Source organism: Jiella soli, from assembly GCF_020615385.1.
Classification (GTDB): domain Bacteria; phylum Pseudomonadota; class Alphaproteobacteria; order Rhizobiales; family Rhizobiaceae; genus VKMB-3413.
The window spans coordinates 1-56673 of the sequence record NZ_JAJAVB010000035.1 but is presented as its reverse complement, the minus strand read 5'-3'; the positions used below and the strand labels follow the sequence as shown (position 1 = coordinate 56673).

51 protein-coding genes and 1 tRNA gene (1 of these 52 only partly in view) are annotated in these 56673 nt (G+C 65.7%); 31 read left to right on the top strand and 21 right to left on the bottom strand.

From position 1 onward, the window contains the following. On the top strand, positions 1-86 hold the end of the coding sequence (locus tag LH400_RS21830) for a MipA/OmpV family protein (RefSeq protein ID WP_229155566.1). Its footprint begins 769 nt before the window's first position; the window shows 86 of its 855 coding nt (coding positions 770-855); the start codon falls outside the window, past its left edge; its stop codon occupies positions 84-86. A gap of 96 nt (positions 87-182) precedes the next feature. Here the strand turns inward: LH400_RS21830 and LH400_RS21825 are convergent, their stop codons facing one another. After that, positions 183-980: an SDR family NAD(P)-dependent oxidoreductase gene (locus LH400_RS21825; RefSeq protein ID WP_229155564.1), complete on the bottom strand. Its 798-nt coding sequence runs from the start codon at positions 978-980 to the stop codon at positions 183-185. 358 nt (positions 981-1338) lie between these two features. Between LH400_RS21825 and LH400_RS21820 the strand changes: the two genes are divergently transcribed. Next, entirely contained in the window at positions 1339-3630 is a 2292-nt protein-coding gene (locus LH400_RS21820; RefSeq protein ID WP_229155562.1) for a transglycosylase domain-containing protein, read from the top strand. 92 nt (positions 3631-3722) lie between these two features. On the opposite strand, the gene LH400_RS21815 is transcribed toward LH400_RS21820, so the two are convergent. Genes LH400_RS21815 through LH400_RS21805 form a run of 3 tightly spaced genes read right to left on the bottom strand, consistent with a single transcriptional unit; the run spans position 3723 to position 5987 of the window. After that, positions 3723-4844: a DUF3618 domain-containing protein gene (locus LH400_RS21815; RefSeq protein ID WP_229155561.1), complete on the bottom strand. Its 1122-nt coding sequence runs from the start codon at positions 4842-4844 to the stop codon at positions 3723-3725. After that, the gene (locus tag LH400_RS21810) at positions 4841-5242 is read right to left on the bottom strand and encodes a phage holin family protein (RefSeq protein WP_229155560.1); all 402 of its coding nucleotides are present in this window, start codon (positions 5240-5242) and stop codon (positions 4841-4843) included. The genes LH400_RS21815 and LH400_RS21810 overlap by 4 nt, the downstream gene beginning before the upstream one ends. Then, positions 5232-5987: a F0F1 ATP synthase subunit B family protein gene (locus LH400_RS21805; RefSeq protein ID WP_229155558.1), complete on the bottom strand. Its 756-nt coding sequence runs from the start codon at positions 5985-5987 to the stop codon at positions 5232-5234. Before LH400_RS21805 ends, LH400_RS21810 begins: the two co-directional genes overlap by 11 nt. 431 nt (positions 5988-6418) lie before the next feature. Between LH400_RS21805 and dnaK the strand changes: the two genes are divergently transcribed. The 9 genes from dnaK to LH400_RS21760 all read left to right on the top strand — a co-directional run bounded on the left by dnaK (position 6419) and on the right by LH400_RS21760 (position 16705). Next, entirely contained in the window at positions 6419-8341 is a 1923-nt protein-coding gene (gene dnaK, locus LH400_RS21800; protein ID WP_229155556.1) for a molecular chaperone DnaK, read from the top strand. A 226-nt stretch (positions 8342-8567) separates the two neighbouring features. Further along, a complete protein-coding gene (locus LH400_RS21795) occupies positions 8568-10757 on the top strand; it encodes a methyl-accepting chemotaxis protein (RefSeq protein WP_229155554.1) in 2190 nt (729 codons plus the stop codon). Between the two features lie 140 nt (positions 10758-10897). Then, positions 10898-11983, top strand: coding sequence for an acyltransferase family protein (locus LH400_RS21790; protein ID WP_229155552.1), 1086 nt, complete (start codon positions 10898-10900; stop codon positions 11981-11983). Positions 11984-12164: 181 nt separating this feature from the next. Then, complete coding sequence (gene dnaJ / locus LH400_RS21785) at positions 12165-13310, top strand: molecular chaperone DnaJ (RefSeq protein ID WP_229155550.1); 1146 nt, start codon at positions 12165-12167, stop codon at positions 13308-13310. A 107-nt stretch (positions 13311-13417) separates the two neighbouring features. After that, entirely contained in the window at positions 13418-14044 is a 627-nt protein-coding gene (locus LH400_RS21780) for a class I SAM-dependent methyltransferase (RefSeq protein WP_229155549.1), read from the top strand. 44 nt (positions 14045-14088) lie between these two features. Then, complete coding sequence (locus LH400_RS21775; protein WP_229155547.1) at positions 14089-14745, top strand: class I SAM-dependent methyltransferase; 657 nt, start codon at positions 14089-14091, stop codon at positions 14743-14745. Further along, a complete protein-coding gene (locus LH400_RS21770; RefSeq protein ID WP_229155545.1) occupies positions 14742-15326 on the top strand; it encodes an NADPH-dependent FMN reductase in 585 nt (194 codons plus the stop codon). Before LH400_RS21775 ends, LH400_RS21770 begins: the two co-directional genes overlap by 4 nt. 122 nt (positions 15327-15448) lie before the next feature. Beyond that, on the top strand, positions 15449-16054 hold the full coding sequence (locus tag LH400_RS21765) for an HdeD family acid-resistance protein (protein WP_229155543.1): 606 nt from the start codon (positions 15449-15451) through the stop codon (positions 16052-16054). A gap of 3 nt (positions 16055-16057) precedes the next feature. After that, positions 16058-16705, top strand: a complete 648-nt coding sequence (locus LH400_RS21760; RefSeq protein ID WP_229155541.1) for a hypothetical protein — start codon at positions 16058-16060, stop codon at positions 16703-16705. Between the two features lie 66 nt (positions 16706-16771). On the opposite strand, the gene LH400_RS21755 is transcribed toward LH400_RS21760, so the two are convergent. Together LH400_RS21755 and LH400_RS21750 are read right to left on the bottom strand one after the other, a co-directional pair. Further along, entirely contained in the window at positions 16772-17533 is a 762-nt protein-coding gene (locus LH400_RS21755) for a gamma-glutamyl-gamma-aminobutyrate hydrolase family protein (protein WP_229155539.1), read from the bottom strand. Positions 17534-17634: 101 nt separating this feature from the next. After that, positions 17635-18744 (bottom strand): ion channel, encoded by a 1110-nt coding sequence (locus tag LH400_RS21750; RefSeq protein ID WP_229155538.1) that lies wholly within the window; start codon positions 18742-18744, stop codon positions 17635-17637. Positions 18745-19027: 283 nt separating this feature from the next. Between LH400_RS21750 and LH400_RS21745 the strand changes: the two genes are divergently transcribed. From LH400_RS21745 to LH400_RS21730, 4 genes are all read left to right on the top strand, one after another. Continuing rightward, positions 19028-20131, top strand: a complete 1104-nt coding sequence (locus LH400_RS21745) for a TRAP transporter substrate-binding protein (protein ID WP_229155537.1) — start codon at positions 19028-19030, stop codon at positions 20129-20131. Between the two features lie 240 nt (positions 20132-20371). Beyond that, positions 20372-21487: a TRAP transporter substrate-binding protein gene (locus LH400_RS21740; protein ID WP_229155534.1), complete on the top strand. Its 1116-nt coding sequence runs from the start codon at positions 20372-20374 to the stop codon at positions 21485-21487. A gap of 204 nt (positions 21488-21691) precedes the next feature. After that, positions 21692-22804, top strand: a complete 1113-nt coding sequence (locus LH400_RS21735; RefSeq protein WP_229155533.1) for a TRAP transporter substrate-binding protein — start codon at positions 21692-21694, stop codon at positions 22802-22804. Between the two features lie 287 nt (positions 22805-23091). Beyond that, on the top strand, positions 23092-23799 hold the full coding sequence (locus LH400_RS21730) for a chromosome partitioning protein ParA (protein ID WP_229155531.1): 708 nt from the start codon (positions 23092-23094) through the stop codon (positions 23797-23799). A gap of 94 nt (positions 23800-23893) precedes the next feature. On the opposite strand, the gene LH400_RS21725 is transcribed toward LH400_RS21730, so the two are convergent. From LH400_RS21725 to LH400_RS21715, 3 genes are all read right to left on the bottom strand, one after another. Beyond that, positions 23894-24895: a DUF4424 domain-containing protein gene (locus LH400_RS21725; RefSeq protein WP_229155530.1), complete on the bottom strand. Its 1002-nt coding sequence runs from the start codon at positions 24893-24895 to the stop codon at positions 23894-23896. Between the two features lie 70 nt (positions 24896-24965). Then, on the bottom strand, positions 24966-26987 hold the full coding sequence (locus tag LH400_RS21720; protein ID WP_229155528.1) for a TRAP transporter large permease: 2022 nt from the start codon (positions 26985-26987) through the stop codon (positions 24966-24968). Beyond that, on the bottom strand, positions 26984-27625 hold the full coding sequence (locus LH400_RS21715) for a TRAP transporter small permease subunit (protein ID WP_229155527.1): 642 nt from the start codon (positions 27623-27625) through the stop codon (positions 26984-26986). Before LH400_RS21715 ends, LH400_RS21720 begins: the two co-directional genes overlap by 4 nt. 462 nt (positions 27626-28087) lie before the next feature. Between LH400_RS21715 and LH400_RS21710 the strand changes: the two genes are divergently transcribed. Then, positions 28088-31543 carry an indolepyruvate ferredoxin oxidoreductase family protein gene (locus LH400_RS21710; protein ID WP_229155526.1) on the top strand — a complete coding sequence of 1152 codons (3456 nt, stop codon included), beginning with the start codon at positions 28088-28090 and terminating at the stop codon, positions 31541-31543. 83 nt (positions 31544-31626) lie between these two features. On the opposite strand, the gene LH400_RS21705 is transcribed toward LH400_RS21710, so the two are convergent. Further along, positions 31627-31929, bottom strand: coding sequence for a hypothetical protein (locus tag LH400_RS21705; RefSeq protein WP_229155525.1), 303 nt, complete (start codon positions 31927-31929; stop codon positions 31627-31629). A 142-nt stretch (positions 31930-32071) separates the two neighbouring features. On the opposite strand from LH400_RS21705, the gene LH400_RS21700 reads away from it, so the two are divergent. The 4 genes from LH400_RS21700 (at position 32072) to LH400_RS21685 (ending at position 35907) form a co-directional block, all read left to right on the top strand. Further along, entirely contained in the window at positions 32072-33013 is a 942-nt protein-coding gene (locus tag LH400_RS21700) for a LysR substrate-binding domain-containing protein (RefSeq protein ID WP_229155524.1), read from the top strand. 116 nt (positions 33014-33129) lie between these two features. Then, entirely contained in the window at positions 33130-34476 is a 1347-nt protein-coding gene (locus LH400_RS21695) for a DUF2252 family protein (RefSeq protein WP_229155523.1), read from the top strand. Between the two features lie 102 nt (positions 34477-34578). After that, complete coding sequence (locus tag LH400_RS21690; protein WP_229155522.1) at positions 34579-35124, top strand: regulatory protein RecX; 546 nt, start codon at positions 34579-34581, stop codon at positions 35122-35124. 219 nt (positions 35125-35343) lie between these two features. After that, entirely contained in the window at positions 35344-35907 is a 564-nt protein-coding gene (locus tag LH400_RS21685) for a type 1 glutamine amidotransferase domain-containing protein (RefSeq protein ID WP_229155521.1), read from the top strand. A 108-nt stretch (positions 35908-36015) separates the two neighbouring features. On the opposite strand, the gene LH400_RS21680 is transcribed toward LH400_RS21685, so the two are convergent. From LH400_RS21680 to LH400_RS21660, 5 genes are all read right to left on the bottom strand, one after another. After that, positions 36016-36948 (bottom strand): SDR family NAD(P)-dependent oxidoreductase, encoded by a 933-nt coding sequence (locus LH400_RS21680; protein WP_229155518.1) that lies wholly within the window; start codon positions 36946-36948, stop codon positions 36016-36018. Next, entirely contained in the window at positions 36945-37277 is a 333-nt protein-coding gene (locus LH400_RS21675; RefSeq protein ID WP_229155516.1) for a hypothetical protein, read from the bottom strand. Before LH400_RS21675 ends, LH400_RS21680 begins: the two co-directional genes overlap by 4 nt. Positions 37278-37302: 25 nt before the next feature. Further along, on the bottom strand, positions 37303-38460 hold the full coding sequence (queG, locus tag LH400_RS21670; protein ID WP_229155514.1) for a tRNA epoxyqueuosine(34) reductase QueG: 1158 nt from the start codon (positions 38458-38460) through the stop codon (positions 37303-37305). A 167-nt stretch (positions 38461-38627) separates the two neighbouring features. After that, positions 38628-39098, bottom strand: a complete 471-nt coding sequence (locus LH400_RS21665; RefSeq protein WP_229155513.1) for a GFA family protein — start codon at positions 39096-39098, stop codon at positions 38628-38630. 149 nt (positions 39099-39247) lie between these two features. Next, on the bottom strand, positions 39248-39940 hold the full coding sequence (locus LH400_RS21660) for a glutathione S-transferase family protein (protein WP_229155579.1): 693 nt from the start codon (positions 39938-39940) through the stop codon (positions 39248-39250). Between the two features lie 301 nt (positions 39941-40241). Between LH400_RS21660 and LH400_RS21655 the strand changes: the two genes are divergently transcribed. Further along, entirely contained in the window at positions 40242-41159 is a 918-nt protein-coding gene (locus LH400_RS21655) for an undecaprenyl-diphosphate phosphatase (protein WP_229155511.1), read from the top strand. A 222-nt stretch (positions 41160-41381) separates the two neighbouring features. Here LH400_RS21655 and LH400_RS21650 read toward each other — a convergent pair whose 3' ends face one another. Next, positions 41382-42389: a complex I NDUFA9 subunit family protein gene (locus LH400_RS21650; protein ID WP_229155509.1), complete on the bottom strand. Its 1008-nt coding sequence runs from the start codon at positions 42387-42389 to the stop codon at positions 41382-41384. Positions 42390-42669: 280 nt separating this feature from the next. Here LH400_RS21650 and LH400_RS21645 point away from each other — a divergent pair. Both LH400_RS21645 and LH400_RS21640 read left to right on the top strand, forming a co-directional pair. Continuing rightward, positions 42670-42754 (top strand) — tRNA-Leu (locus LH400_RS21645). A gap of 85 nt (positions 42755-42839) precedes the next feature. Continuing rightward, positions 42840-44492, top strand: coding sequence for a tyrosine-type recombinase/integrase (locus LH400_RS21640; protein ID WP_229155507.1), 1653 nt, complete (start codon positions 42840-42842; stop codon positions 44490-44492). A 19-nt stretch (positions 44493-44511) separates the two neighbouring features. Here LH400_RS21640 and rnhA read toward each other — a convergent pair whose 3' ends face one another. Together rnhA and LH400_RS21630 are read right to left on the bottom strand one after the other, a co-directional pair. After that, positions 44512-45123, bottom strand: coding sequence for a ribonuclease HI (rnhA, locus tag LH400_RS21635; protein ID WP_370638454.1), 612 nt, complete (start codon positions 45121-45123; stop codon positions 44512-44514). 639 nt (positions 45124-45762) lie between these two features. After that, positions 45763-46230, bottom strand: coding sequence for a hypothetical protein (locus tag LH400_RS21630; RefSeq protein WP_229155506.1), 468 nt, complete (start codon positions 46228-46230; stop codon positions 45763-45765). A gap of 340 nt (positions 46231-46570) precedes the next feature. On the opposite strand from LH400_RS21630, the gene LH400_RS21625 reads away from it, so the two are divergent. After that, a complete protein-coding gene (locus tag LH400_RS21625; protein ID WP_229155504.1) occupies positions 46571-47605 on the top strand; it encodes an acyltransferase family protein in 1035 nt (344 codons plus the stop codon). Positions 47606-47681: 76 nt separating this feature from the next. Beyond that, a complete protein-coding gene (locus tag LH400_RS21620) occupies positions 47682-48302 on the top strand; it encodes a BRO-N domain-containing protein (RefSeq protein WP_229155503.1) in 621 nt (206 codons plus the stop codon). Here LH400_RS21620 and LH400_RS21615 read toward each other — a convergent pair. Further along, positions 48242-48889, bottom strand: coding sequence for a recombinase family protein (locus LH400_RS21615; RefSeq protein ID WP_229155501.1), 648 nt, complete (start codon positions 48887-48889; stop codon positions 48242-48244). The genes LH400_RS21620 and LH400_RS21615 overlap by 61 nt on opposite strands. 757 nt (positions 48890-49646) lie before the next feature. On the opposite strand from LH400_RS21615, the gene LH400_RS21610 reads away from it, so the two are divergent. The 4 genes from LH400_RS21610 (at position 49647) to LH400_RS21595 (ending at position 52837) form a co-directional block, all read left to right on the top strand. Next, positions 49647-50270 (top strand): type IIL restriction-modification enzyme MmeI, encoded by a 624-nt coding sequence (locus tag LH400_RS21610; protein ID WP_229155499.1) that lies wholly within the window; start codon positions 49647-49649, stop codon positions 50268-50270. A gap of 143 nt (positions 50271-50413) precedes the next feature. Next, complete coding sequence (locus LH400_RS21605; RefSeq protein WP_229155497.1) at positions 50414-51379, top strand: hypothetical protein; 966 nt, start codon at positions 50414-50416, stop codon at positions 51377-51379. 260 nt (positions 51380-51639) lie between these two features. Further along, on the top strand, positions 51640-52242 hold the full coding sequence (locus LH400_RS21600) for a hypothetical protein (RefSeq protein WP_229155495.1): 603 nt from the start codon (positions 51640-51642) through the stop codon (positions 52240-52242). A 376-nt stretch (positions 52243-52618) separates the two neighbouring features. Further along, complete coding sequence (locus LH400_RS21595) at positions 52619-52837, top strand: Arm DNA-binding domain-containing protein (protein WP_370638453.1); 219 nt, start codon at positions 52619-52621, stop codon at positions 52835-52837. Positions 52838-53379: 542 nt separating this feature from the next. Here LH400_RS21595 and LH400_RS21590 read toward each other — a convergent pair. Further along, positions 53380-53865: a GNAT family N-acetyltransferase gene (locus tag LH400_RS21590; protein WP_229155493.1), complete on the bottom strand. Its 486-nt coding sequence runs from the start codon at positions 53863-53865 to the stop codon at positions 53380-53382. A gap of 1 nt (position 53866) precedes the next feature. Further along, a complete protein-coding gene (locus LH400_RS21585; protein WP_229155492.1) occupies positions 53867-54145 on the bottom strand; it encodes a type II toxin-antitoxin system TacA family antitoxin in 279 nt (92 codons plus the stop codon). 563 nt (positions 54146-54708) lie between these two features. Here LH400_RS21585 and LH400_RS21580 point away from each other — a divergent pair. Then, positions 54709-55638, top strand: a complete 930-nt coding sequence (locus LH400_RS21580; protein WP_229155490.1) for an ArdC family protein — start codon at positions 54709-54711, stop codon at positions 55636-55638. Between the two features lie 151 nt (positions 55639-55789). After that, positions 55790-56638 carry a CRISPR-associated endonuclease Cas3'' gene (locus tag LH400_RS21575; protein ID WP_229155489.1) on the top strand — a complete coding sequence of 283 codons (849 nt, stop codon included), beginning with the start codon at positions 55790-55792 and terminating at the stop codon, positions 56636-56638. Positions 56639-56673 lie beyond the last annotated feature (35 nt).

Below are 56673 nucleotides of genomic sequence, written 5' to 3'. Positions count from 1 at the left end.
ATTCGCCGATCGTCAAGGCCGGCGACGCCAACCAGTATTATTTCGGCCTCGGCCTGTCGAAGCGCTTCTCGCTCGACCTGTTCTGATCTTAGCTGCTGAACGCGCCCGCCGCCGCGTCGAGCGCGGCGGCCTCCAGAGGCGCCCGGCTGCGCCTCGCCGGGCGGGCCCTTTTCCGCAGGCACTTAAGGCACGATCGAATCGACGACGCCGCCGTCAACCCTGAGGGCGCCGCCGCTCGTCGCCGAGGCTTCCTTCGAGCAGACATAGACGATCATGTTGGCGACTTCCTGGGTTGTCGCGGGTCGCTGGATGATCGAACTCGGCCGCTCGGATTTGACGAACTCCACGCCGGCCTCCTCGACCGTGAGACCCTTCTCCGCGGCCATCTCCTTCAGCATCTCGCCGACGCCTTCCGACATGGTCGGCCCGGGCAGGACCGAATTGACGGTGACGCCCGAACCGCTCGCAAGCTTGGCGAGGCCGCGCGACAGCGACAGCAGGGCCGTCTTGGTGAAGCCGTAATGGATCATGTCGGCCGGGATGTTGAGCGCCGATTCCGATGAGATGAAGACCACCCGGCCCCAGCCGCGCTCCATCATGCCCTTCATGTAGGCCCGCGACAGCCGGACCCCCGACATCACGTTCAGCTGGAAGAACCGCTCCCAGGTCGCGTCGTCGATCTCGAAGAACGGCTTCGGGCCGAAGATGCCGACATTGTTGACGAGGATGTCGGTGTTCGGAAGCTCTCCGGCGAGCTTGTCGCAGCCCTCGGCGGTGGAGAGGTCGGCCGGGATCCCCGCGACATCGGCGCCGGGAACTGCCTCGAGCAGCGTCCTCACGGCGGCTTCGACCCGGTCCTCGTCGCGGCCGTTGAGGATGACCGCCGCGCCGGCTCCGGCAAGGCCGATGGCGGCCGCCAGTCCGATGCCGCCGGTCGAGCCGGTGACCACTGCCGTCTTGCCGTCGAGATCGATCTTCATCGCGATGCTCCTGTTCGTTGGGCGGGCCGCGGGGGTCGGCGGCCTTTTCGCCGGCGCTCTTCGCGCGTTCTCGCAGCCATCTAGGCTCGGGCCGTCCGTATCCAGTCGCCCCGTCCCTCTGGCGGCCGCCAGGGCCGCGGCAAGATCCTTAAGGGCCCGTTAAATCGCCGCATTTAGAACGTTAGCGTCAAACCGAAGATAGGCGCCGCTGCGGATCCGTTTCCGACCGGCGTTCAGAGGACGAGGGGTCGTCCGAATGCGTCCGCGCTGCGTCGCGGGCGACGAGGGGATGATGTTGGGGGTGGGGCCGCGTGAAGCGCGGAGCGCCTCGCCGACTGGCGAAGACGGAAGGCAGTTGATGGCGGCGAGAGGGTGCGAGCGCATCGAACCCAGCTTCGAGACCGCGCGGGACGACGGCGACGAACTTCGCGTCAGCGCCGACGATCGGGCCGTGCCGACGGCGGCCAACGACCAGCGCCGCAAGAAGCCGGCAAAGCGCAGTTCCACGAAGGCGGCTAAGCCGGCGGCGGCGAGCCGCGGCTCGGCAAGGCGCTCCGGCTCCGGCGGATCGGATGGCGGCTCGGGGCGGGGCGGTCGCCGCAGGAAGCGCAGCTTCCTCGGCCATCTCTTCCGGCTTGGTCTCGGCGTCGGCCTTTGGGGCGCCCTCGCGACGGCGGCGATCGTCGGCTATTTTGCGGTCAGGCTGCCGCAGGAGGCCTGGAAGATTCCGGACCGGCCGCCGAACGTGAAGATCGTCTCCGTCGGCGGAGACCTTCTCGCCAATCGCGGCGTCACCGGCGGCGCGGCCGTCTCGCTCGACGAGATGTCGCCCTATATCCCGCAGGCGGTCGTGGCGATCGAGGACAGGCGCTTCTACGAGCACTGGGGCGTCGACCCGATCGGCATCGTGCGCGCCTTCGTGAAGAACATGGCGGCAGGCGAGACCGTGGAGGGCGGGTCCACGCTCACCCAGCAGCTCGCCAAGAACATCTTCCTCAATCCCGAGCAGACCATGGAGCGCAAGATCCAGGAAGCGATCCTGGCGCTCTGGCTGGAGCACAAGTTCACCAAGGACCAGATCCTCGAAATGTACCTCAACCGGGTCTATTTCGGATCGGGGGCCACCGGCGTGGAAGCGGCCGCGCGGCGCTACTTCAACGAGTCGGCGAAGGACGTGACGCTGGCCCAGGCGGCGCTGCTCGCCGGGCTCCTCAAGGCGCCCTCGCGGCTGTCGCCCGCACGCGATCCCCAGGCCGCCAAGGCGAGAGCCGAGGTCGTGCTCGCGGCCATGCGCGAGGAGAACGTCATTTCCGAGGCCGACTACGAGGCGGCCAAGGCGCAGAAGGCGACCAAGGCCAAGAGCTACTGGACCGGTGCCGAGAACTATGCTGCCGATCTCGTCATGCGCGACCTCAAGAGCCTCGTCGGGGACGTCAAGCAGGACGTCGTGGTCGAGACGACCATCGACCTGTCGCTCGAAAAGGCCGCCGAGAAGGTGATCCGCGGCACGATCGACGGCGCCAAGCAGAATGTCAGTCAGGGAGCGCTCGTCGCCCTCGACGGAACCGGGGCGATCCGCGCCCTCGTCGGCGGGCGCGACTATGCCGAGAGCCAGTTCGACCGGGCGGTCGACGCGCGGCGCCAGCCGGGTTCGGCGTTCAAGCCCTTCGTCTACGCGACCGCCATGGAAAAGGGCTACCGGCCGGAATCGGTGATGGTCGACGGTCCGGTGAGGATCGGCAACTGGTCGCCTGAAAATTACGAGCGGGACTATCGTGGGCCGGTGACGCTGGCCTACGCGCTGCAGCATTCGCTGAACACGATCGCCGCCAAGCTCGCCGACGTCGTCGGGCCGCCGGCGGTCATCGATACGGCCAAGCGCCTCGGCATCAAGTCGACGATGGAGAACAACGCCTCGATCGCGCTCGGCACGTCGGAGGTTTCGCTGCTCGAAATCACCGGCGCCTACGCGACATTTTCCAATGGCGGCTACCAGGTCACGCCGCATCTCGTAAACCGGGTGACGACCACGACCGGCAAGGTCCTGTGGGAGCGCGGCGCCGAGGTTCCCCCGACGGTGCTGTCGCCGGAGATCGTCGGCATGATGAATGCCATGCTGTCCAAGGTCGTCAGCGGCGGCACCGGGCGCCGCGCCGCGCTGGATGGCTGGCAGGCCGCCGGCAAGACCGGCACCACGCAGGACTTCAAGGACGCCTGGTTCGTCGGCTACACGGCCGACATGACCACCGGCGTCTGGCTGGGCAACGACAATGGCGCCAAGATGAAGCGCGTCACCGGCGGTTCGCTGCCGGCCGAGGCGTGGAACAAGTTCATGACCGCCGCGCACACGGACACGACGCCGGTGCCGCTGCCGGGCGACTATCGGATCGGCGAGCCGCAGCAGCCGCTGACCGCGGATTCCAGCCTTCCCACCGAAGACGGCTACAGCGACGACGGCTTCTACGGATCCGCGGATCCGAACGACAATGGCTATTATCAGCGCGCCGGCGAACTGCCGCCGCGGCGCATTCCGCAACAGGGGGGCCGAGCCTTCGATCGCGCGCCACCGCCCGGCGTGACCGTCGAAGGCCGGGTCCAGGGGGGCCGCGAAAGCGATCAATCGCTGTTCCGCCGGATCTTCGGCGGCTGAGCGTGACGAAAAAAGCCCGCTTGTCCGGCGACAGGCGGGCTTTCGTATTGTCGGAGCAGGCGATCAGGCCCGCTCAGAAGTCTTGATCGGCCTCAGGTGAGGCCTTCCTTCTTCGCCTCGGACTTGGCCGCGTCGCTGGCGGCCCGGCCGACATCGCCGACCTTTTCCGCCAGCGTCTCGCCTTCGCCCGGCTTCGGCTTCAGCCCCTTGGCATCCGCCTCTTCGCTGCCCGCCTGATAGGCCCGCTCGGCCACGTGCTCGGCGCGATGCAGGGTATCGCGTCCCCGCTCGAAGGCCTCGTCGCGAAGACGGTCGCGGGTCTCGCCCATCCATTCGTCCTCGCGCCGGGTCGACGGAAGGGCTGCGCCGATGGCGGCACCGACGGCGACGGCAATCGCACCGAACACCAGCGGCTCCTCCTGAAGGGCGTCGATCAGGCCGCGGCCCGTTCGACGACCCATCCGGTAGACGTCTTCGCCCGCATGGCGCATGCCGTCCGCCGCATAGCGCCCGCCGCGCCAGGCGGCGTCGGAGGCGTCATGCGATGCCCGGCGCATCGAGTCGGCGGCAGCTCCCGCGGCACTCGAAGCCGCGTGGCCGGCCCGGCCGGCGGCATCGGACGCGGAGTGCGAGGCGCGGCTTGCAGCGTCAGCGGCCGAATGGCCGGCATTGCTGGCTGCGGACCCCACGGAGGATGCCGCGCTCGACGCCCCATGCCGGGCCGAGCTTGCCGCATCCGACGCTCGTGAACCAGCGCCCGAGAGGCTCGAGCCGGCACTCGACCCGGTGGGTGACGCGGAGCCCGCTTCGGTTCTGTAGACGCCAGCCGGGCCGTAGTCCCGTACCGGCTGCGCGCGTCCTTCGGCAAGGTGATGGTCATCGCCGTCACGGTGCGGAGGGAATGCTTCGCCGAAGCGGTCGTAGCGTCGGTCCTCCCATTCGTGCCGCAGCCGGTCACCTTCGGCCCTCACGCCGGAGCCGGCGAACAGCCAGGCGATGCCGGCGCCGACGAGCCCGAGGGCGAGCGGATTGTCGCGCACCTGTCGGCCGAAATTGTGGACCATGTCGGCGCCCTGACCTTTGCGGACGTAGGACGACAACTCATCGACGATCTGGCCGACGGACAGCTTGCCGCGCAGTTCATCCAGCGTCGCATCGAGATGCGAACGCTGCTGGTCTGCCTCCTGCGCGAGGCGGTCTGTTTCGGTACTCATCGGGTCTGCTCCTTCGCGAGACGGGTGTCCTCGCGCAGTTCGTGCGCGCTACGCTTGGGCATGAGGTTGCCGGGTTTCAGATCGCTCCGCCCCTTGGCGAGCAGCGCGACGCCGATGAGTGCGATTACGACGCCGACGATCAGCGCGGCCCAGCCGGCGCCCATGTCGCCGATATGGGCGACGGCGCTGACGAGGGCGCCGGTCAGCGTGATCAGCGCCACCAGAAGGCAGATTGCGCCCGCGGCGATGGACCCGCCGCCCATCTCCACCTGGCGAACCTTGTCGGAGATCTCGGCTCGCACCAGCCGTGACTCGGTAGAGACGAGTTCGCGGATTTCCCTCAGGAGATCGATGAGGAGGTCCGGTACGGAGCGGCTTTCGTGGGGCTCAGCGGCCATGGTTTCCTCCGCTCGTGGTGGGAGTGGTGGTTGAAGGCCGTACGGGCGTTGTGCCGCCAGCGGCCGGGGTCGACGTTCGCACCCCCGCCGGTCCGGAGACGCCGGCCGAGGAGACGGACGCGGCGTCGCTCACCGGGCGCGACATTCCGGGCGTGCTGCCCGGGCGGGCTGGCTCGGTCGAGGAAACCGGGCTGCGGACGGGCACGCCGCTGCGTGCCGGCTGCTGCGGCCGCTCGTCCTGCCGGGGCCCGCGATAGGGCCCGGCCGGACCGTCATGTTCGCCGGACGCGCGGGCGAAGCGCCCGAGCGCGACGCCGGCAAGGGCTGCGCCGAGGAGGAAGGTGGTCGGCCGGCTGCGTGCGAACCCTGCCACGGAGCGCACCATTTCGTCGACGCTGCGGCCGTGGATCGAGCGTGAAGCGTCGCCGAGGCCGGTGGCCATCTCGCGCACGAGATGAGCGGCCATCGACTGGTCGCGTTCGCCGAGTTCGTCGGCTGCCTTACCGACTGCGGCGGCGAAATCGTCGAGGCTGCCCGCGACGCTCTCCTTGCCCTGGTCGGCGCCCTGACGAGCTCGCTCCCGGGCCGCCCCGGCGAGACCTTCGGCCTCTTCGCGGGCGGAATTCATAGCGGAGCGAGCCTCGGTTCCGGCCGCGTGGGCCTCGCGGCTGGCGCGCTCGCTGGCATTCGAAAGGTCATCGCGCGCCTCTTGCGGCGTCGACGACCGGTTGGGGTCGGATGTCATGTCGCGCTTCTCCTAGTTGAGTCCCAATAAGGACAGAATCGCGAGGATCACGACAATCAGTCCTATAAGATAGATGATGCTGTTCATTGCGTCGGTGACTCCCTCGAGTCGTCGGCTTGACTTGAAACGCCGCGGATTGATTTCACCGCGGTCCGTGATGTTCTGGAAGTGAGCCTTGCGGCATCCGGTTCCGTCTCGGTGGCTGGCAAACGGTTTCGGAACGCGGGCGCGGACGGGGAGAGCGGGCCCGGCAATCGGCAAGCGGCTGTCTTGCAGGTCTAAAAGGCACTTCATATATAGCCGCAAGCACCGGGAAGCCGGCCATTTCGGACGGAATCGGCCCGGCGTGAATCCAACGTAGTCGGGGGCTGCCCATCCCGGAATGCCTCGTCGAGGGTCCAGGGCGGCTCGCTTGAGAAGGAGAATGCAAGATGGCGAAGGTGATCGGTATCGACCTTGGCACCACGAATTCCTGCGTCGCCGTCATGGACGGCAAGAATGCGAAGGTGATCGAAAATGCGGAGGGCGCCCGCACCACGCCTTCCATGGTCGCCTTCACCGAAGACGGCGAGCGTCTCGTCGGCCAGCCGGCCAAGCGCCAGGCGGTCACCAATCCCGAGAACACGCTCTTTGCGGTCAAGCGCCTGATCGGCCGCCGCTACGATGATCCGACCGTCGCCAAGGACAAGGATCTCGTTCCCTACAAGATTACCCGCGCCGACAATGGCGACGCCTGGGTCGAGGCGCATAGCGAAAAGTACTCGCCCTCGCAGATCTCGGCCATGGTCCTTCAGAAGATGAAGGAGACCGCCGAATCCTATCTTGGCGAGAAGGTCGAGAAGGCGGTCATCACGGTTCCGGCCTACTTCAACGACGCGCAGCGCCAGGCGACCAAGGATGCCGGCAAGATCGCGGGCCTCGAAGTCCTGCGCATCATCAACGAGCCGACTGCCGCGGCGCTCGCCTACGGGCTTGAGAAGAACGATGGCAAGACGATCGCGGTCTACGACCTCGGCGGCGGCACGTTCGACGTGTCGGTCCTGGAGATCGGCGACGGCGTCTTCGAGGTGAAGTCGACCAATGGCGACACCTTCCTCGGCGGCGAAGACTTCGACATGCGGCTCGTCGACTACTTCGCGGCGGAGTTCAAGAAGGACCAGGGCATCGACCTGAAGAAGGACAAGCTGGCTCTGCAGCGTCTGAAGGAAGCTGCCGAGAAGGCGAAGATCGAACTCTCCTCGGCCTCGCAGACCGAGATCAACCTGCCCTTCATCACCGCCGACCAGTCGGGTCCGAAGCACCTGACGATGAAGCTGACGCGCTCCAAATTCGAGAGCCTGGTCGACGACCTCGTCCAGCGCACGGTCGACCCGTGCAAGGCGGCGCTGAAGGATGCGGGCCTCTCGGCCTCCGACATCGACGAAGTGGTTCTCGTCGGCGGCATGACGCGCATGCCGAAGGTGCAGGAGACGGTGAAGAACCTCTTCGGCAAGGAGCCGCACAAGGGCGTGAACCCGGACGAAGTCGTCGCCATGGGCGCCGCCATTCAGGCCGGCGTGCTGCAGGGCGACGTCAAGGACGTCCTGCTGCTCGACGTGACCCCGCTGTCGCTCGGCATCGAGACTCTGGGCGGCGTGTTCACCCGGCTGATCGACCGCAACACGACCATCCCGACCAAGAAGAGCCAGGTGTTCTCGACCGCCGAGGACAACCAGAACGCCGTGACCATCCAGGTCTTCCAGGGTGAACGCGAGATGGCGGCGGATAACAAGATGCTCGGTCGCTTCAATCTCGAGGGCCTGCCGCCGGCACCGCGCGGCGTGCCGCAGATCGAGGTGACCTTCGACATCGACGCCAACGGCATCGTCAACGTGTCGGCCAAGGACAAGGGCACCAACAAGGAGCAGCGGATCACGATCCAGGCCTCCGGTGGTCTTAGCGACGCCGACATCGAGAAGATGGTCAAGGACGCCGAGGCGAACGCCGACAGCGACAAGAAGCGCCGGGCAGGCGTCGAGGCGAAGAACCAGGCCGAGAGCCTTGTCCATTCGGCCGAGAAGTCGCTCGCCGACTATGGCGACAAGGTCTCCGAAGCTGACCGCGGCGCCATCCGCGCGGCGATCGACGATCTGAAGGCCGAGCTCGAGAAGGACGAGGCCGACGCCGAGGTGATCAAGGCCAAGAGCGAGAAACTCGCCGAGGCCTCGATGAAGCTCGGCCAGGCGATGTACGAAGCCGCTCAGGCCAGCGAAGGCGAGGAGGGCCAGAGCGCATCCTCCGAGGCCAAGGACGATGTGGTCGACGCCGACTACGAGGAAGTTGACGACGAGCAGGATCGCAAGAAGTCGGCCTGATCTTTCGACGGAGCAAAGCCGCTCCGTCTTCTTCAGGGCCCCGGCGGGAAACCGCCGGGGCTTTTTTGCATCGCCGGAGGCGATGTCTCTTCGGCACGATGCCTCTTGGGCAAGTGTGTCAGACGCACAGCGGCCGGTTGTGGCTTAAGTTTTCGGAAGGCAAGTTCAGGGTAGGAATCTCGCGCATCTGTTTTGCACTGCGATAGCAGCCGGAGCCGCGACCTTGATGAGCCTTCGTTCCCTCTCCTCCAAGCTTCTTCTCCTTGCCGGCGGAACCGTCGGCATCATCGTGCTCGGCGCGGTCGGCTATTCCGCCTGGCAGACCAAGAACGAGGCCGAGAGCCGCGTCTACGAGCAGGCGAAGGACGAGGCGCGCGATGTCGCCGGCCAGATCGGCGCCCAGATCGGCCAGGCCGCGGCCGCCGGCAAGACCATGTCGGGCATCATCGCCGCCGGTCACGAGGCGGGCGAGCGCAGCCGGCAGGCGGTGATTGCCATGCTGAAGTCGGTCGCCCTGCGCAACGACACGGTATTCGGCGCCTGGATGGCCGAGGCGAAGGGCGCCTATGACGGCTTCTCGATGAGGGGTGCGCCGGGCGCGAACGAGGACGGCATCTTCACCCCCTACTGGACGAAGACGCAGTCCGGCGACGTCACCTTCTCCACCTTCAACGCGGACTACGACGCGCCTTGGTACAAGATGGCGGCGAGCACCGGCCAAGGCGCGGTCACCGAGCCCTACATGGCCTCAGAGGTGAAGGTCCTGATGGCGTCGGCGGCCTTCCCCGTCGTCGCCGGCAGCAAGACGATCGGCGTCGCTGGCGTCGACTTCAGCCTCGGCCGGTTGTCGGCGATGCTGGGCGGCCTCTCCCCCTTCGACGGCGGCCGGGTCATGCTGGTCTCGGGAAGCGGCAACTGGCTGGTAAATCCCGATGTCGGGCTCCTGACGAAGCCCTATGACGGGGAGGGGGCGGAGGCCGTCACGAAGGCGCTTGAGGGCGGCGAGGCCGGGATCATCCCCGGTGTCGCCGACGGCGCGTACGAGCGGATCGTCTATCCCTTCGTCCTGCCTGAACTGAATGCCACCTGGGCGGTGCTGGTCGACGTTCCCCGGGCAACCTTCACCGCGCCGGTCGAGGCCGCTGTTTTGAAGCTCCTCGTCGGCGGCGGTATTGTCCTCGCTGGTGTCCTGATCGTGCTCATGGCGTCGGTGCGCGGCGTCGTCACGCGTCCGCTCGGCCGGCTCCTCGCTTCGGTCGAGACGCTGAAGCGGGGCGACTACGATGCCGAGGTCGAAGGGCGTGAACAGACCGACGAGATCGGCACGCTCGCCCAGGCGCTCGAGGGCTTCCGTCACCAGCTGAAGAGCGGCGTCGCGGCCGAGCTTGCCGCCGATGTCGAGCGGCAGAAGGCCAACCGGGCGCGTGAAGAAGGCGAAGCCGAGCGGCAGGCAGCCGCCGCCGAACAGGCGCGGATCGTGGCCGCCGTGGGCGCCGGGCTCGCGCGCCTTGCTCATGGCGATCTGGCGCATTCGCTGGACGGCCGCTTCGAGGGCCCGTACCGCCGGCTCAAGGAGGATTACGACGCCGCCGTTACGCAGCTGCGGACGACGATTGCGGCCGTCGCCGGCTCCGTGACCAGCATCGAGAGCGGGACGCAGGAGATCAGCCAGGCGACCGACAACATGACGCGCCGCATCGAGAGCCAGGCCGCCAGCGTGGAGGAGGCCGCGGCCGCGCTCGACGATATCACCTCGCGCGTCAGCCAGAGCGCCGGCCTCGCCGAGGCCGCGGCGACGGTGGTCGGCGCGGCGCGCGGAGACGCCGAGACGACCGACGAGGTGGTCCACCAGGCGATCGAGGCAATGCAGGGGATCGCGACCTCTTCGCGGCAGATCGAGACCATCATCGGCGTTATCGACGAGATCGCCTTCCAGACCAACCTCCTGGCGCTCAATGCGGGCGTCGAGGCAGCCCGTGCAGGCGAGGCCGGCAAGGGCTTTGCGGTTGTCGCGCAGGAGGTGCGCGAACTCGCCCAGCGCTCCGCAAGCGCCGCCCGCGAGATCAAGTCGCTGATCGCCTCCGCCTCCGGCCAAGTGGATCTCGGTGTCGAGCACGTCGGCAAGGCCGGCGAGGCGCTGCAGCGGATCGCGGGGCAGGTTCTGGAGATCGACGGCAAGGTGCGGGCGATCGCCGAGGGCGCGCGCGATCAGGCGAGCGGCCTCAAGGAGATCAACGGCGCGGTCGGCCAGATGGATCAGGTCACGCAGCAGAACGCCGCGATGATCGAGGAGGCGAATGCGGCGACGCAGGCGTTGCGCGGCGAGGCGGCCGAGCTGGAACGTCTGGTTGCGCGCTTCGAGGTCGGCGTGGACGGCGCGCGCCGCCCGGGCCCCCGCCTCGTTCGAGCCGCCTGAAGGCGGTCCGGGGCGCCGGGCCGTTAAGCCTAAGGACACTCCGGACTTGTAGAGTCCGGCTTGATCGGGGACCTATGGAAGCTGGCCCCGGATGAAGGGGCCGTCTTTCCAGGCGGGCGGCAGGACGAGGGAGCGGCCCCATGCACTATCGCGTCTTCGACTGCTGGCGGTTACTCGCGGCCCTGTTGATCATGGCCTACCACTTCGTCTTCTGGGCACCTTACGGCGCCGCGACGGGGGCTGAGATGCTGCACCGGCTCCTGCCGCTGCTCGACATGTTCTTCATGATCTCCGGCTATCTGATCACCACCCGCTACGCCGGCACCGTCACCGGCCTGTCGAGCTACGGCACCTTCCTCAGGCGCCGGATCGCGCGGCTCTATCCGCTGCACGTCCTGATCACCCTGTTCTTCGCCGCCCTGGCGGTGGCCGCGATGGTGTACGGAGCGCGCCATTACGACTGGCGCCACGACCTGGAGGCGCTGCCGGCGCATCTCCTCGTGCTGCACGCGCTCGGCACCACGAACGGCCTGGCGCTGAACTACGTCTCCTGGTCGATCAGCGCCGAATTCTTTTCCTACGCGCTGTTCCCGGTGATCGTCCTGGCGCTGCGCTGGCGGGGGATGAGCGGTCTTCTCCTGGTGCTCGCCGGCTGGATCGCCGGTCTCGAAATCGCCTCGTGGGAAGGGCTGTTTCCGTCCGGCCACTGGACGACGGCCGACTCGATGGGCGCCTATCGCGCCTTTGCCGACTTCATGATCGGCGGGGTTCTGGCCGAATTCGTGCGGCGCCGCCCGATTGCGCTGACCTCCCACTGGCCGGGAGTGCTGTTCCTTGCGGCGGCCGTCTGGTCGATGTTCGATGAACTGCCCTATCCGGTCACCTTCGCGCTTCTGGCCGCCTCTCTGGCCGCGACCGCCCTGGCGGAGACGGCCACGCCGAGATCGACCGCCTTCCTCTCGCCGATCATGCCGCTGGCTCGGGTCTCCTTCGGCATCTATCTCTGGCATCCGGTGATGGAGTTCTTCTTCCTGACGCTGCTGTGGGACCGGTTCGTCGAGCCGCACCAGCTCGTCGACTTCTACATATACTGGACCCTGCCGATGGCGGCCTCCATCGCCGTCGCCCTCTTATCCGCGCGTCATCTGGAGCCGCGTCTTGCCACGCTGATCGCGGGTCCGCGTCCGCGGCAAAGCGCCAAGGCGGATGTCCTGGCATCCGCCTGACCGGAAGGCTGCCGAACTTTGCTTCGGCGCGACGCTATGGTATCGGGCCTCAAACGTTCCTAGATAAAGGTCTCGAAATTTCGAGGTGTGGGATCCACCGCCGGTTCCGCACCCTTCGGAGCATGGTGTGGCAACGTCATGCTCTCGCTGATTGCCTGTCACAAAACCCATGGAAGCGTGAATGAAGGCCGATTACTACGAAATGCTCGGCGTGTCCCGCGAAGTCGATGAGAAGGGACTGAAAAGTGCGTTTCGCAAGCTCGCCATGCAGTATCATCCCGATCGCAATCCGGGCGACACTCAGGCTGAGGTGAAGTTCAAGGAGCTCGGCGAAGCCTACGAGGTCCTGAAGGATCCGCAGAAGCGGGCAGCCTACGACCGGTTCGGCCACGCGGCCTTCCAGAACGGCGGCGGAGGGGCTGCAGGTGGCTTTCGCGGCGACTTCGCCTCCTCCATGGCCGACATCTTCGACGACATCTTCGGCGAGATGATGGGCGGGCGCGCCAGGGGCCGGCAGGCCGGCGGTTCCGGCCGCGAGCGCGGTTCCGATCTTCGCTACAACATGGAGATATCGCTGGAGGAGGCCTTCGCCGGCAAGACCGCGGAGATCGGCGTTCCCACCACGATCCAGTGCGACGAATGCGCGGGCAGCGGCGCCGAGCCGGGCACCAGCCCGCAGGCCTGCCCGACCTGCGGCGGCGTCGGCCGAGTGCGCGCGGCGCAAGGCTTCTTCTCGATCGAGCGGACCTGCCCGGCCTGCCAGGGCCGCGGCCAGGTGATCACCGATCCCTGCGGCAAGTGCGGCGGCGACGGGAGGCTGCCGGAAGAGCGCACGCTTTCGGTGAACATCCCGGCGGGGATCGAGGACGGCACCCGAATTCGCCTTGCCGGCGAGGGCGAAGCGGGGCTGCGCGGCGGACCTGCGGGTGACCTCTACATCTTCCTGTCGATCAAGCCGCACGAATTCTTCCAGCGGGACGGCGCGGATCTGTTCTGCAAGGCCCCGGTCTCGATGGTGACGGCCGCGCTCGGCGGTCATTTCGACGTCACGACGCTCGACGGCAATACCAGCCGCGTGAAGGTGCCGGAGGGCACGCAGACCGGCAAGCAGTTCCGGCTGCGTGGCAAGGGCATGCCGGTGCTGCGCTCCGGCCAGGCCGGCGACCTCTTCATCCAGGTGGCGGTCGAGACGCCGCAGAACCTGTCGCGCCGCCAGCGCGAACTCCTGGAGGAGTTCGAACAGATCTCCTCTTCGGAGAACTCGCCCCAGTCGAACGGCTTCTTCGCTCGCATGAAGGAGTTCTTCGAAGGCTTGAGCGAAAGCTGACGCGCACTAAGTCCGTTCGGCCTTGCTGCCCGTCGTGAAAGGTTTACGTCGGGCAGGCATCAAGGCGATACGACGCGAATCGCCTTTCCGAGGACGGAGGAAACCTGGTGCTGGACATTCCGCAGCCGCGGCCGAGACGAAGCCCGCGCCCCCGCCTCAAGGTCAGCGACGAGGCGCGCTTCTTTAAAGGCTGGCTGCAGCGTCCGCTGATCATGGGCGCCGTATCGCCCTCTTCGCGCAGCCTCGGCCGGGCAATGGCCGCCTATGTGCCCGATCCCTCCGCTTTCGACGAGACGTCGAGGGTGCTCGAGCTCGGACCCGGCACCGGCGTCGTCACCCAGTGTCTCGTGGATCGCGGCGTGCCGGAATCCGCTCTCGTGCTCGTCGAGTACAGCCGCGAATTCTGCGTCCTGCTCAAGGCGCGGTTCCCTAAGGCGCACGTCATTCAGGGCGATGCCTACGACGCCGCAGTCACGCTCGGCCCCTGGCTCGATGGGTGCCGCCTGGAGGCCGTCGTCTCCAGCCTACCGCTGTTCACCAAGCCCGACGGCAAGCGCGAGCAGGTCGTCGGCGGCTCGCTGAAGGAGATGCGGCCTGGCGCCCCGTTCATCCAGTTTTCCTATGCGCTGACGCTGCCGGTGAAGCCGGAGCGGATCGAGGCGCAGCTGCAGACGAGCCCGTGGGTGAAGCGCAATCTTCCGCCTGCGCGCGTCCTCGTCTACCGGGCGGCGTAAGGCGAGCGGTCACCGGTCGGGCCCACAGGCAAGAGAGTTTTCCGATGGCGAGCAAGACTGACGCGGATTTCGGCAGGCGCGAGAGCGACTGGTTGCCCTTTCTGGCGACCTGGGTGCGCCATCCGATCAAGATGGGGGCCGTGGCGCCGTCGAGCCGCTCCTATTGCGGCATGATGGTGAAGCACGCCACGACCGAGCTCGACGGCCCGATCCTCGAACTCGGCCCGGGCCTGGGTGTCGTCACCCGCACGCTCCTGGAACAGGGCGTCGCGCCCGAGCGCATCACCTCGATCGAGTACGATGCCGACTTCGCCCGCAAGCTGAAGCGCCGTTTCCCGAAGGTCGACGTCATCCAGGGCGACGGCTTCAATCTCGACAAGACGCTGGGCAGCCGGGCCGGCGAGAAGTTCGCCGCGATCCTCTTTGCGATCCCCATCGTCAGCTTCCCTCAGGAAAAACGCCAGAAGCTCTTCGTCGACTACTTCAAGAGGCTGAGGCCGGGCGGGAACCTCACCCAGCTCTCCTACATGCTGACCCCGCCGGTCCGCTCCGTGCCAGGCGTCTTCACCGTGTCCTCCTCGCCGCGCGTCTGGAACAACGTGCCGCCGGCCCGGGTCTGGATCTATTCGCAGGACGGAGTCGGAAAAAGCGACGCTGCCTCCGCGACCGAGGCCGATGTCAGCGAGGCGCATCCTTCTTGAGCGCCAACATCCTCGTCCTGCCGGGCTCGCTCCGGGTCGGCTCGCACAATCGCAAGCTCGCCGCCGAGGCGACGCGCATCCTGTCGCTGACGGACGCGGTGGTGGCCCGGCTCGACCTGTCCGACTACCCGCTGCCGATCTACGACGGGGACCTGGAAACCGAGAGCGGTGTTCCGCAGAACGCGCAGCTTCTGGCCCAGCGCATCGCGGCGCAGGACGGCCTCCTGATCGTGAGCCCCGAATACAATCACTCGATCCCGCCGCTCCTGAAGAACGCCATCGACTGGACGAGCCGCGTTCGCAAGGTCCAGGGGCGCCCGGTCCAGCCGTTCAAGGGGCTCGTCGTCGGCCTCGCCTCGGCCTCATCCGGACGGTTCGGCGGCATGCGGGCGCTGGAGGCGGTGCGCATCGTCATGCGGGCGCTCGGTGCCGACGTCATCACCCAGCAATGCAGCGTGCCGAATGCGGCAACAGGCTTCGACGAAGACGGCCGTCTCGCCGACGACGTCGCGCGGACCAATCTGGAAACGCTCGTCGACAAGCTCCTGGACACGACGCGCAGTCTCAGCCGACACGCCTGACCCTTGCGCTGGCTGGCCGGTCCGCTCTTGCGGGCTGGAACCGCGCACCGCGCGCGACATTTGACCGTTAGACGAGAGGGACGGGGGACCGCACGCGGTTCCCCCGGCGAGGGAGCCCCGAAATGACCATCGATCCGGACAGAATGGACGCAGCAACCCAGCGCGACGTGACGCGAAAGGTCCAGCGGCACCTCCACGATCACTGGAAGTCCTACGCCTTCCAGGGCGGGCTGATGATCGTCGTCGGTTTCCTGGCCATCCTCGCACCCTTCGTCGCGACTCTCGCCTCGACGCTGTTCTTCGGCTGGCTCCTGATCTTCGGCGGCATCGTCGGCCTGATCTCGGCATTCCGGGCGAGGGGCGCACCGGGCTTTCTCTCGAGCATTCTCCTTGCCGTGCTGGCGATCATCCTTGGCGGAGTGATCATCTACGATCCGCTGGCCGGCGCGGTGACGCTGACCTGGCTGCTCGCCGCCTTCTTCCTTCTCTCGGGCATTTTCAACCTGTCGATCGCCCGGGCGCTTCGCACCTCCACCGGCCGCTTCTGGCTGGTCGTCCTCTCCGGCATCATCGACATCGTTCTCGCCGTCTTCCTGATCTTCGGACTGCCCGGCACGGCGGTGTGGGCGGTCGGCGTCTTCCTCGGCATTTCCTTCATGACCTCGGGCTTCGGCCTTCTGTTCTCGGCGCTCGACGCACGCAACAACCCGCCGGCATCGCGGATTTGAGCCATGGGCGGCCGGGATGCAGAGGCGATCGTCCGCACGCTGCTCGAGCGGACGGACAAGACCTTCGCCGGGGAAATGGGTCTCGACCTTGAGCGGAACACGCCGATGCCGCTGTTCCTGTGGCTGGTTGCGGCAAACCTCTTCTCGGCACGCATCTCGGCGGATCAGGCGCTGCGTGCCGCCAAAGCGCTGAAGGATGCCGGGCTGACGACCGCCGACCACATGGCCGAGGCCACCTGGAAGGAGCGCGTGATCATCCTCAACCGCAACGGCTATGCCCGTTTCGACGAGAAGACCTCGCGCTTTCTTCAGGACATGGCCGACCATTGCCTTTCCGACTATGGCGGCGACCTCAGGAAATTGCGCGAGGCCGCCGGCCGCGACCCCGCCGAGGAACGGCGCCTCCTGAAGGCGTTCAAGGGAATCGGCGACACCGGGGCCGACATCTTCTTCCGGGAGGTGCAGATCGCCTGGGAGGAGCTTTACCCCTTCGCCGACGCCCGCGCGCTGGAGGCGGCCGGCAAGCTCGGCCTCGGCCGGGAGGCCGAGAGGCTGGCGAGCCTCGTCGACCGCAAGGATTATCCTAGGTTTCTCACCGCCCTCCTGCGGGCCGACCTCGACGGCGTGCTGGACGAGATCGCGTCCGGCTGAGCCAAGGCCCGGATGCCGCCATATGGACGGCGCCGCCCTCTGCCGGCCGGTCGGGCCGCGCGCCCGCTACGTCCGCTTTGCGTCGCGATGCGCCCGGCACGCCGCGCCGAAGGCCTCGAAGATCGCGGCCGAGGGCGCGTCGGTTTCCGCCCAATATTCCGGATGCCATTGGACCCCGAGGGCGAAAGCCTTCGCGCCTTCGACCGAAACCGCCTCGACGGTTCCGTCCGGCGCGCTCGCCTCGACTGCGAGGCCGTCGGCAAGCCGGTCGATCGCCTGGCGGTGCAGCGAATTCACCCGGATCGTCTCGGCGCCGACGATGCCGGCCAGTTTGCCGGCCGGCGCGATCGCGACGTCGTGGCGGACCGCGAAGCGCTCGCGCTGTTCCCGGTTCGGCAGGGCGCGGTGATCCATCCGGCCGTCGAGTTCCTGGATCTCGGTCGCGAGCGTCCCGCCGAGCGCGACGTTCAGCTCCTGATGGCCGCGGCACACGCACAGGAGCGGCACGCCCTTCTCGATCGCACCACGGATCAGGGCCTCGGTCAGCCGGTCGCGGTCGGGGTCGAAGGGCTCGTGGGCAACGCTCGGCGCGACCCCATAGCGGTCGGGGTGGACGTTCGAGGCCGAGCCGGTCATCAGCAGGCCGTCGACCCGGTCGAGCAGGGCGTCGACGGAGAACTCCTCCTCCATCGCCGGGACGATCACCGGGACCGCTCCCGCGACGCGCGCCAGCGCCTTCAGATAGGTATCGGGCGTTGCGTGCCAGCGGTAGTTCTCGAATTCGCGGACATCCGCAGGGACGGCGACAAGGATGGGGGAGGCAGACATCGAGGATCCGATCGGCGCGAAAGAAAGAAGGCCGGCGTCGAGATAAGGGTCGCAGGCCGGCTTGTCGATGCCGCCGGGCCCGAAGCGCCGGGATCGCCCGCTCAGTGGTCCGGGGCGTAGCGCTCCACGAGATCGGTCCACATGCTGTCCGTCGTGAGCTGGAGGATCGACACGTTCACCGGCTCGCGCAATGGCGACAGCCGCGGCAGCGCAAAGGTGACGCTGACAGGGTTGGCCCCGGAGGGCGAGACGGTCAGCTTGGTGCGCTCGGACTTGTTGGTCTGCCGCAGCAGCGGAACCGGTCCGACGGCCGCTTCGATGCGATCGTCGGCAACGGCTCGCAATGCCGCGCCCATGTCGTCGAACGTCTGGAACGGGAAGCCTTCCGACCGCAGGAAGGCGGCGGTCGTCGAGCCTTCGACGGCGCCGAGGCTTTTGCCCGTCAGATCACCCGGCAGCTGGAGCCGCCCGAGCGTCTGCAGGTTGGTCGCGGCGACGATCGAGGCCGTCAGGCTCGATGTCAGCGCCATGGCCACCAGCATCCAGAGCATTGCGACGCCGCGTCCGAGCATGGTCTTTGGCGCCTTGTCGCCATAGCCGATCGTGGTCATGGTGACGCCCGACCACCAGAAGCCGTTGCCGATCCCGTGCAGGCAGCCGCGAAGGCGGCCGACCCCGTCGTCGGCCGCCCCGAACTCCTCGGCGTTTTTCTTACGTTCGATCGCCCACATGATCGCGCCGACGACCAAGAGGAGCGCCGTGATCAGGAGGACGATGCGAAGGAACTGCCAGGACACGAAGGTCTTGGCGATGGCGACCGGGTCGACGCTGTGGATGCCGGCGGCCCCGAGCGTCGCGGTGAAGAACGGCATCGTGTAGTCGACCGTCCGCGCTCCCTGGGGCGTCGCGGTGACCGGCAGGGCGATGTCCACCTTCCCGTCGGCGACTGCGTCGTGCCCGTCGCCCGGCAGTCTGACGAAATCATAGGAATACGCGTTCGTCTCGGCGATCATTCGCCAGAGGTCGATGCCGATCCCGGTCCAGCCGCCGCTGTCGGACTGCATCGCGAAGGGCGGGCGCTCGACGATGCCGACGCGCAGCTGCCGCTCGGCGTCCCTCCCGTCGTTCGCGCCGGTCTGCGCTTGCGCAATGCTGGTCGACAGGAGCCCGGCGATCGCGAGCGCGGCGAAGATGATGGTTCGGATCGACATCTACGGCCAACGCATCGCTGTTCCTCGTGTTCCCGGCTTAGGCGCGGCTATCGCGCTGGGCCAGCACGAGGGCGCGCGGCGGCCCTGTCGCCGCAAAAGCGACCGGACCATCTCGAACGTCCAGCTGCGCTCCATCGGTTCCGCCGCTGCCCATCTCCGGCGCGGGATCTGCCGTCATGGCGCCTTCCCCAATGGGAAGCGGTCGGATATTCAGGAAGATGGGGTGTGATCAAAGAAAAAGCCGCATCCCGGACACCAAAATTAGTAATGGGAGGATACGGATTTGGATCGTCGTTCGTTCATCAAGCAGGCCGGCGGCCTCGGGGCCGGGGTCGCCGCCACCACACTCGCCGCACCGGCCATCGCACAGGAAAATCCGAAGATCACCTGGCGCTGTACTTCGTCGTTCCCGAAATCGCTCGACACGATCTACGGTGCGGCGGAAACCATGGCGAACTACGTCAAGGGCGCGAGCGACGGCAAGTTCGACATCCAGGTCTTCGCCGCCGGCGAGATCGTCCCGGGCCTGCAGGCGGCGGACGCGGCGGCCGGCGGCACGGTCCAGATGTGCCACACCGCCTCCTATTATTACTGGGGCAAGGACCCGGTCTACGCCCTCGGCACAGCGATCCCCTTCGGCCTCAATGCCCGCCAGACCAATGCCTGGTACTATTACGGCGACGGCATCGACCAGATGAACAAGTTCTTCGCCACGCAGGGCCTCTTCAGCCTGCCCTGCGGCAATACCGGCGTCCAGATGGGCGGCTGGTACCGCAAGGAGATCAAGTCGCTCGACGAGCTCAAGGGCTTGAAGATGCGCATCGGCGGCATGGGCGGCAAGATCATCGAGAAGCTCGGCGTCGTCCCGCAGCAGATCGCCGGCGGCGACATCTATCCGTCTCTGGAAAAGGGCGTGATCGACGCGGCCGAATGGGTCGGGCCCTATGACGACGAGAAGCTCGGCTTCGTCAAGGTCGCGCCGTACTACTACTATCCCGGCTGGTGGGAGGGGGGCCCGGCGCTCAACACCATGATCAATCTCGACGAGTGGAACGGCCTGCCGAAGAACTACCAGGTGATCCTGCGCGCCGCCTGCCAGGCGGCCAACTGCGACATGATGGCCTCCTACGACTACAAGAATCCCGCGGCGATCAAGAAGCTGGTCGGGCAGGGCGCCCAGCTGCGCTCGTTCAGCCAGGAGATGATGCAGGCGGCCTATGACGCGGCCAAGGAGACCTATGCGGAGATCTCGGCCCAGAACCCGACCTTCAAGGAGATCTACGAGAACCAGCTGGCCTTCAAGAAGGACGCCTATCTCTGGGCGCAGCTGTCGGAATACACGTTCGACACCTTCATGATGATCCAGCAGCGCAACGGCACGATGTGATCCGTCTGCCGGCGGCGGTCACCGCTGTCCGGTCGTTCCGGCGAGCCCGCGAATGGTCTCTCGCGGGCTCGATTTCGTTTCCCGTCCCGGCGCCTCTTGCCTGCGGGGACATGCGCCGAAGTCCCGCACCCGCTTGCCTTTTCGTCCCTCATGCTTAAGGTCGCGCGCGAATTGCCGGGGGAGCCGGCGAGGACCGCGCGCCGCCGCTGCAGGCGGCGCCGTGCATTCAGGGAGGCATTCATGGACAGACGGAAATTCCTCGGTGGCGCCGCCACCGGCGCGGCCGGCTTCGGCATCGCGTCGACCCTCGCGGCCCCGGCCATCGCGCAGAGCAATCCCAAGATCCAGTGGCGGGTGACCTCGTCCTTCCCGAAATCGCTGGACACGCTCTACGGCACGGCCGAGAAGATCGCCAAATACGTGCATGACGTGTCGGACGGCCAGTTCGACATCCAGGTCTTCGCGGCCGGCGAGATCGTGCCGGGCGGCCAGGTGCTCGACGCAGTGCAGAACGACACGGTCGAACTCGGCCACACCGCTTCCTACTACTATGTCGGCAAGAATCCGGCCTATGCCTTCGGCACCGCCGTGCCCTTCGGCCTCAACGCCCGCCAGATGAACGCCTGGTTCTACGAGGGCGGCGGCAACGATCTCCTGAACACTTTCTACGCCAAGAACGGCATCTATGCGATGCCGGCAGGCAATACCGGCGCCCAGATGGGCGGCTGGTACCGCAAGGAGATCAACACGCTCGACGATCTCAAGGGCCTGAAGCTGAGGATCGCCGGTCTCGCCGGTCGCGTCGTCGAGAAGCTCGGCGTCGTGCCGCAGCAGATCGCGGCGGGCGACATCTACGCCTCGCTTGAGCGCGGCACGCTGGATGCGGTCGAGTTTGTCGGGCCCTATGACGACGAGAAGCTCGGCTTCGTGAAGGTCGCACCGTTCTACTACTATCCGGCCTGGTGGGAGGGCGGAGCGTCGCTCCACCTGATGGTCAATCTCGACAAGTGGAACTCGCTGCCGAAAAACTATCAGGCGCTGCTCCAGGCGGCGAGCCAGGCGGCCAACTGCGCGATGCTTGCCGACTACGACTACAAGAATCCCGCAGCGCTGAAGCGTCTCGTGGCCCAGGGCGCCAAGCTGCGCCCGTTCAGCCAGGACATCATGGAGGCGAGCTTCAAGGCCGCTCAGGAGGTCCACAAGGAGATCGCGGCCGAGAACGCTGACTACAAGACGCTGCTCGACAGCCAGAACGCGTTCAAGAACGACGCCTATCTCTGGGCGCAGCTCTCCGAATACACCTTCGACACCTTCATGATGATCCAGCAGCGCAACGGCACGCTGTTGAAGGGCTGAGGCCCCGCCAAGGCCGGCATCCCGGCCGTGGCTCTCGCCGCGGCCGATTGCCGGAACGAAAGCGCAGCCTACCATCCGCGTGAGGGACCCGGCAAAAGACCGCCGGACCGACGACGACAGACGATCCGGCCGCCCGGCCGGACCCTTCGCCAATCGGTCGCCGACGATCAACCGTCCGCGACGCCCAGGGAGATCTGATCCAAGATGGACAGACGCAAATTCATCAAGAATTCCGCCATCGGAGCGTTCGGCGCCGCCGGTGCCACCACGCTGGCGGCTCCGGCCATCGCCCAGTCGCTGCCAAAGGTTCAGTGGCGCTGCACCTCGTCCTTCCCGAAGTCGCTCGACACGATCTACGGCGGCGCCGAGGATCTGGCCAATTACGTGCGCGAGGCGACGGACGGTAATTTCGACATCCAGGTCTTTGCCGCCGGCGAGATCGTGCCGGGCCTGCAGGCTGCCGACGCGGTGATCGACGGCACCGTCCAGATGTGCCACACCGCCTCCTACTACTATGTCGGCAAGGACCCGACCTATGCGCTCGGCGCCACGGTCCCGTTCACGCTGAACGCCCGCGGCCTCAATGCCTGGCTTTATTACGGCGGTGGCGTCGACCTTCTGAACGAATATTTCAACGGCCAGGGTCTGCAATACATGCCGGGCGGCAATACCGGCACCCAAATGGGCGGCTGGTTCCGCAAGGAGATCAAGACCGTCGATGACCTGAAGGGCCTGAAGATGCGCATCGCGGGCCTTGCCGGCCGCGCGATGGAGAAGCTCGGCGTCGTGCCGCAGCAGATCGCCGGCGGCGACATCTATCCCTCGCTCGAAAAGGGCGTGATCGACGCGGCCGAGTGGATCGGCCCCTATGACGACGAGAAGCTCGGCTTCTACAAGGTCGCCCCCTACTACTACTATCCCGGCTGGTGGGAGGGGAGCCTGGCGCTCTGCTTCTTCAACAACAAGAACGAGTTCGACAAGCTGCCGAAGGCTTATCAGAGCCTTCTCCAGACCGCCGCGCGGGCGGCCAATGTCGAGATGCTCGCCGAATACGACTACAAGAACCCGCAGGCGATCAAGCGCCTCGCCAGCGAGGGCGCGCAGCTGCGCCCGTTCAGCCAGGAGATCCTGGAGGCGAGCTTCAACGCCACCCAGGAGGTCTACGAGGAGATCAACGGCCAGAACGCCTCGTTCAAGAAGATCTACGACTCCATGGTCGGCTTCCGGAACGACACCTATCTCTGGCAGCAGGTCGCCGAATACACCTTCGACACCTTCATGATGATCAAGCAGCGCGAGGGTGCGCTGAAGCCCTGAGGGCTCTGCCTCCTCGCAGCATCCGGCATTTCGGCTCCAAGGCCCGGCACGCATTCCCGCGTGCCGGGCCTTTTCCTTGCCGAGAGCTTAACGCGGCGCGGCCTGGTTAACTTCTCGTTAACCATGACGGGGAACAATCACCGCAGATCCGAAGACCGGAACCGATCGCCTTTCTCCCAAGGGCGCGGGGCCGGTCCCGGCGGTGCGGCAATGCCGCCACCGCCGCGGGCGATCGCCAGAGTCCCATCCCGCGGGCACGTCCTGCCCGCGCCAATGAGAGCCCCTTCATGCTTCCTGTCGTTTCCATCGGCTCGCTCAAGACGTCGGGTACCTCGACCTTGGCCCTGACTCTTGCCAGCGTTGCCGCCGCCGCCGAAATCCCCGTCATTCTCATCGATGCCGCCCGCGACGGCGATCTCTCCGCCTGGGCGAAACTCGCCGGCAGCCCGAAGCGCATCTGCGTCGAGCGCACGCGCGACGAAGGCGAGATCGAGCGGCTGGTCCGCGGCGCCCGCCGGCGCGGCGACTTCGCCGTGATCGACGCCGGCGACATGGGCTCGACGATTCAGGCCGCCGCCCGCCAGGCCGACCGTGCGCTGATCCCCGTCCGCTTCTCGCCCCTGTCCGCCCGATATGCGGTCGAGACCGACAACATGCTGACGGAAGATGCCGGCTATGGCCGGCGCGGACGCGACTGGTGCTTCGTCGCCACCGCCGTGACGACGATCCCGAGCCGCATCGCCCGCAATGTCGAGACGATCATCGAGACGAGCCACGCCCGTCGCCTGCCGATCGGTCTGGTCCAGCGCGCGGCCTACGAGGCGCCCTTCCTCTATGGCGGGACGATCTTCACGCTGCCGGACGAGATCGCGCCGGGCCTCGACCGGGCACGGGCGGAGGCGGCGAGCCTTGCCTATGAGATCGGCATTCTCGGCCATCATCGCCGGGAGGAGAGGCCTGCGGTCCAGGACGAGGCGCTTTCGGTCGCAGCCTGAGCCGGCCCTCAATCCCCATATTACCATCGACATGCGAAAGGTCGTACGGCCCAATGGCAGCGCGGCCTTTCATGCGTCTCGACCATCCGATGATTTATGGCTGGCTCGGGGTGAGGATCAGGATCGACAGGTCCGATGTCGGCGTGAAGTCGGTCTTCGTCACCTCGAACTTCGTCGGAGAGACCTTTCTAACGCCGTCGGCGCAGAAGCTGACGAGGTTCTTCGGATCGCCCTTGTCGACGGTCAGCTTGAACGAGCCGATCGGCTTCGCCCAATTGGCGCCCGTCGTCAGCACGTAGTCGATCCAGCGCTCCTGATAGGCGATCCCGCTCTCGCCGACGGCCCTGGTCCGGCGCTTGACCGTCCGGACGATGTCGTCGTCGATGCAGTAGCGCTTGCGCTGCGCCGCGAGATCCTCGGACGAAGCGTAGGAGGAGCCGATGAGGGTCGAGACGAAGCTTCCGACCGAGGGCTTGTAGCTGTGGCTGATGCGGACCTTGCGCCCGGGCGGGAAGGTCTGCTGCCAGTGATAGGTGATCCGAAAGGCCCAGGAGGGCGACAGATGGGTCTCCCATCCGCGGCCGGCGTCGAAGCTGTTCGTCGCGGCGATCCCGGCCTTCTCGATCCGCTCCCATTCGCTCTTCGGCAGTGCATCGAGAATTCGCGAGGTTTCTTCCGTCGGCGGCGCGAAGGCGAGGCCGAGTTTCTCCAACTCGGCCGTTACGTTCTCGCCGTTCGCGAAGGCCGCGCGATCGACCGTCATGCCGATCGGCTGACCGTCGACCATGGTCTCGAAGGCGAAGGGATTGTCGGGTTCCTCGCTCGGAATGTCGACGTTGAAGTCGAACGGGTCGAGCCGGATCTCGGGCAGCGGGAAGGCGACGGTGGTCGTTACCGGTTCGTCGCTGGTGTTGACGAAGACGTAGTCGACGGCGATGCGCTCGAGCGAGATCGACAGGTCTTCCGAGCGCATCTCGATGGCGTCGGTCTTGGTGAAGACCAGGCCACCGGCCGCCAGATTGGCGGTGGAATCATTGGCCCGGGCCGCCGACGCAAGGCCGGTCGCAAGAGCAAGGGCAAGCAACGGGCGAATCATGGCGGAACACCTTCGGGAAACGTTCCGCGATCCTAGCCGGTGGTCACCATGAGCGGAAGCCGCCGCCCCGTCAGTTGAACGAGGGCGGCTGCGACAGATCCACGGCCGGCGGCGAGGCCTGCCCGGAAGGGGCGGGCGCCGGCGTCTGCGCCGGCCCGGCTTCCGCAGGCGCGGCTGGTGCCTGCGTCCCCGTCCCGGTCCCGCCATTGCTGCCGCCAAGGGCGGAGTTGAAGTCGAGCGGCGGCAGGCCGATCGCCGGCTGCGACGAGGACGATCCGCCCGTGCCAGTGGCCGGCGCCGCAGGAGTTGCCGGAGCCGGGGCCGGCGATGGGGCCGAGGGCGCGGCGACGCCCGGAGGCTGGCCGGGCAGGCCCAGCGGCGGCAGGCCGAGCGGATTGTTCTGCGGCGTGCTTCCTCCGGTGCCGGTTCCCGACGCGCCGCCCAGCGGCGGCAGGCCGAAGCTGCCGCCTTCGCCGCCGAGGCCCGGCAGCTGCAGCTGGATGTTCTCGGTGTCGACCGCCGGCCCGGTCGTCTTGTAGCGCATCACCATCTGCGGGAAGAGGATGGTCAGCGCCACCATGACGATCTGGATGCAGACGAAGGGCACCGCGCCCCAGTAGATCTGGCCGGTGGTCACCGGCTCCATCCGCTGGCCGGTGATGCGGTCGAGATAGGGCACGCGCGCCGCCACCGAGCGCAGGTAGAACAGCGCGAAGCCGAAGGGCGGATGCATGAAGCTCGTCTGCATGTTGATGCCGAGCAGGACGCCGAACCAGATGAGGTCGATGCCGAGCTTGTCGGCGGCCGGCGCGAGCAGCGGCACGATGATGAAGGCGAGCTCGAAGAAGTCGAGGAAGAACGCCAGGAAGAAGACGAGAAGGTTGACGACGATCAGGAAGCCGGTCTCGCCGCCGGGCACCGAGGTGAGCAGCTCCTCGACCCAGATGTGGCCGTTGACCCCGTAGAAGGTCAGGGAGAACACCCGCGCGCCGATCAGGATGAACAGGACGAAGGCCGACAGCTTGGTCGTCGACTCCATCGCCTGGACCATCAGGCCGACGTTCAGCTTGCGCTTGCCGAAGGCGAGGATGAGCGCGCCCACCGCGCCCATCGCGCCGCCTTCCGTCGGGGTCGCGACGCCGAGGAAGATCGTGCCGAGGACGAGGAAGATCAGCGCCAGCGGCGGGATCATGACGATGATCACCTGCTGGCTGAGATAGGACAGGAGCTTGAGCTTGAAGACCTTGTTGAGGACTGCGGCGAGGTAGACCGCGAGGACGCCGACGCAGGCGCCCCAGATGACCGCGCCCTGCTGGACCTTGTCCTCCAGATAGACGCTTGCCGCCCAGCTGATCGCGACGGCGAGGACGACGGCGACGATCAGCGAGGTAACCCCGCGCCCGAGCGTGCGGGCTTCGATCGGCAGCGCCGGGGCGGATTTGGCCCGGAACATCGTCATGCCGACGATGTAGAGGACGTAGAGCCCGGTCAGCACCAGCGCCGGAACGAGCGCGCCCGAATACATGTCGCCGACCGAGCGGCCGAGCTGGTCGGCGAGAACGATCAGGACGAGCGAAGGCGGCACGATCTGCGCCAGCGTGCCGGAGGCGACGATGACACCCGAGGCGAGCCGCCGGTCGTAGCCGTAGCGCAGCATGATCGGCAGCGAGATCAGGCCCATGGCGATGACGGACGCGGCGACGACGCCGGTGGTCGCGGCGAGCAGCGCGCCGACGAAGATCACCGCATAGGCGAGGCCGCCGCGCAGCGGGCCGAAGAGCTGCCCGACGGTCTCGAGGAGATCCTCGGCCATGCCGGAGCGTTCGAGGATCAGGCCCATGAAGGTGAAGAACGGGATCGCGAGCAGCGTATCGTTCGACATGACGCCGCCGAAGAAGCGGTCGGGCAGGGCCCCAAGGAGCGGCCAGAAGAGGTTGATGTCGTTCGAATAGGGTGCGAGCTCCACGCCGACGACGAAATAGCCGAGGCCGATCGCGGCGAGCGAGAATGCGACCGGATAGCCGAGCAGAAGCACGATCACGAGCGAACCAAACATGATCGGCGCAAGATTGTGCGCGATGAACTCGATCATCTGGCGGCTCCTGCATCGCGCGCCGGGGTGCGCGTATGGTCGGGCGCGTCCGCACCGCCCTCCGGTTCGTTGGGTTCGAGGGTGGAAAGCTCGGCGGCCTCGGCGTGGGAAGTCGCCATGGGCGTCTTGTCCTCCATGCCGAAGAAGAGGACGCCGGTGCGCTTGATCAGCTCCGAGATCGCCTGGGCGAGAAGCAGAAGGAAGCCTGCGAGAAGCAGCGCCTTGGCCGGCCAGACGATCAGGCCGCCGGCGTTCGGCGAATATTCCTGCCGTGAGACGGACTGGATGACGTAGGGGACGAGCAGCCAGGTCATCAGCCCGCAGAACGGCAGCAGGAAGAAGATGTGGCCGAGGAAGTCGATCCAGTCGCGCGTCCGCTTCGACAGGGCGTTCGAGACGATGTCGACGCGGATGTGTTCGTTGCGCTGCAGCGTCCAGGCGGCGGCGAGCATGAAGATCGCGCCGAAGAGATACCACTGGAGTTCGAGCCAGGCGTTCGACGACATGTCGAAGATCTTGCGGATGACCGCGTTGCCGGCGCTGACCAGGACGACCACCAGCACCAGCCAGGCGACGCCGCGGCCGATGAAGGTCGTCACACGGTCGATCCCGCGTGCGAATGACATGAGAGCCGTCATGCGGCGTAGCCTCCCTCGTACTGCCCGAGGATGATGCGGCATCTCGGCAGGGTCAGGACCGCCGGCACCGTCTGTTTCGTCTTTTGCCGATCGTGACGGTCCGGCTCCGGCAGGCCGGTCGTGCCTCGAACGGCATGACGCGCCGATGCCCGAGGGCCCACGCAAAAAGGCGTCTGTCCGATAAGGGGTATTTCCCGCCGGTGCAAGCGGGCCCGTCGCGCAGATGCCTGCCGCAACCGGCCATCCTCGCGACCGATCGCCGCGCCAATGGTGGTCTTCTTGCGCCTCGTCAGCGGGCGCCCGGCCCGGGCGGCGAGGGCGGACCGTCACGGAGACGGCGCGCCTTCAGCGACGAAACGCTTTGACCTTCCGCGAACAAGGTTCCAAAACAGGGGCTTGGGAGGAGGTGCCGGCGGCAGCGCCCGTCGTGCACCGCTGCGCAGTCCCCGAGGAGGAGTTGCGATGGCTTTGCGGACCGTCTCGCTTGGTGACAAATACGATATCGGCGTTCCCGACGTCTTTCTTTCGGGCGCGCAGGCGATCGTCCGGCTGACCTTGATGCAGGCGGCGCGGGACCGGCAGGCGGGGCTTGCCACCGCCGGCTACGTTACCGGCTATCGGGGCTCGCCGCTCGGCGGGCTCGACCAGCAGTTCCAGCGCTCCGAAGCGGCTCTGCGCGTCGCGAACGTCGTCTTCGAGCCCGGCCTCAACGAGGACCTTGCGGCGACCGCCCTCTGGGGCGCGCAGCAGGCCGAGATCCGCGGCGAGGGCCGTTATGACGGCGTCTTCGGCATCTGGTACGGCAAGGGCCCCGGCGTCGACCGGTCGGGGGACGCCTTCCGCCATGCCAATCTCGCGGGCACCTCGCGCCATGGCGGCGTCCTGGCGCTGCTCGGAGACGACCACACCTGCGAATCCTCGACCTCGGCGCATCAGTCGGAATTCGCCGCGATCGACGCGATGATGCCGATCTTCCATCCCGCCGGGGTCCAGGAGATCCTCGACTACGGCCTTGCCGCCTTCGCCCTGTCGCGCTTTGCGGGGCTGTGGACGACGATGAAATGCGTCAAGGACACGATCGAATCGACGGCGACCGTGGCGGCGGCGCCTGACCGGCTGTCGGTCACGCTCCCGGACATCGCCACCCCGCCCGGCGGGCGCAACATCCGCCGCGCCGCCCATCCGCTCGAACAGGAGGCGATGCTCCACGACTTCCGCCTGCCGGCCGCGCTCTCTTTCATCGCGGCCAACGGGCTCAACCGCATCGTCCATTCCGGCGGGCGCAAGGCGCGCATCGGTGTTCTGTCGCTCGGCAAGTCCTGGCTCGACGTCGAGCAGGCGCTGGCGAGCCTCGGGATCGACGAGGTTGCGGCAGCGGATCTTGGGTTGAGGCTCGGCAAAGTCGGCGTGCCCTGGCCGCTCGAGCCGGACTTCGTGCGACGATTTGCGGCCGGCCTCGAGACGATCCTCGTCGTCGAGGAGAAGCGCGGCGTCGTCGAGCCGCAGCTGAAGGAGATTCTTTATCGCACCGCCGGTGCGCCGGCCGTCATCGGCAAGCTGGACGAGGCCGGACGGACGCTGTTTGCGCCGAAGGCCGCCCTCGACGCCAACGACATCGCGGTTGCGATCGGCAATCGGCTGGCGGAGCGGACCGGGAGCGAAGCGCTCACCAAGCGCGTCGGCGATCTCACCGCTCTTCAGGGGCGCTTGCACGAGATGCCGGAGATCGCGGCGCGCACCCCCTATTTCTGCGCCGGCTGTCCGCACAATTCCTCGACCCGCGTGCCGGACGGCGCGAGGGCATACGCAGGGATCGGCTGCCACTACATGGTCCAATGGATGGACCGGGCGACCGAGGGCTACACCCAGATGGGTGCGGAAGGCGCCAACTGGATCGGCGAGCGGCATTTTTCCAAGCGCGGCCACGTCTTCCAGAATCTCGGCGACGGCACCTACAACCATTCCGGCGCCCTGGCGCTGCGGGCGGCGGCCGCTTCGGGCGCCAACGTCACCTACAAGATCCTCTTCAACGACGCCGTCGCGATGACCGGCGGCCAGGGGCACGAAGGCGGCCTCACCGTTCCCATGATTGCCGCGCAGGTGGCGGCCGAGGGCGCGAAGCGGATCGCCATCGTCTCCGACGAGCCGGACAAGCATCGCGGCGCCCCCGGCCTGCCGTCCGGTGTGACGCTGCATCACCGCTCCCAGCTCGACACCGTACAGCGGAGCCTTGCCGAAACGGAGGGGCTCACCGTCCTCGTCTACGACCAGACCTGCGCGGCCGAGAAGCGCCGCCGCCGCAAGCGCGGCAAGTTTCCCGATCCGGACCGCCGGGTGGTGATCAACGAGCGGGTCTGCGAGGGCTGCGGCGATTGCGGCGTCCAGTCGAACTGCGTCGCGGTGATCGCGGTGGAGACCGAATTCGGCCGCAAGCGCCAGATCGACCAGTCCGCCTGCAACAAGGACTTCTCCTGCCTCGAAGGATTCTGCCCCTCCTTCGTCACCGTCCATGGCGCGAAGTCGAAGAAGGCGGAGACGCGGCGAAAGGAGGCGCCGAGGGTCCCGGAGCCGATGGTGGCGGAACTCGACGGCTCGACCGGCATCGTCATCACGGGGGTTGGCGGCACCGGCGTCGTCACCATCGGCGCGATCATCGGCATGGCGGCACATCTCGACGGCAAGGGCGCCGGCGTCATCGACATGGCCGGCCTCGCCCAGAAGGGCGGGCCGGTGACGAGCCATGTGCGGATCGCGCCGAGCCCGCGCGACGTCAAGGCGATCCGTGTCGCGGCCGGCGAGGCGCGGCTGGTCATCGGCTGCGATCTCGTCACCGCCGCCTCGGCCAAGGTCCGCTCGGGTATCCGGACCGGCGAGACCGCCGTCGTCCTCAACACGCACGAGACCCTGTCCGGTGAATTCACGCGCAATGTCGACTTCTCCTTCCCGACGCGCCGGCTGGTCGCCGCGGTCCGGGAGGCCGCCGGGGCTGGCAATGTGGTCCTTGCCGATGCCAATGCCGCGGCACTCGCGCTGTTTGGCGATGCGATCTTCGCTAATATGCTGATGCTGGGCCTTGCCTGGCAGAGCGGTGCGCTGCCGATCGGCCGCGACGCGATCCACCGGGCGATCGCGCTCAATGGCGTCGACGTGGAGGCCAACCGCTCCGCCTTCGAATGGGGCCGGGCGCTGGCGCACGATCCGCAGGCCGTTCCGACAGCCGCGGAGCCCGACACGGCGCTGGCGCACCGGCGCCTGTCGGAGACGCTCGACGAGGCGATCGCGCGTCGCGTCGAGGATCTCTCGGCCTATCAGGACGCGGCCTACGCCGAACGCTATCGCGAGACGGTGGCGGCGATCCGTGCGGCCGAGCAGCGCGTCGCGCCGGGGCGGGACGCGCTTGCGGGCGCTGCGGCACGCCAGCTCTACCGGCTGATGGCGGTCAAGGACGAATACGAGGTGGGGCGCCTCTTCACCGATGGCGGCTTTGCCGCGCAGCTGAGCGACGCGTTCTCCGGCTACGAGCGGCTGAGCTTTCACCTCGCGCCGCCGTCGCTGGGCGAGGACGGGCCCGGCGGGCGGGCGAGGAAGCGGGAGTTCGGGCCGTGGATGATGCGCGGCTTCCGGCTGCTCGCCCGGGCAAGGCGCCTGCGCGGGACCCGTCTCGACCCGTTCCGCTTCTCGGCCGAACGGCGCGCCGAGCGGGACGAGCGCGCGGCCTATGAAAGGACGCTCCGCATGATCCTCGCGGAGCTTTCGCCGGAGAATTACGAAGCCGCCGTCGAGCTTGCGAAATGGCCGGAGACGCTGAAGGGCTTCGGCCCCGTGCGCCGACGCTTCGCGGAAGAGGCAGAGGCACGCCGGGAGTCCGCCGAGGCGGCCTTCGCGGGCGCGGACAAGGTGATGGAAGCGGCCGAATAGATAGATCAGGCCGCCCCCGCCATATGGCGAGAGCGGCCTGATGGATGGCTGTCGTCGCCGGACCAGAGGCCCGGCGGTGATCGTCAGAAGTCGGCCTCGGAGCCGGGCACCAAGACGCCGCTGCGGGCCCCTTCGTCCGCCGCGGCGGGCGTCTGGTAGGTCGCGGCGGCTTCGCGGGCCGTCACTTGCGGCATGCGATAGATCCGGCTCGGCTGGGTCCTGGTGGAGTCCGTCGGCCGGGTCAATACGCTCTCGCTCCGCGCCGCGTCGGGAACGGAATAGAAGGTTGCGCCGGAGCCCGGAATGAGGGCGTCCGCCATGGCACCTACGGGGATGCCCAGAAGTGCCACGGCCGCTACGGCCGACATCGTCCGCATCTTGCTCATCACTGTCCCTTTCTCGGAAAGACGGAGCCGCCCGTTCGGCCGGACAGGCCGTTGCCGAGCGGCTCGCTAGTGGTCTATCCTTGGGACGTGATTAGCTGTAGTCCGGCTTTTGGGACGTCTTGTCCCGGAAATGAAACACGAAATGCATGATTTCAACGATTTCCGATATTTCGAGGCCGTGGTCCGCAATGGCGGGTTCAATGCCGCCGCGCGCGACATCGGCGTGGGAAAGTCGACGCTGTCCCGCCGGGTCCTGGCGCTCGAGGAGGATCTCGGCGTCCGTCTGATCGAGCGCACGACGCACAGCTTCAACGTCACGGCGATCGGCCGGCAATTTTACGAGCGCTGCCGGTCGGCGGTGACCGAGATGCAGGCGGCCGAACAGATGGCGACGTCGATGAGTTCGCAGCCGCGTGGTCTGGTGACGGTTGCGACCCTGCCCGGGGGCTGCGCGGCGACGCTCGGCGCGGGTCTGCCCGAGTTTCTCGCGACCTATCCCGAGGTGCGGGTGCGGCTGCTGGTCGGCATGCGCCGCTTCGATCTCGCCGAGGAGCATGTCGATCTCGCGATCCGCGCCGGCCGGCTCGACCAGCCCGGCGACACCGATCTGGTGATCAAGAAGATCGCCGACGTCTCGCGGGGACTCGTGGCGAGCCCTGGCTATGTTGCGCAGGCCGGATGCCCACTGTCACCTGAGGAGCTTTCCCGCTTTGCCACGATCGGCCGCGATGGCGTCGATGGCGAGACTTGGCGGCTGCTGACCAAGGACGGCCGCGCGGCCGCCGTGCGGCTGACCCCGCGCATCCTGTCCCATTCGCTGTCCGTGCATGCCCAGGCGGCCAAGAGCGGCGGCGGCATCGCGCTTCTGCCGGAGGTGTTCACCGCCGGGATGATACGGTCGGGCGAGCTGGTGAGCGTGCTGCCCGAGTGGCGCGGCGAGGAAGAGGTGCTGCACATCGCATTCACCTCGCGGCGCGGCATGCTGCCGGCCGTCCGCGTGTTCATCGACTTCGCCCATGACAGGCTGAAGCGTCTCGTCCTCGGCAAGTGCGACAGCCTCGGCGACTTCGTCGACGCCGCCTGAGAACTGGACCCTCCGACGGCGGCGGACCGGTGCGACACAAGGGGACGGACGGGCTGGAAAGGTGGGCGCGATCGTCGTGGTCTTGCCGGCCAATGCGAAACGCACACTTCCTCCCGATGACCCAGATCGACAAGGACCGGGCGGACCGCATCGCTCATGAGCTGCATCGTGTGGACGGGGCGCGGCCTGGAGTCGGCGAGCCGGATCGCAAGCACGCGAAGATGGCGGCCGACCCGTTCCATTTCTTCCGCGGATCGGCGCAGCTCTTCTATGCGGATCTGAAGGAGGGGACGCTGAGCCTGCCGGGTCCGCTTGTCGAGACGGTCACCCCGACTGCCGTCATCGGTGACTGTCACATGGCGAATTTCGGCTTCATGACCGAGAAGGGCTCGCACGGCTCGACTATCATCTTCGCGCCGGACGACTTCGACGACGCCTGCATCGGCACTGCCGGCTGGGATCTCCTGCGCTTTCTCGTCTCGATCTTCCTCGCCGTCGACCTCTCGCGCGGCGTCGTCGAGGGGCGCTACGCGACCGAGGAGGTCGACGACCTGTCCGGACTGAAGGCGCCGAGCGAAGCCGAGACGCTCGAGGCGGCGCACGCCTTTCTGAAGCGCTATCGCAAGACCTCCAGAAAGATCAGTCGGGATCCGGGCAAGCGGCGCGAGGTCCTGAGTTCGTTTCCGAGGCACCATGTGCTTTGTCCGACGATGAAGAAGGCGCGCAAGCGGGCGATTGGCGGCAAGAAGTTCGAAACCAAGAGCAAGCTCGGAAAGGCGGTCGAGGCGACCAGCGAGGGCCTCCGGTTCCGGAACCGGCCGGGCCGCTACAAGCGGTTGGACGCGGCCATGGCCGCCCAGATCCGCTCGGTGTTCCGGCCTTACGTCGACGACGAGATCCTCGACATCGTCGAGCGTCTGGGCGCGGGCACCGGCTCGGTGAATGTCGATCGCTACTACCTCCTGGTCGGGCCGAAGGGAGCCTCGACGGTGGCCGAACTGCCGATGTGCCATCTCGTCGAGGTCAAGCAGCAGCGCACCGCCGCGCCGCTCGCCCACTTCCCCGACATCGATCCGCGCAACACGCTGGAGCCGGCGCATCTGACGGTCGCCGTGCAGCAGCTCGTCCAGCGCGAGCCGGACCTGCTCCTTGATGAGGTGACCTGGCAGGGCGTGCAGTGGCTGGTGCGCTCGCGCCACCACGCCAAGGTCAGCCTCGAACCGGAGGAAGTCTGTCTTGCCAGGAAGCACAGCGGCAGACGGCTGCGCCAGTATGTCGAAGCCTGTGGCGAGGCGCTCGCCCTGACGCATGCGCGCGCCGATACCCGCTCGACACGGTTCGAAGTGGCGGTCGCTGCCGCCGTCGGCCAGTCGGCAGAGGCGCTGATCGAGACGGCCGAAGCCTATGCCGGCCGCACGCTCGCCGACTGGGGCCTGCTCAACCATCTCCATCAGGCGGAATGAGGCGCTCCGCCGGGATGTCGGCGGTTGCGCGAGGGACCAGACCTGGCGGCGTGCGGGGCGGCGGCATTGTCCGACCTGTCTGACTGGCTTTAAGAACGCCGCATGGCCAGGGATGATTCACCCCCGAAACCGATCGACGCCGGCTGGCTGATGCGCTCCGCGGCGCATTACCTCGAGCGCTATGCGAGTTCGACCGAGAACCTTCGCCGCGTGCTCGAGCGCAAGGTCATGCGGCGGGCAGCGGCCCGCGGCGAGTCGCCGGAGGGGCACGAGCCGCTGATCGCTGCGACGGTGGACCGCTTTGTCGAGCTCGGCCTGCTCGACGACCGCAGCTTCGCCGAAGCCCGCATGGCGAGCCTGAGGCGACGCGGGACGTCGCGCGTGATGACCGCGGCCAAGTTGCGCGAGAAGGGCGTCAACGCCGAGACGGTTGCGGCCGTCCTGTCGGGGGATGAAACCGACGAGGCGGCCGCTGCGCGCGCCTATGCCCGGCGCCGGCGGCTCGGACCATGGCGCCTGCGCGAGCGCTCCGAGCGGCGCGAACGCGACATCGCAGCGATGATCCGCGCCGGATATGCCTATGGGCTGGCCGCGACCGTGATCGACGGGCAGACCGACGAGGCGGCGGAGGCGGGCGAGGGGCTCTGACGCATCGGCATCGTTCTGAAAGCCCTCACCGAAACCGTCCCGCCGTTCACGATCGGCGCACGCTTCGTTTCCCCGCTCACCTCGCACCTGCGGGAACATGTTGGCGTCCCATGTGTTTTTCCTCCGAACACAACAGACAAGCGCAATCTGCCATACCCCCTTGGAACCCGATCGCGGGTCAGGGCGCGAAATGGCGTTGCCGAATGGAAGGACGACACCATGCCGAGCATCAAGGAAGCCAAGATCGCTATCCTCGCCACAGACGGTTTCGAGCAGGCGGAACTGACCGAACCTCTGGCCAAGCTGAAGGAAGCCGGCGCCGAGGTCCATGTGATCTCCACCAAGGCCGGCTCGATTAAGGGCTGGGACAAGGATCACTGGGACAAGGACATCCCGGTGGACAAGCAGCTTTCCGAGGTCCGCGTCACCGACTATGACGCCCTGGTCCTGCCGGGCGGCCAGATCAACCCGGACAAGCTGCGCGCCGACCCGAAGGTCGTCAGCTTCGTGCGCGAGTTCTTCAACTCCAAGAAGCCGCTCGCGGCCATCTGCCACGCCCCCTGGCTGCTGATCGAGGCAGATGTGGTGCGCGGCCGCGACATCACCTCCTTCGCCTCGATCAAGACCGATGTGAAGAACGCCGGCGGCAACTGGGTCGACAAGGAAGTCGTGGTGCACCAGGCGCTGATCACCTCGCGCAATCCGGGCGACATCCCGGCCTTCGTCGCCAAGATCATCGAGGAGGTCGAGGAAGGTCGCCACGAGGATCGCAAGGTCGCCTGAGCCGATTCATGCTTTCGACCTGACTGAGCAAGAGGGGCTGGCGCCATCGGTGCCGGTCCCTTTTCTTATGCCCGAAGCGATCGGATTGCGTGGCGGAAAGCCTCGGGATCAGCCCGCCTGTTCTTGGAACCGCCCGAAATCGCCGAGGAGGCCGGGGAGCGCCTCGCGATAGGTCGGGTGGCGGAAGACGTAGCCCGCGGCCTTCAGCTTGGCGTTCGAGACGCGCTTGTTCTCGCCGTAGAAGGAGCGCGCCATCGGCGAAAGTTCGGCCTCGTCGAACGGCACCTCCGGCGGCGGCTCGATTCCGGCCAGCGCCGCGGCATGCGCGACGACGTCCTGCGGCGGCGCCGGTTCGTCGTCGGTGACGTTGAAGACGCCGCCGAGCCGCCTTTCGGCCAGGAGTTCCAGAGCGCCGGCGATATCGTCCACATGGATGCGGTTGAACACTTGGCCGGGCTTGACGAGGCGCTTGGCCGTGCCCTTGGCGAGGTTGACGAAACCATTGCGCCCGGGGCCGTAAATGCCGGAAAGGCGCAGGATCGCGAGCGGCACCCCCCGCGTCTTCGCCAGCGCACGCCACGCCGCCTCGGCCTCGACCCGAGCCTTGGAGCGCTTTGAGACCGGCCGCAGCTCGCTTTCCTCGTCCACCCAGCCGCCCTCATGGTCGCCATAGACGCCGACGGTCGACAGATAGCCGATCCATTCGAGCTTCGGCGACCCATGTCCGATCTCGTCGGCATACCAGCGCAGCACCGGGTCGCCGGGCGCGGCATTCGCTCCGCCGACGGCGGCGCCCTTCGGAGCGCGATGGCCGGGCGGCACCGAGACCAGGAGATGCGTCGCCCGGTAGAGCGTCGAGGCGATGCCGTCGCAGGGATGCTCCCCGTCGAAGACGAAGGGCTTCAGCCCATGGGCGGCGAGCGAGGCCGCCTTGTCTCGGGACCGGACGGTTGTGCCGACGATGTCGGAGGGCTTCAGCCTGGCGGCGAAATGGCCCGCCGAATAGCCATGGCCGAAGATGAAGACCTGCGGCGCCGTCATGCGCCGAAACGCGGCATGCGCCAGGCCGGCCGGACCAGCTCGTCCACTTCCAGCCGGCCGATCCTGAGGCGTCCGATCTCGGCTTCGCCGATCCGAGCCCGGCCGACCGACAGCCGGCCGATCGCGAAGGCGCCGACCGCCACCGCTCCGATCGCGAAGGCACCGAGGGCAAGAGCGCCGACGGCTCCGGCGCCGAGCGCCGCCGATCCCACCGCGACATCCGGCCGGAATGCGCCGGAATGCGCCTGCAACTGGCGCAGCGCGCGGCGCGCCTTGGCCTCGACGGTCTCAGCCGGCGGCTCGGTCATCGCCGCTCCAGGCTCGCTCATCACGCCGGCCCGCGGGCCGGCCGGTTCAGTCTTCGTTCGTCTCCAGGCCATGCCATTCGCTCCTGACCATCGGTTCCGCCTCACTATCAAGTGCGGCGGGGCGCCGCTGCAAGGCATCAGCCGGGTCGAGACGGGAAAGCGCCCACACGGCCATGGCCCGGACCAGCGGTGCCGGGTCGCCGAGAAGCCGGAGGACTTGCGGCACGAAACCCTCATTTGAGGAGTTTCCCGCGGCGATCAGGCAGTTGGAGACGAATTTGTCGCGGCCGATCCGCTTGATCGGCGAGCCGGCAAAGAGCGTCCGAAAGGCCGGATCGTCGAGGGCGAGGAGATCGGCGAGACGCGGCGCCCTGAGGTCGTCGCGGGCAATCAGCTTCGCCTCCTGCGCCCGGCTCGCGAACTTGTTCCAGGGGCAGACGGCGAGGCAATCGTCGCAGCCATAGATGCGGTTGCCCATCGCCGCGCGGAATTCCTGCGGGATCACCGCCTTCGTCTCGATGGTGAGGTAGGAGATGCATCGCCGCGCATCGAGCTGGTAGGGCCGCGGGAAGGCGTCTGTCGGGCAGACGTCCTGACAGGCCCGGCAGGAGCCGCAGAGGTCGCGGCCCGGCGCGTCCGGGGCGAGTTCGAGCGTGGTGAAGATCGAGCCGAGGAACAGCCAGGAGCCGTGGTCGCGGGAAACGAGATTGGTGTGCTTGCCCTGCCAGCCGAGGCCCGCCATCGCGCCCAGCGGCTTTTCCATCACCGGGGCGGTGTCGACGAAGACCTTGGCGTCGTGTTCGCCGAGACCGGCCTGCCGGGCCCTTGCGATCATCCGGCCGGCGAGTTCCTTCAGCCGCCCCTTGACGACATCGTGGTAGTCGCGGTGGCGGGCATAGACCGAGATTGCGCCACGGTCCGACCGGCCAAGGATTTCCAACGGCTCCTCGTCCGGTCCGTAATTCATGCCGAGGACCACGATCGAGCGGACGTCCGGCCACAGCGCCTTGGCGGAACGGCGGCGGTCGGCCGTCTCCGGAAGCCAGTCCATCGTGCCGTGGCGGCCATGCGCGACGAACGCGTCGAGCCGCTCTGCGGAGGCGACGTCGCCCTCGCCGGGCGCGATGCCGCAGGCCGAAAAGCCGAGGCGGTGGGCGTCGGATACCAGGAAGTTCTTCAAGCCGTTGGCCGTGGCAGGCGTCATGGGACGGATATGGCGCGAGGAGCCTGAGGCCCGCAAGGTCTCGCCGTCGCGCGATCTCGCGCAATCCTTACCCCGCCTGAGTCGACTAAGAGCGGAAGTGGCTCGCTTCCAAGCATCGGCGGACTTCGTGGCCTGGCACGCTCCCCAAGCGGGCGGTGGTGGCGCCCTTACGGATTGCGCTCTGTCCACTCCGCAAAGTCCCGCCGCAGCGGCGCCATGTCCTCGGGTCCGGGAAACTGCGGAAACCGCTTCGGCGCGCCGGTCTCGGCGAAGGCGAGCTTCTCGTCGGTCCACGTCTCGATGAAGGGTGCGATGTCGCTCGTATCGTCCAGCATCGTGGCGCGAAGATTGATGAAGCCCGGGACGCGCTGCGGCTTCGAGAAGATCCATGTCAGGCAGGACGGGCAGAAGAAATGTCGAACGGTGTCGCCCTTCAGCCCGCCGAGCACGGGCTCGCCGGCGGTGACCGTCAGTCCGTCCTCGGGCAGCATCAGGGTGAGGGAGTACGAACTCGCCGACATCTTCTGGCAGCCCCGACAGTGGCAGGCGGCCGTCAGGATTGCGGGCTTCGTCATCGTCAGACGCACGGCGCCGCAGCGGCAGCTTCCCTCACGTGGCAGATTCCAGTCCTTGGTCATCGCATTCCCCCTCCTGTCATGGCAAAGCTCCCCTCAGGTCCGTGGAGCCTTAGCGAAGCTGGCGCTCGTGCCTCGCCGCCTCGTCTTCGCTGGTAACGGGGACATGGTGTGGGCCGGCGCGGGAGAAAGGCGCGGGCCCCCTCAGGCGATCAGAAATCAAGTTCGGCGTATTGCGCCGAGGGCGGCAGGCCGCGCACGCGCTCGGTCAGGAGCGGGCGGAAGGAGGGCCGCGACTTCAGCCGCATGTACCAGTCCTTGACCGCGGGCTCGGCGTCCCAGGCGACCTCGCCGATATAGTCGAGCGCCGACAGGGCGCCGGCAGCGGCGATGTCGGCATAGGAGAGGCGGGCGCCGGCAAGCCAGTCGCGGCTTTCCGCCAGCCAGCCGAGATAGCGCAGGTGGTGCTTGAGATTGGCGCGGGCGGCGCGGATCGCCGAGGCGTCGGGCGGACCGCCGCCTTCGGTCGGCTTCATCTCCAGCTTGAACACGCGCTCGCGGATGAGATAGCGCGTGACCTCGCTGTCGAGCTTGTGCAGGAACCATTCGGTCAGCCGGCGCGCCTCGGCGCGCTCGATCGGCTTTTCCGACATCAGCCGCTTGTCGCGCTGGAAGGCGCCGCGGGTCTCGTCGAGATATTCTCCGATGATGATGCCGCCGACGATGGCCGGCCCGTTGTCCTCGATCATCACCGGCAGGGTCGCGGCCGGATTGAGGGCGAGGAAGTCGCGGCGGCGCTCCCAGGGCCGCTCCTCCACCAGTTCGCAGCGCTCGCCATACTCGCCGAGGACGATCCGGACGAAGCGGGAGGCGGCGGACATCGGATGGTGGTGGAGTTTCAGCATCAATCGGGGTTGGGCTCTCGGGCCTTCTCAGAGCGGCCCTTCATATGATTCGGCAGTCCCCATGGCTCGCTTTTAGAGCATCGGGGCACTGCCACGCGTGTCGATCGTCGCAGAATTTCGTCAACGAAGTGCGAAGAGCCGTTCTGCGTTTGAGGGCGGGCACATAGCAATTCCCTGGTGTGTGGCAAGTGGCTTGCTTCGCGGCGCAAAATCCCCCAGGGAAGCGCCCCGGCGGCACGGCTCAGGTCCGCACCAGCCTTGAAGGGCTAGAAGGTGCGGTCATTCAAAGAAGAGATCGACGATGGATATCGGGGCATATGTCAACGCCGTGATCCTCGGTATCGTCGAGGGGCTGACCGAGTTCATCCCGGTTTCCTCGACCGGACACATCCTGCTCCTCGGCCATTTCCTCGGCTTCCGCTCGACCGGCCACGTCTTCGAGATCGTCATCCAGCTGGGCGCGATCCTGGCCATCCTGATCGTCTATTTCCAGCGGCTCTGGCATCTCTTCATCACCCTGCCGACAAGCGCGACGAGCCGCCACTTCGCCGCCGCGCTGTTGATCGCCTTCCTTCCGGCCGTGGTGATCGGCGTCCTCGCCCACGACTTCATCAAGCGGGTCCTGTTCGAATCGCCGATGGTGATCTGCATCGCGCTTGTCGTCGGCGGCATCCTTCTCCTGATCATCGACAAGCTGCCGCGCAAGATCCGCTACAACGACATCATGAAATATCCGCTGTCGCTGAGCCTCAAGATCGGCATCTTCCAGTGCCTGGCGATGATCCCGGGCACGTCGCGGTCGGGCGCGACGATCGCCGGCGCGCTCCTGATGGGCACCGACAAGCGCTCGGCGGCGGAATTCTCCTTCTTCCTGGCGATCCCGACCATGATCGGCGCCACCGCCTACGATTTGTTCAAGAACCGCGCGCTTCTCTCGATGGACGATCTCGGCCTGATCGCCGTCGGCTTCGTCATGGCCTTCGTCGCTGCCCTGTTCGTGGTGCGCACGCTGCTCGACTTTGTCTCCCGGCACGGTTTTGCGCCCTTCGCCTGGTGGCGCATCGGGGTCGGAACGCTAGGGATCATCCTGCTCGTGACGATCGCGCCGGCCGAGCCGCCGCTCGCCGCCCCCGCGGCCAGCGCCGCCGCGCAGCAGGCGGAACCCGCCCCTCCCGGCGATCCTGAACTCGCCGGCAAGGAAGCCCGGGTAAAGCCGTAGGCCGCCAAGCCTTTACTCGCCGCATCGCCGGCCGCGCTCCGTCGAGGGCGTTCGAGCGCCCGACGACGCTTCCGATGGAGGGCAAAGGCGGTCTGCCGTCGGCAGGCGCGCGAACGCGGTCACGCGGCGCGCCACGGCCGCGTTTCGCGGATGCCCACGTCTGCCGCAGGATCGACACCGTTTCTCCCGTCCGGCCGAACCTCCGGACGCGAAGCTTAATTCTCAGACGACGTCCTTCTGCTGCTCGGGATCGAGCCCGCCGCCCTGGGGCTGCGGCAGGGTGAACTGCCCCTGCGGCCGGAAGCGGATGAGATAGGTCGGCAGGATCGCCTCCAGCGAGCGCGGCGTGCGGCCGAAGGCTTCGAGCGTGCGGCCCTCCGCCTTGGCGGCGTCGGAGACGATGTTGTCGTGCTGGAGCTGGCGGACCTGGTCCTCGGTGAGCGGCGCGAAGGGCAGGAAGCGCATCGCGCGCGCCATGGTCGATGCCGTCCCGAAGCCGATCGAGACGAAGCGGCGCTTGCGGCCGATCACCCGCAGCATCTCCTCCATCATCTCCCGGAAGGTCAAGACTTCCGGGCCGCCGAGTTCGTAGATCCGGCCGCGCGGCACGGTGCCGTCGACCGTATCCGCGATCGCCTCGGCGACGTCGCCGACGAAGACCGGCTGGAACTTCGTCGTACCGCCGCCGATCAGCGGCAGGACCGGCGCAAAGCGCGCCATCTGGGCGAAGCGGTTGAAGAACTGGTCCTCCGCGCCGAAGACGATCGACGGGCGGATGACGGTGGCGTCGGGCAGCGTCTCGAACACCGCCTTCTCGCCCGCCGCCTTCGTCCTGGCATAGGCCGAATCGGAATTCTCGTCCGCGCCGATCGCCGAAATCTGGGTCATTGGCGCGCCGACGCCGCGGGCGGCCTCCGCCACGGCCCGCGCGCCGAAGGACTGCAGCGCGTCGAAGGTCTGGCGGCCGCTCTCGGCGAGAATGCCGACGAGATTGACGACATGATCGGCATTCTCCACCGCCCGGTCGACCGACCAGCGGTGCCTGAGATTGGCCTGGATCGGCAGGATCTGGCCGAGATTGCCGTTGGTCTGGAGATGATAGGCGAGGTCCGGCCGGCGGCAGGCGACGCGGATGCGATGCCCCCTTTTGGCGAGCGCCCGCGTCACGTAGCGGCCGAGAAAGCCCGATCCGCCGAAGACCACCACCGTCTTGTTCGTGTCGACCGTCATCTGCCCTCGCCCTCTATCTCTGCCTTTGCCTCAGCCGTCACCGGCAGGCGCGCCGCCGGACTTTCCGGCTGCACCTGCTCCGGGGCCGGCTCCACCGCCTGTGTCTGGCGTGCTCATAACCCGTTCGCGGAGCAAGGTGAAGGCGGCAGAAGCGCCTGCAACCCGGTTGGGGCATTTCCGGCGCGGGCAGGGGTTCCGGCTGCCGGACGGGCGGCGTTCGCAAACTTCGACGCGAATCGCGTTGACAGCCGATCGATCCCCCTCTACAGGTCCCCGCCGAGCCCAGGTGGCGGAATTGGTAGACGCGCACGGTTCAGGTCCGTGTGCCGCGAGGCGTGAAGGTTCGAGTCCTTTCCTGGGCACCATTCCCCGATAACGTATTGAAATGCTGGAAACCAAGGAATTGCAGGCCGCCCACTGGGGCACAAGGCCGAGCACATGGTTCTCCGGATGACACGACCGACTACGCGAGAGAACTCCTCATCAGCGCAGTTTCGAAGGCGGGTCCCGACCGACATCGCCGCTCGTGCGCGGGGCGAGTACTTCCAAGTTGAGGTACCTGCGTCGTCCTCCTCGCCTGCGATCACGTTCACGGCCCGAGCCGGCATCTATCTGAAATTCAGTCTCCGGACCCGCGACCCTGCCGTCGCCAGTTACCGTCTTTCCGTCGCAAATTCTCAGGCGGAACGCTGGTTCGATGCCCTCCGCCGCGAACCGTCCGGTTTATCGCACAAGATGCTGGTCGCCCTCTCTGGCGAGATCTACCGGCTGTATGTCGACAAGTTCGAGGAAAATCCCGGCTCGTCCGACCAATGGGCAGCGCTCAAGGCGTTTAATCGCGCGGCGAGGGAGGGCCGCTTGTTGAACGACGTCCCTGTCTTGTCGGCCGGCGAAATTGATCCTGCCGGTGCCGCCGCAGAGCGGTTTGGTGAAAACCTTACCGCCGGTGTGAACGCGTTGCCGAAGCGCGATGAGGTTTCTGGGTTGGAGCGGCGCTACGGCCTCCTGGCAAGCTGGGTTCTCCAGAAGCACTGTCTTGTCGTCGATCACGACACCCGCGCTCGGCTCCTTGTCCAGGTCGATCAAGCACTGACGGATGCGGCGCTCACACTCAAGAGGCATGCTCGTGGCGACTACTCGCCCGATCCGAAGGCAGCCCGGTTTCCCGTCTTCTCGAAGTCGACAGGCGCAGTTTCACTGGACGGACTTTTCGAGAAATGGGCGGAGGAAGTTAAGCCAGCCGCCTCAACGCTATCTACGTGGCGGGGCGTCGTTCGGAACCTCTCGCTGCATCTGGGCGGGAAAGCGAATGACATCCGTCAGATCAATCCCGAAGACATTGTCGCGTGGAAAGACAAGGCCGTCGCGAACGGGCGCTCGGCGAAGACCGTGAACGACAGCTATCTGGGCTGCGCCAAGACACTCTTCAGCTACGCCTGCCGAAACAGGCTCCTTGTCGAGAACCCTGCAGACGGCGTCCGGGTGGCGAGGAAGAGCCAAGCCGGGACTTCAATGCTGCCGTACGCGGATGAGGAAGTCGCACGTCTTCTCACACTCGCTGCGAAAGAGGAAAGAGCGGATCGGAGATGGCTTCCTCTATTGCTTGCCTGCACTGGCGCCCGCGTAGGCGAATTGGCACAGCTCTGGGGCAAGCGCGTGGTCGAAAAGGAAGGGCTCCACGTGCTGAAGATTGCGCCGGCGGAGGACGGCGGGAGCCTGAAGAACGAAGGAAGTGAGAGGGAAGTCCCTTTGCACCCGGACCTCGTCTCGTCGGGCTTCCTCGACTTCGTCAAGGCAAAGGGCGACGGCCCTCTCTTCTATCGCCGATCTTCGGGGAAGGCGGGAAGAAAGCATGCGAGCAAGGGTGTCACGAACCGGCTCGCTGCCTGGATACGCGAGCAAGGCTTCAGGGATCGACGCAAAGCACCGAACCATGCGTTCCGCCATTGGTTCAAAACGGTGGCAATCAGGGTCGGCGTCGCTGACAGCATCGCCGACACCATCCAGGGACACGTCACGGCCGGCGAAGCCAGCAAATATCGCCATGCCGATCTGAAATCACTCGCGGATGCCGTGGCCAGGATTCCCATCCCGCCTTGTTGAATGCAACGGCAGGGGGCGGCTATGCCACCGCCCGCGCTGCCCATGCCATCGCCTCCGCGTTCGCCAGACGGTCGGCTTCTTCGTTCTCCGGGGTCCCCGCATGGCCCTTTGTCCACTTCCATTCGATATCCCGGCCGGCCGTGAGGTGATCGAGCTCCTCCCATAGATCCCGGTTCTTCACCGCCTTGCCCTCGGCGTTGCGCCAGCCGCGCGACTTCCAAGGTCGAAGCCACTCGGTGATCCCCTTGATGACGTATTGGCTATCGCTGACGATCCGCAGCGTGCCCTTCGGAAGGGCGCGGAGAGCGCCGATGACGGCAGCCATTTCCATTCGATTGTTCGTCGTGTCGGGGTGCCCGCCTGAGACCGTACGGGTCTGCGACGTTGCACGGTTGTCGCCGGGCACATGGATGACTGCCGCCCAGCCTCCAGGCCCCGGATTGCCGACGCAGGCGCCGTCAGTGTGAACGACCGTTCGCGGACGCTCGATGCTTGTTGAAGTCATGTGTCTCCTATTTCCGCGCTTGGCGGTGGACGTTTTTCGGGAGGTTGTGGGCTTAGGTAATATGTCCGTAACAGCACGGGGTGTTCTGATGATTTCCGATTGACGGTCGGACGAGGTGCCCTGCATCGACAGACCCCCTCCGCCTCGTCCTCCTCAATCCTTCCCTCTCCGATCACGCGGATGAGGGCCCCAGCGAGGACCGCCAATTGAGAGTAGAGCACCGCGGGCAGCGAGCTGCGTCATACGTTTGGTGCGAGCCTTGCTGACGAGTTGCTGGGTAACGTCGACGACCAGCGCGACTTCCGTCTGAGAGAGGTACGGAAAGTGATCGGCGAGCCATAGGATCGACGTTGCAGGGTCGAGCTTCTCAACTCCGCGCCGCCGCGTGAAAGCCGCTAGCGCTTCTTTCGCCACGGAAACGGACGAACTCGCTCGCTCTCGTTCCTCGAGAGACGTGACTGCATCCGACCACCTGCTTTCGATCCACCTTTGACCGGCCGGCGAGATGACATCGAAAGGAAACTTGCCTCTCCGATCGTGTCTGAGCCCGAGCCCGGCATCGACAGCACCCGGCGTTATCCGGTGACGCGAGTGGTAGCCGGTTCCCTCGATCTGAAGAAAGCCCATCTCTCGAAGAACCGACCTCACTCGGCGGCTGCCGACACCCATCATCTCGCCGAATTCTGTCACTGTGATCCACTGACCGAGGCTTACTGTCTCAAGCATCCCCGTGGAGCGGTCTAACTCCTCGCGTACGTACTCCATTTACGCGACCTCGCGAGCGGTGAACTCGGAAGGTTCAATTGCTGTCGTCGCCGTTCGCCGGGCCGACGCCGCCCTCCCGAACTCCGCCGCGTCCTGCGCCGCCCGGACGATCGCCCCGTCCGCCCGTTTTGCTCTGCCCTTCGCCAGCCGAAGGTTCGAATGCCGAAGGTCGAGGTGGTCCGTCGTGACGTACCGTACGACCTCTTTAGGTCCGGCCCGCAGGATGATGCGCGGGACAGAGACGAGCCTGCCGCTCGCGCCGGCTTGCGATGCTTTGACATAGGCCCGGCTCGGCCCCGATGCGTTCAGAAACCAAGTTAGGCTCACGCCCTCGGCCACGAGCCGATCAAAGTCGGCGGCCTCTACGATCGCCCACCGGTCCCCATTCCGGTCCATTGGGACGCGCACGATGGCGCGACCATACACGTCATGCGTCCGCATTGGGGAGGGGCGTTGTGATGATTTCATTAATCTCTTTCAGGTTGTGGAGCCGGTCAAAGAAAAGGCCCCGCCGGGATGATCCGCACGGGGCCTGTGGGTATGGTTTCGGACTGCCGTGAAGGCTTCGCCGGTCCGCTACATGCTTGAAAACAGCTAGACGCGGGCTGCCGTTTGCGGCGGATCGTCCAAGAGCACGTGCAAATGCTGGAACGTGGCCGTCAGGTATGAAATCGGGCCACGAGGCACCGGCCGGTGGCCAGTTTGCAACACCCGCAAGATAGCTCTCGGCGGCAGTAATTGCTCACTTGCAGTTTGCCTTCGATGCGGACAGGGTCCTGCTATTGAGGGTTGCTAAGGGTATTTTACGTTGAGTAATAAATCACACATCGCGGCGCTCGACGGGCTCCGTGGAGTGGCGGCCTCTGCCGTCCTCGCCAGTCATGTTCACCTTGCCCCCGAGCCCACCGGTACAGTCGCCGTGTGGGCCTTCTTCGTCCTCAGCGCCTTCCTCCTGACGACGCCGTTCGTGTCCAGCGACGAGGCATACCGGCCTCTCAACGTCCTCGCGTTTCTGGTGCGGCGCGTGATGCGCATCCTGCCGCTCTACGCAGTCTTCGTGGTCTCCTACGGCTACGCCGCCGGGATGACGAGCGAGTTCGTCTACAATCAGCTCGTCCTCTTCCGAGGCGCCGGCCATCTCTGGACGATCAATCAGGAGCTTCTCTTCTACGGCGTGCTGCCGTTCCTGGCGCTCCTCATCCTCCCGTTGCGCCGCTTCCCGCTGGCGGTTGCCGGGCTCCTTCTGGCGGCGGCGGCTGTGGTCGGCCGGGTTCTCACCGTGGACGTGGTCGCGGTGCCGGCAATCAGCGCGTACATGCCGTTCTTCGTCGCGCCATTCCTGATCGGGATGGCCCTGTGCTTCGCCTATCCCGTCGTCCAGCCCTGGCTCCGCACCCTGCGCCCGCTGGTCGCCAACGCGGGAATGGCTGGCCTCGTCGCGGGCTTCGCTGCTGTGCTCTACTGGCTGTCCCTGCGGGCCGGCCCCGGCGTGAACTTCGCTGCCCAGAGCCCGGCACCCATCGCGGCCTGCGTGGGGGCCTGCATGGTCTGGGCGCTTGGCACCGAGCGGAACTTCCTGAAGGCGCTCCTGAGCGTCACCCCGCTTCGGAAGATTGGCGAGGTCGGCTACGGCTTCTACCTCTTCCATTGGACCTTCGTGCAGCTCTTCCCGCACGAAGCGACCCTAGGCTGGTTCCTCCTGTTCGGAGCCATGACGTACAGCGTGGCACGGTTCGCCTACGTCGTCGTCGAGAAGCCTGGGATCGAGCTGGGAAGGAGCATCTCAACGCTCCTCCATAGCTTCGGAGATCGGAAGGCGGTGGGCCACCCCGCTGCCGGCTGACCCCTCCAACACCTGACCACCACCTCTTAAGGGCTCCATCCGGGGCCCTTTTTCTTTGCCCGAAAGGGCCTCTTAAATGCAGAACGCAAACGACAACACCTTCGCCTTCGACTTCCAGGGCGTTACGCTGCGGGCGCTGACCCTCGCCGGGGCCCCGTGGTTCGTGGCCGCCGACGTCTGCCGCGTCCTGGAGATCGCCAACAAGACGACGGCGATCCGGCCGCTCTCGTCGGACGAGAAGGGGGTAGAACCGATCTACACCCCCGGCGGAACACAGCGGACAAGCGTCATCTCCGAAAGCGGCCTCTACAAGCTCGTCATGCGCAGCGACAAGCCGCAGGCGAGGGCCTTTCAGGACTGGGTGACGCGCGACGTCCTCCCGGCGATCCGCAAGGACGGCGCCTACGTGATGGGCGAGGAGAAGGTCGCCACGGGCGAGATGAGCGAGGACGCTCGTGTCCTAGGAGTGTCCCCGAAAAAGGGGACACAATGGTTGTGCTATCTCGCGTCCCGCTCGCTACGCCTTCCGTCGGCGCTGTCACGGCCAGAACAGGCTGCGGATCACAAAGAAGGTGCCGGCCCCAAAGAGGAAGCATTGAAGAATGATAGCGAACGTTGTCATCTTCCGACCCCTTTCTATGCCGACCATGCCGCGAGCGCCGCGTCCGTGCCGGCCGGATCGTCCTTGATCCGATAGACCGTCTGGCGCGATAGCCCGACCGTACGCGCGATCTCCGCGATGCCAGTTTCCTTCCCGAGCAAGCCCCTCACAGCCTCCACTTGCTCACGCGTGAACGATGGTTTCCGCCCCCGGTACGCCGCCCCGGCGCCTCCCTCTGCCTTGCCCTTTGCAGCCTCAATACCGGCCCGCTGAGCCTCTTTCGTGGCCTCTGCCTGCGCCTGTGCCGTTGCCGCCATAAAGGCTATCAGCGCGTCTCTCACGGCCTCCTGCATTGGGTCCTTAGGCCGCCCGTCGAAGATCATCCCGTTGATGATGGTGCGGATGGTGACGCCCCGCCGCACGAACTCCCGGATGGTGTCGGTGACGTCCTGATAGTTGCGACCCAGGCGGTCCACCCAGCGGACCACAAGCGTGTCACCGGGGCGGAGCATGTCGAAGAGCCGCCGGCCCTCCGGCCGATCCCGCATCCTCACGGCAACGCCCGACACGCCGTGATCGGCCACAACGGCGTCGAAGGTGAAACCCGCCGCCTCCGCTTGAACCTGTTGATGCGAGAGCGTCTGTTCCGACGTTGACACGCGGGCATAAAAGATGGTCGCCATAGGCTGTTCCGGACTGTCCGTTGAGTTCACGTCCGAAAAGATGAACGTCCGAAATGCGGATGTCAACCCTAGCGGACGCTTAGCAGAGGCCGCTGGGCCTGTCCGATGAGGTATGCCCTAGCGGACAGATCCTGCCGATCGAAAGGCAGGGTTGTCAGCCGTGTTTTGCCCACGCTGTGGAGCCGCCGTCGCTGCATCACTGGGGACGCAGCTCGGCCGTGCGAGCAAGCCGGCAACCAAGAGCCACCCGGCGGACCATGCGCCCTGTCTGTAATGATCAATCGAGCTGCGGACGACGCAAGGGGATGCGCTCGGCGGTCCGGGAAGATCGAGCACAGGTGGCGCCCGCTTTCCCGAAGCGCTGACGTGGTGGAGATCCATAGGGGGCACGGGGGGAGGCTCTGCCGCAAAACTATCGAGGGGGCGCTTCAGATTTTTTCGTCAAATTCAGAAGGCCGGCCCTGTCTGCACCCGCAATCTTGGCTTGCCTTCCACACGTCAATCGCGAGACTGCGCGGCAGGCATCAGGAAATCACGGTACGCATGCCCCCCACGAGTTCATTACGAGATGGTCGAACTCCAAATTGAAGGAGCGCTCGGCAGCACAATCGCACTTCAATGACCTCTGCCGGCTCCTTGGTGAACTGACACCCACCGAAGCGGACCCTGAGGGGAACGACTACGCTTTCGAGTTCGGGGCGACCAAGACGACGGGGGGACACGGCTTCGCCGACGTGTTTAAGCGCGGGCACTTCGGATGGGATATAAAGGGACCCACGCCAACCTCGACACGGCGTTCGCTCAGCTCCAGCGCTATGCCGTCGCCCTCGACAATCCGCCCCTCCTCATCGTGTCCGACATCGGCACCACGATCCGCATCCACACCAACTGGACCAACTCCGTCTCCACGGTCTACGAAGTCGCAATTGCCGACCTTGAGGACCCCGAGAAGCGGCAATGGCTAAAGGACGCCTTCACCGATCCGGACCTCCTCCGGCCAAGGAAGACCCGGCAGGAACTCACTGAGGAAGTCGCCGGGGAATTCGCCGAGTTGGCCCGCTCGCTGCGCTCCAGGGGCCACACGGCTGAAGAGGTCGCCCATTTCATCAACCGGCTCGTGTTCTGCATGTTCGCCGAGGACGTGAAGCTTCTCTCGGGCAACCTCTTCACGCGCATGATTGAGCGAGCCCTTGAGGAGCCGAAGGAGTTCGAGGATTTCGCCCGCTCGCTGTTCGTTGCGTTGAAGGACGGCGGTCGCGTAGACTTCGAGAAGGTCGCCTGGTTCAACGGCGGCCTGTTCAATGACGACCTCGTGTTCACGATAACGAAGGATGGGCTGAAGATCGTCCACCGGGCGGCGGTCCAGTATTGGGGATATTGACCCGTCCATCCTCGGGACCCTCTTTGAGCGCGGCATTGATCCCGACAAGCGCAGCCAGCTCGGGGCGCATTATACCGACCGCGACAAAATCTTACGTTTGTGGACGGTGCCATCGTCGACATCGACGTTATAACGTTCGATGCATGACCGATAAAAATTGGAAGCGCCTTCATCCAATCGATGACATCGCTGAGCGATCCGCAAGCCTGCAGGAAATGCGGCGCTCGATCTGCAGTGCGATACCTTGCTATCCCGATACCGACGCTGTTCGCGAGCAGCTCGCGAAGATGTCGTTCAACGAATTGCTCTGCCGCTATATGAATTGGGTTGATCGGGTTATCGCCCCCCGCAAACGGGAGGCTCTGATTTGGGAAGGGTTCTGGAGTAGAGGGACGCCCGCAAAATTCGCTTCGTCGCTCAACGCAATCATCGACTTGTCCCGAGAAGGTGAGAACCTAAAGCCCTTCCTATCCGAGAGGGTCGACAAGATAGGGTTTGCTCCAAGAGATCAGAAGCGGCGGGGTATCAATTGGGGCGATAAAGATCGCGCTTTGAATGCCTACGGCGTGCATCATCTTCATCTGAAGCCGGTAAGTCAGAAAGGCGGCAGGTCAGGAGGCAGCAAGGAGCTTTTGTTCGCGAGTTTCAGCCGTACGCATATGTTGCTCCTGATGCTGGGCGACCACAACAGCTTCGATGATGGGAAGGTGAGGCAAGCGGTGTCCGACATGATGGCTGATAACGACCGGCATATCAGAGGTATTGAGGAGCCATCCCGCGTTGTGACGTCCGCTGAGGGAGCGAAGTTGGTGATCCAAGGCGTGAACACCTTCGGAGCATCTCAGGGAAAATTTACGATGCCAACAAGCATCACTTCCTCCGGAGCGGCAACGGCACATGTCCGGCACGCCGATGCGATCACGATCGCCATAGAGGATATAGACCTCAAATTACAGTCGAGTGAGGGAGAGGATTGGATACGTCATCACGTAGGCGATAAGATGCCAAGGGACCCGGACTGGGGCTGGGGACTTTGGTATGGTGACCTCTTTCTCGTTGATCGTCGGACAAAGCGTGGGGTGCTTTGCGTCACCCCATGGCAACGTTGAACCCCTTTGATGAAACCAATCGGATGTTGCTCAATTAGCGACAGTGAGGCCCCTACCGGGGGCATTTCTCCATTGAGTCCCATACATCAGCTGGACTATCGAGGGGCGCTTCAGATTTTTTCGCCACTTATGGATCACACGCACCAACATTGTTGAACGTCAGGGGCTCAATTTGGGGCTGACAGTGACTATTCGAAAATCGCGCATGTGGGGCGATTTACGACTCCACATAAGAGCGAACTTTCGATAATTCTCATCCCATGGGTAGAAAGTGGAAGTCGGCATTCCTGCTTCTTGGCGCAGCTATGTCTCTCCTACTATGGGGGAGAGAGCCGATTCTATTCGTTCTTGGCATCCCTGGCACCGTAGGCGACGCTAAGGATTGGTTCCGCCTGCTGACTGCGGACAACATCGCCATCTTCTATGCGATTCTTAACACAGGTCTGGCAGGATATTTCTTTTTTGACGACAGACTCTTCGGCTACCTAGTTAACAAGAAGCTTCGGGACAATCCCAGCCTTATAAGAACATATCCGAGTTATGAGATATTACGACTGAAATACGGAATAGAGAATTCATTATCCCCTCAAGCTCGAGCAATTGGATCGCGAGCGGAGTTTCAGGAAAAGATAGACGCCGCTTTGAAAGGTGATTATGAGAGTTACCTATTGTCTATCAATATGGCTGAATGGGTAGTAAGTGCGGCGGTTAAATACTGGGGGCACGGACAGCCACATTATGCGGAAGTCCAAAGCGACGTACTTGCTTTGCTCGATAAGGCTCACGCTGTTATTACAAGTAAATTTCAATCAACTGATGTTCCTGAGCCCTCAAAACCGAGAGGATTTGTGGCGGAGAAGTAGCAATGAATCTTCGCGCTCAATCAGGAGCGATCGGCGAGGCAATCGAGCGGCTCGTGAGATCGTTGTCGGCCGGTTCAAAATGGGATACGTGCTGGGGCACAAACGAAACGGCGGCCCAAATTTCGGTCCAGCCAATTCAATAGTTTATGGGATTTTTGCCTTGGTCTGACCAATCCTTTCCTGGGCACCATTCCCCTGTTTGATACGGTCCGCAGAGACCCAAACAGCAGCCAAAATCCCCGAAAACGTTGAATTGTTCGTCCGGCATCGTCCGGCGTGGGGTGTTGGTATCCGAAAAGTTTGTTGGTACATTCGTTGGTATCTACCGAGTTGCCTCTAGCGCGGCGCCTTTCGATACCAACAAGCGAGTGCCGGCTTGCCGCTCTCCGACCTGCAAATCAAGGCTTTCAGACCTTCCGGCCGCCCCTTCAAACACAGCGACGGTGGGGGGCTTCATCTGTTGGTATCGCCGACCGGTTCGAAACTCTGGCGGGTGTCTTATCGATACGGCGGAAAACAGAAGCTACTCGCGCTTGGATCCTATCCGACAGTCTCGCTTCTCAATACCCGCGCCGGCGGAAAGCGATCTTCATAAAATTAGCTACGGAGGCAGTCGGCTGATCGCGGCTAGCGCGGTATCGGCCATGCTCGATGGGGATGAGGAAGCCCGCCGTAAAGTAGACGACGCCGTCGTTACGAAGAAGGCTATCGACTGGGGATACGAGCGAGAATGGCGGCTTATCGGCCCGCGCGGCCCGCAACGTTCACCGCTTGAGTCGGAAGAGGTCGTATTTGGGATGCGCTGCTCTCACACCGTCAAATTTGCCATAGTAAAAGCGCTCTCGGCGCGCAGCCGCCCAATTCGGTTTTACAAGATACGCGAACGCCACGGGCGATTTCTGTTAGGCCGCTACGTGCTTGACACAGACGAGCTCTCTGTCTCACTGCCGCATCGAGCTTTAGATTTCTATGATGCGTTTGAGGGCCTGTAAGTTAAGTCCTAAGAAAAACATGTTTAGATACCGTCTTGCCAAAAAATTCTGCAACTAGACTACGGAATTATCGTAAATATGTCGATGGTTATCTCAGTTTACACGGAATCTATTTGGAAGTTGGCCTCTATAAAATCCTTCAATATCAAAGGACCGTATCCATCGCCGTTATCGGCAGGACGAGGCGGTGCCGCGTGTTGGTAAGACGGCGAAACCCGAACCCCTCATAGAAGGCAGCGGCCTTCTCGTCCTTGGCCTCGACGATCATGCCGAGGATGCCGATCTGCGCCGCAGCCGTGCGGGTCGTGTGGAAGGCATGAACGATGAGTGCATCGCCATAGCCCTGGCCCTGAAAACGGCGATCGACGGCAAGCCGGCCGAGCAGCAGAAACGGGATGTCTTCGTAAGGACCGGCCTGCACGTCGGCCGGCAGGTTGTCGCGGCGCACCGAATGGGCGCTGATCGAGTAATAGCCGATGATCGTCCGGCCATCGGCGAGGACATAGATCCGCGTCAGGCTGCGCTTGAGGTCCTGGTTCGCATAGCGCTGGAGGTACTGGCTCAGCGCCGGCACGCCGCAATCGAAGCTCTTGCGGTCATGCCCCTTCGGATCGAGCGCGGCGAATTCCACCTTAGCCCTGGATGTCGCGGAATTTCTGTGCGGCCTTCGTCATGCGGCGCGTCGGCGCGGCCGGCGCATCAAGCGCGCCGAAGAAGGCCGCCCAGTCCCCAGGCGAGAACTGCGTCTTCTGGTGCTGGGCGATCACCGACTCCGCCTTCTCGCGAACGCTCTCCCGGATGAACTTGCTCTTGTCCAGATTGAGATAGGCGCGCGCCGTATCCATCATGGACAGCGTGGCCGCGTCCATGCGGACTTTGAGCATGTCGCCCTTGTCGGCTGTGTTTGTCATCGTTTGGTCCATTATACAACCTGCCTTCTCTTGATTATTATACCCACAGATGTGGGCTCTTCGCAATAAGATTCAGATTGGGCTGCCCGCGCCTGGCGCACCGCGCTCTATTCCGGCGGGAGGCCGCCTCCACCGAACCCGCAGGGGCGGTTTCGGCCCATCCGGGTGACGATCGCTGGCAGAGATCAAAGGACGGACTCCGCCCGAACGGAGCCCGGCTTATGGCTCGAGCGCGCGTAGTCACGCGCTTGGAACCCCTCTTTCCAGCTTACATGAAATCCGAGGACGCCTACGGCTGTGGGTCAACGGCCTTCCGCCGTAAGGCGGGGCTAAGGCGCGTAGCCGCACCAAGCCCGCCTAACGGTTCCCGAGAAGACCGTTGACCCATCCCCGGAATTTCATCGAACGCCCCGAATGCGGCCGCGCGCACGCGCGCGTTTCTTTGCTTTTGGTTTTTCGGGTCGCTCGCCGCTGGGCAAGGGTTCAGGCGCGAAGGAAGATCCCTCCCGGAGGGGGAAGTCTAGCGCCGGTACATCAACCCTTGAGGCGAAAGGCGTCACCCCATGAAACAGGATATCTATTCGAAGATCACCAATCACATCATTGCCGATCTGGAGCGCGGCGTCAGGCCGTGGCTGAAGCCATGGAGCGGCGAGCACGCCGCCGGGCGTATCACAAGGCCCTTGCGGGCGAACGGTGAGGCCTATCGCGGCATCAACGTCATCATGCTGTGGTCAGAGGCTGTGACCAAAGGCTTTGCGGCGCCGATCTGGATGACCTTCAAGCAGGCGCAGGAGTTGGGCGGGCATGTCCGGAAAGGCGAAAAGGGCAGCCCGGTGGTCTATGCCAGCACCTTTTCCAAGACCGAGACGGACGAAGCCAGCGGCGCCGAGACCGAGCGGGATATTCCTTTCATGAAGGGCTACACCGTCTTCAATGCCGAGCAGGTCGAGGACTTGCCGGAGCGGTTTTACCAGCTCGCCGCCCCGCAGCTTGATCCGGTGGAGCGCAACGCCGAAGCCGAGGCCTTCTTTGCCGCCACGGGCGCCGATATCCGCCATGGTGGGAATTCCGCGCATTATTGCGGCGGGACAGACCATATCCAGATGCCGCCTTTCGAGGCGTTCCGGGATGCGGAAAGCTACTATGCCACGCTTGCCCATGAGGCGACCCACTGGACCAAGCACAAGAACCGGCTGGACCGGGATTTGGGCCGCAAGCGCTGGGGCGATGCCGGCTATGCCGCCGAGGAGTTGGTTGCCGAGCTTGGCGCTGACTTCCTCTCTGCCGATCTCAGCCTGACTCCGGAGGTGCGGGACGACCACGCCGCTTATATCGGGCACTGGCTGAAGGTCTTGAAACAGGATGCCCGCGCGATCTTCACCGCTGCCGCCCATGCGCAAAAGGCCGCTGATTATCTGAACGCGTTCAGTGCGGCGGACGAAGGCACCGAGGGCGAGGCTGACACCGGGCTGCACCAGGCAGCGGCGTAAGGGAAGCGGCCATGACGATCCACACCGCTCCGCAGCTGGGCATCGACGATCTTCTCGCATAAGCCGCCGATACCAACCTCGAAGCCACCTTTAATCGGGACACCTTGCAGGTCGACAATTAGGATGAGAGGTGCACAGTCAGAATGAGAGATTGCTGAAGCGGGGTTGGGAGGTTCTCATCTTCTACGCCCACTCGAACAAGCCGAACGATCCGTCGGACTGGGAACCGCTCGCTAAGCATCTCTTTCGTGTGGCCGAGCAGGCGGAAGCCTTCGGCGCGCCGCTCGAGATCGCTGCAGCGGCGAAAGTTGCCGGGCTCCTGCACGACTTGGGGAAGTACACCCCGGCCTTTCAGGCACGGCTCTCCGGATCGGCGTCCCGCGTCGATCATTCCACCGCCGGCGCCAAGCTGGTCTTCGATCTCGCGGCCAAGGCGGACGATAGCTGGGTCGCGGCGCTGATCGCCCACGCGATCGCCGGGCACCATGCGGGCCTTCCCGACACGCGGGGCTCCGACGACGCCAATCTCGATCGCCGGCTCGCGGGCTTCGACCTCGCCGTCCTCGACTCCGGCCACCGTGATATCGTGCCGGAGAGGGCGGAAGGCCTCTTGCCCGCCTTCTCCTGGGGAACCTCGCCGGACGCTCTCGCACGCCAACTCGCCATGCTCGGCAGGATGATCTTCTCCTGCCTCGTCGATGCCGACTTCAAGACCACCGAACGCTACTACGAGTCGATCGGCGAACGAACGAAGGATCGCGACTGGCCGGCGCTGAAGGACCGTCTGCCGGTCTTCCTCGCAGGGTTCGACGAGGAGATTGCCGGCTTCGGACCGCCGGAAACGGACATCGCCGCCCACCGGGCGGAAATCCTGGCGACGGTGCGCGAGCGGGCCGCAATGGCGCCGGGCCTCTTCACCCTCAACGTTCCGACCGGCGGCGGCAAGACGCTCGCCTCGCTCGGCTTCGCACTGGACCACGCTAGAGCGTCGGGCGATTAATCTGCAACGCAGCCTGCAGCTTTGAAGTAGTTCCA

Excerpts from the sequence above, each read along its gene's own strand:
- LH400_RS21690 (WP_229155522.1), top strand. The coding sequence starts at position 34,579 with ATGGCCAGGGATGATTCACCCCCGAAACCGATCGACGCCGGCTGGCTG.
- LH400_RS21755 (WP_229155539.1), bottom strand. The coding sequence starts at position 17,533 with ATGTCTGCCTCCCCCATCCTTGTCGCCGTCCCTGCGGATGTCCGCGAA.
- LH400_RS21805 (WP_229155558.1), bottom strand. The coding sequence starts at position 5,987 with ATGACATCCGACCCCAACCGGTCGTCGACGCCGCAAGAGGCGCGCGAT.
- LH400_RS21740 (WP_229155534.1), top strand. The coding sequence starts at position 20,372 with ATGGACAGACGGAAATTCCTCGGTGGCGCCGCCACCGGCGCGGCCGGC.
- LH400_RS21730 (WP_229155531.1), top strand. The coding sequence starts at position 23,092 with ATGCTTCCTGTCGTTTCCATCGGCTCGCTCAAGACGTCGGGTACCTCG.
- LH400_RS21695 (WP_229155523.1), top strand. The coding sequence starts at position 33,130 with ATGACCCAGATCGACAAGGACCGGGCGGACCGCATCGCTCATGAGCTG.
- LH400_RS21825 (WP_229155564.1), bottom strand. The coding sequence starts at position 980 with ATGAAGATCGATCTCGACGGCAAGACGGCAGTGGTCACCGGCTCGACC.
- LH400_RS21710 (WP_229155526.1), top strand. The coding sequence starts at position 28,088 with ATGGCTTTGCGGACCGTCTCGCTTGGTGACAAATACGATATCGGCGTT.
- LH400_RS21655 (WP_229155511.1), top strand. The coding sequence starts at position 40,242 with ATGGATATCGGGGCATATGTCAACGCCGTGATCCTCGGTATCGTCGAG.
- LH400_RS21810 (WP_229155560.1), bottom strand. The coding sequence starts at position 5,242 with ATGGCCGCTGAGCCCCACGAAAGCCGCTCCGTACCGGACCTCCTCATC.
- LH400_RS21600 (WP_229155495.1), top strand. The coding sequence starts at position 51,640 with ATGGGTAGAAAGTGGAAGTCGGCATTCCTGCTTCTTGGCGCAGCTATG.
- LH400_RS21705 (WP_229155525.1), bottom strand. The coding sequence starts at position 31,929 with ATGAGCAAGATGCGGACGATGTCGGCCGTAGCGGCCGTGGCACTTCTG.
- queG (WP_229155514.1), bottom strand. The coding sequence starts at position 38,460 with ATGACGCCTGCCACGGCCAACGGCTTGAAGAACTTCCTGGTATCCGAC.
- LH400_RS21720 (WP_229155528.1), bottom strand. The coding sequence starts at position 26,987 with ATGATCGAGTTCATCGCGCACAATCTTGCGCCGATCATGTTTGGTTCG.
- LH400_RS21650 (WP_229155509.1), bottom strand. The coding sequence starts at position 42,389 with ATGACGGTCGACACGAACAAGACGGTGGTGGTCTTCGGCGGATCGGGC.
- dnaJ (WP_229155550.1), top strand. The coding sequence starts at position 12,165 with ATGAAGGCCGATTACTACGAAATGCTCGGCGTGTCCCGCGAAGTCGAT.
- LH400_RS21605 (WP_229155497.1), top strand. The coding sequence starts at position 50,414 with ATGACCGATAAAAATTGGAAGCGCCTTCATCCAATCGATGACATCGCT.
- LH400_RS21790 (WP_229155552.1), top strand. The coding sequence starts at position 10,898 with ATGCACTATCGCGTCTTCGACTGCTGGCGGTTACTCGCGGCCCTGTTG.
- LH400_RS21765 (WP_229155543.1), top strand. The coding sequence starts at position 15,449 with ATGACCATCGATCCGGACAGAATGGACGCAGCAACCCAGCGCGACGTG.
- LH400_RS21630 (WP_229155506.1), bottom strand. The coding sequence starts at position 46,230 with ATGAAATCATCACAACGCCCCTCCCCAATGCGGACGCATGACGTGTAT.
- LH400_RS21665 (WP_229155513.1), bottom strand. The coding sequence starts at position 39,098 with ATGACCAAGGACTGGAATCTGCCACGTGAGGGAAGCTGCCGCTGCGGC.
- LH400_RS21675 (WP_229155516.1), bottom strand. The coding sequence starts at position 37,277 with ATGAGCGAGCCTGGAGCGGCGATGACCGAGCCGCCGGCTGAGACCGTC.
- LH400_RS21795 (WP_229155554.1), top strand. The coding sequence starts at position 8,568 with ATGAGCCTTCGTTCCCTCTCCTCCAAGCTTCTTCTCCTTGCCGGCGGA.
- LH400_RS21680 (WP_229155518.1), bottom strand. The coding sequence starts at position 36,948 with ATGACGGCGCCGCAGGTCTTCATCTTCGGCCATGGCTATTCGGCGGGC.
- LH400_RS21700 (WP_229155524.1), top strand. The coding sequence starts at position 32,072 with ATGCATGATTTCAACGATTTCCGATATTTCGAGGCCGTGGTCCGCAAT.
- LH400_RS21715 (WP_229155527.1), bottom strand. The coding sequence starts at position 27,625 with ATGACGGCTCTCATGTCATTCGCACGCGGGATCGACCGTGTGACGACC.
- LH400_RS21775 (WP_229155547.1), top strand. The coding sequence starts at position 14,089 with ATGGCGAGCAAGACTGACGCGGATTTCGGCAGGCGCGAGAGCGACTGG.
- LH400_RS21735 (WP_229155533.1), top strand. The coding sequence starts at position 21,692 with ATGGACAGACGCAAATTCATCAAGAATTCCGCCATCGGAGCGTTCGGC.
- LH400_RS21585 (WP_229155492.1), bottom strand. The coding sequence starts at position 54,145 with ATGACAAACACAGCCGACAAGGGCGACATGCTCAAAGTCCGCATGGAC.
- LH400_RS21815 (WP_229155561.1), bottom strand. The coding sequence starts at position 4,844 with ATGAGTACCGAAACAGACCGCCTCGCGCAGGAGGCAGACCAGCAGCGT.
- LH400_RS21725 (WP_229155530.1), bottom strand. The coding sequence starts at position 24,895 with ATGATTCGCCCGTTGCTTGCCCTTGCTCTTGCGACCGGCCTTGCGTCG.
- dnaK (WP_229155556.1), top strand. The coding sequence starts at position 6,419 with ATGGCGAAGGTGATCGGTATCGACCTTGGCACCACGAATTCCTGCGTC.
- LH400_RS21750 (WP_229155538.1), bottom strand. The coding sequence starts at position 18,744 with ATGTCGATCCGAACCATCATCTTCGCCGCGCTCGCGATCGCCGGGCTC.
- LH400_RS21615 (WP_229155501.1), bottom strand. The coding sequence starts at position 48,889 with ATGGCGACCATCTTTTATGCCCGCGTGTCAACGTCGGAACAGACGCTC.
- LH400_RS21640 (WP_229155507.1), top strand. The coding sequence starts at position 42,840 with ATGACACGACCGACTACGCGAGAGAACTCCTCATCAGCGCAGTTTCGA.
- rnhA (WP_370638454.1), bottom strand. The coding sequence starts at position 45,123 with ATGCAGGGCACCTCGTCCGACCGTCAATCGGAAATCATCAGAACACCC.
- LH400_RS21620 (WP_229155503.1), top strand. The coding sequence starts at position 47,682 with ATGCAGAACGCAAACGACAACACCTTCGCCTTCGACTTCCAGGGCGTT.
- LH400_RS21660 (WP_229155579.1), bottom strand. The coding sequence starts at position 39,940 with ATGCTGAAACTCCACCACCATCCGATGTCCGCCGCCTCCCGCTTCGTC.
- LH400_RS21610 (WP_229155499.1), top strand. The coding sequence starts at position 49,647 with ATGGGATATAAAGGGACCCACGCCAACCTCGACACGGCGTTCGCTCAG.
- LH400_RS21580 (WP_229155490.1), top strand. The coding sequence starts at position 54,709 with ATGAAACAGGATATCTATTCGAAGATCACCAATCACATCATTGCCGAT.
- LH400_RS21685 (WP_229155521.1), top strand. The coding sequence starts at position 35,344 with ATGCCGAGCATCAAGGAAGCCAAGATCGCTATCCTCGCCACAGACGGT.
- LH400_RS21760 (WP_229155541.1), top strand. The coding sequence starts at position 16,058 with ATGGGCGGCCGGGATGCAGAGGCGATCGTCCGCACGCTGCTCGAGCGG.
- LH400_RS21820 (WP_229155562.1), top strand. The coding sequence starts at position 1,339 with ATGGCGGCGAGAGGGTGCGAGCGCATCGAACCCAGCTTCGAGACCGCG.